Genomic DNA, 55,664 nt, shown 5'->3' on the forward strand with positions numbered 1-55,664 from the left:
TGGATCGTCGACGTGTATTCATTGGTGCTCGCCGGTCTGCTGGTGACCATGGGGAGCCTCGGCGATCGCTTCGGGCGTCGTCGTCTGCTCATGATCGGCAGCACCGGTTTTGTGCTGGCCTCAGTGGCCAGCGCCTTCGCCGTGAGCGCCGAGCAGCTGATTGCGCTGCGTGCGGTCACCGGCGTGTTCGGTGCGATGCTGATGCCGTCAACACTGGCTTTGATTCGCGGGATGTTCCCGGCCGATGCCCAGCGTCGGCTTGCGATCGCGATTTGGGCGGCGTGTTTCTCAGCGGGTGCCGCAGCTGGGCCACTGGTGGGCGGGGCTGTGCTCGAGCACTTCGCTTGGCCGGCAGTCTTTCTGATCGCAGTGCCACTGCTGTTGCCCACGCTGATTGCCGTGCCGCTGCTGGTCGAGGAGTCGAAAGACCCGGCGCCGGGGCCGCTTGACCTGCTCGGTGCGGTGGCGTCGATCATCGCATTGGGCGGTGCGGTTTGGGTGATCAAAGATCTCACGGCACACGGGCTGCGCACTGTGGCAGTGGGCATCGGGCTGACCTCGATCGTGCTCGGTGTCTGGTTCGTGCGGCGGCAGCTGCGCAGTACGGCTCCGCTGCTCGACATGCAGCTGTTCCGCAACCCCCGCTTCAGTGCTTCGATCACCGTGAACCTGATGAGCGTGGTGGCCCTGACCGGTTTTCTCTACTTCGTCTCGCAGCATCTGCAGTTGGTATTGCACCTGCAGCCGCTGGAAGCCGGCCTCACGCTGTTGCCCGGCTTGGTGCTCATGATCATCGCCGGTCTGTTCGTGGTGCCGGCAAGGCGGCGCTGGCATCCTGCGCTGATCATCACGGTGTCGCTGCTCATCTCAGCTTCGGCCTACGCACTGGTGGCGGTGACGGCCGCCGATGCCTCGCGCACGACGGTCATGGTGGCCTTCGCCCTGCTCGGAATTGGCATTGGTCAGGCAGAGACGCTCTCGAATGACTTAGTGCTTGCGGCTGCTCCGCCGGCCCGAGCGGGGGCCGCTTCTGCGGTCTCTGAGACGGCCTACGAGGTGGGCGCCGTGCTGGGCACTACGCTGCTGGGCGGGCTGCTCACGGCGCACTATCGTGCGTCGCTGCAGCTGCCCTCGGGCATTCCCGAAGCGCTCGAAGCGCAGGCCCGCGAGACGCTCGCCGGCGCCGAACGTGCCGCCGAAATGCTGCCGCAGAATGTGGCGGTGCAACTGTCACAAGCAGCCGAACAGGCGTTCAGCGGTGGTGTGGTGCTCACTGCGGGAGTTGGGGCTGTGCTGATGTGCGTGGCGGCTTGGGTGGCCTGGCGATTCCTGCGCCGATAAGCGTTGTGCCCGACACGCCGAAGCAGGCTGTCGGCACAGCTGCTGTTTGCCGAGAATTTACTTTCGAGGGGCAGAATAGAATCAGAGCAGGGGAACATCGAGCCCGAACCCAGAGTTGGCTGGAGTCCTCCCTCTGAGAGGAAAAGCGCAGTATGGAAGTGACCACGCTGGTCATCGTGTTGCTCGTGATTGCCACTGCTCTCACGTTCGACTTCACTAATGGCTTCCACGACACTGCGAACGCCATGGCCACGTCGATTGCCACAGGTGCGCTCAAACCGCGCACTGCGGTTATCTGGGCGGGCATCCTCAACCTCGTCGGCGCATTCCTCTCGACTGAGGTGGCCAAAACCATCTCGGGCGGCATCATCAACGAGAGTGACCCGTCGGTATCGATCGGCCCCGAAGTCATTCTCGCCGGCTTGGTCGGCGCAATCGTCTGGAACCTGCTGACCTGGCTCGTCGGGCTGCCCTCGAGTTCGTCGCACGCCCTGTTCGGCGGGCTCATCGGAGCGGTCATCGTCGCCGCTGGCGTGCATGGCGTCAACTTCGCCAATGTTGCCTCCAAAGTGCTGCTGCCTGCGGTCATCTCGCCAGTCGTTGCGGGGCTGGCTGCCTGGTGTGCAGTCAAAGTTGCGCTGTTCATCGTGCGCAAAGTGGACGAGCATCGAGTAGAGACCGAGTTTCGCCACGGACAGACCATCACCGCGCTGCTGGTGGCTCTGTCGCACGGCACCAATGATGCTCAGAAGACCATGGGCATCATCACCCTCACACTGATCACCGCCAACCTGCAAGACGCTGGCACTGGCCCGCATCTGTGGGTGGTCGCCGCCTGCGGCTTCGCGATCGCGGCTGGCACCTACTCGGGAGGGTGGCGCGTGATTCGCACCTTGGGCAAAGGCCTCACCGAGATCACCACGCCACAGGGGTTCGCCGCCGAGGCCAGCTCGGCAACCACGATTCTCGTTTCGTCGCATCTGGGGTTCGCCCTCTCGACGACCCAGGTGTGCTCTGGCTCGATCATCGGGGCCGGGCTGGGCCGCCGCGGTGCTGTGGTCAACTGGGCAGTGGCCGGCAAGATGGGCATCGCCTGGCTGGTCACCCTCCCGGCTGCCGCACTGGTCGGCGCAGCAGCTGCCGCACTGGCGCTCACTGGCTTCGGCGGTGTGATCGCCGTGGTCGTCATCGCTATCGGAGTGATCTGGGGCATCGTGCGCCTGTCGAAGCGCAACCCGGTGACCGCCAACAACGTCAATCATGTGCAGCAGCAGACTCCGGCGCCGGTGCCGGTGCCGGCTGAGGCCGCCTGAACAGGTGAAAGGAGCGTTCACTCATGCACCTGCAGCTCTCTGAACAACTGAGCGCCGCCTCGTCCACGATGACGTGGGGCGGTGTCGACTGGCTGTCTTTCCTCATCGTGCTGCTCGTCGCCACGGCGATCACCACAACCGTCACCTCGCTGTACGCTTTGGGCCTTCGGCTGTGGGCATCCAGCGTGGTCACCGCACGAGGCGAGGCAAACCTGCTGGCTCGCACCGGGTCAGTGCTCTGCTTCACCGTGTGCGTTGCCATCGTGCTTTTCGCGCTGTGGCTGATCGTGCCGCAGTTCCACTGACGCCTTCGCTGCGCATACTCAAGCGGGTCACCCTGGGAGGGATGAAATGACGAGCATTCTGGTCGGTCTCGACGGCAGTCTGCGCGGTGAATGCGCGCTGGCTTGGGCAGTGGCACGAGCAAAAGTCACGCAGGCTTCGCTGACGCTCATCACGGTGGTCGACCCGTCGATCGTGCGCGTCACCGGGCTGAGCGTCGACACCGCACGCCAAACTGCCGAGAACCTCCTGCGGGCGCATCGCGTGACACTTGCCAAAAGCGAGCCCGAGCTGGAGGTTCGCACACAAGTTGCCGAAGACGCCTTCATCGACGCGGTCGTGGACGCGGTGCCCGGCAACGATCTGGTGGTGGTCGGCTCCCACAAGGGGGCCACCCTTGCCGAGACCATCGGCGGTGCCAAAGGTCTGAAAGTCTCGCTAGCCGTCGACGTGCCCGTGGTCGTGGTGCCGGCGAACTGGAGCGATCAGGCGGCAAACGGTGCTGTCGTCGTGGGCGTCGGCCCCGATGACGTGTCTGACGCTGCGGTTCGCTTCGGCGCCGAAACCGCAGCAGCCACGGGAGTGCCGCTGCAATTGGTCTCGGTCTGGGGTGTGCCGGCGCTGCTGGCTCGCCCGGCTGAGGCAATGGGCGGTGGGCTGTCGCCGGTGCGCGATGAGTTCGAGCAGCGGCTTTCCGCGTGGGAGGCTCAGCTGATCGAGCTGCATCCCGGGCTGCACATCGAGACAAAGACTGTCGAGGGCTCGCCGGCCAAGGCGCTCTCTGACGTAGCCGCACAGGCGGGCTTGCTCGTGCTCGGCACGCATGCACGTGGCGCGGTTGGCCGTGCACTCTTCGGCTCGGTCACCCACGGAGTGCTCTCTCGCCTGACTGTGCCGACGGTTGTGGTGCCTAACCGCTGATCTGCCCCTGAGGTTCGCCGCCGCAGTGCTCAGCAGCATTCAGCTGCGGTCGTCGCCAGAGGCTGTCTCGGCAGCCCGCAGCTGGCTCTCGGCGTTGTCAATCAGCAGTCCGAGCTGGCGCAGCAGGGTGTGCTCGTCGATGCCGAGCAGAATGGTGCTCTGATGTGAGTTCAGGCCCTGCCACGCATCGGCCAGGCGTCGGGCGCCCCGTTCGGTAAGTGCGACTCGGTTGGCTCTGCGATCTGCAGGGGTCGAGAACACGGTGACTAGGCCAGCAGTGGTCAGGCTGCGCACGCGCTGTGTGACGGATGCCCGAGAGACTCCCAGCTCGGTGGCGATCTGGCGCTGAGTTGGCTGGTCGAGCAGCCCCACCGTCAGCAGCAGCCAGAAGTGGGCCGCGCTGATTTGCCACTCGCTGCGCAGATAGTGATCGGTGAGCCTGTCGTTGAGCATGGCGGCGCGATGCAGACGAAAGCCCGCATCTTCGATGAGCGGTGGTGCGACAGAATCAGACATTTGTTAAGCACTAAACAGTCTTTATCTGCGGAAGTCAAGCAACGTGCACGATATGACACGTACTGTTCACTTAGTGGGCTTCAGCTGCGGCGTGCGAGACTGCTGACATCGATGCCGCGCAGCTCGGAAAACTCTCGGCTGGCACCGGTCACGAGCACCTGTGTGTGCGCCAAGTCAGCGACAGAGGCGGCGCCCAGCAGCGTGAGAATGGTGCGCACCTGATGAGTCCATGCGACCAGTTCGGCAGTGAGTGCATCGACGCCGCTGTCGATGAGCACGTGCAGAAAGTGCCCTGAGACACCGACGGCGCTGGCACCCAAGGCGAGTGCGCGCACAACGTCGAGCGGGGTGCGCACGCCACCGGAGGCCAACAGCTGTGCATCGACCGGGTCACCGCCCAAACGAGCGTCTAACAGACAGTCCACGCTCGACTGCCCCCAGCCGGCCAGATACCGGTATTCGCTGCGCTCCCGGCGTTGGTTCTCGATGTCGATGAAGTTCGTGCCACCGGTGCCGCTGACATCGACCGTGCGCACGCCGCGGTCGATCAGCGCAAGGATGCTCGCTCGGCTGAGTCCGAAGCCCACCTCTTTGACCACCACGGGCACGTCGAGCGCGGCAGTGATCTGCTCAATACGGTCGAGCCAGCCCCGGAAATCGCGGTCGCCTTCAGGCATGACCAGCTCTTGTGCGGGGTTCACGTGAATTTGCAGGGCGTTGGCGTCAAGCAGGTCGACGGCAGTCTGCGCCTGCTCCACGGTCATCTCGGCACTGACATTGGCGAACACGAAGGCATCGGGGGCGTGGTCTCGAATGACAGTGAAGGTGTCTGCAAGCGTGGCATCGCGCAACGCTGGGCTCACGGAGCCGCTGGCGATGGCGACACCGGCAGCTGCCGCAGCAGTGGCCAGCCCGGCGTTCAGGCGCCCGGTCATGGCGCTGCCACCGGTCATGGCGTTGATGTAGAACGGATGCGCCCAGCGTGCGCCGACGACTTCAGTTGAGGTGTCGACATCGTCAAGTCGCAGCCCATTGAACGAGTGGTGCACGAATGACACATCATCGAATCCGTTGGGGCGGCGCTCGTCGCGCAGCTGTTCGGCCAGGCGTACGTGTTCGTCTTTGCGCTCGCTGCTCATACAGACTCGCTTTCGGGTGTGCTGGGCACAAGGTCGAGGGGGCGGATACCGGCGTCGCGCCATGCCTGCTCGAGCCCGTCGATGTCGCGGCCGCGATCGATCAGCACGATGCCGCAGTCGCCGCCACCGGCGCCGGAGCTCTTGCCCGCACCACCGAAGCGCTCGGCAATGTCGGCCAGCTGCTCCAGCAGCGGCGTTTCGATCACGACCCCGGTGTGCTCGCTGAGCGCGCTGAGTAGCTGGCGGTCGCGCCGCAGCTGCTGCTGCATGCCAACGAGGTCACCGCGGTCGAACGCAGCGATGAGCTCGTTGACGCATTCGGCGGACTGTTGCAGAAAACGGTGATAATGCACCGTGCGCTGATCTTTGCGCGCCTGAATGCCACTGACCAGTCGGGCGGTCGATGCCGGGGTGCCCGTCCAGCCGACCACCAGGAAAGCGTCGGTGGGCGGGGTGAGGCGACGCACGCTGAGCCCGGGCCAAGGCATGGCCAGCAGGTCGTCGATGGCAGTGTCGGCTCGCCGCGAGCGAGCCCACTGGCGGTCAAAGGCGGTGTAGGCGATCCAGCCGCCATACAGGCTGGCCGCCACGTCGCCGCCCGACCCGGAGCGCTGCACATCGATGGTGGCCAGCAGTGACAGACGCAGCAGCTGCTCGCGCTGCAGCGAAAGCGAGTAGAACTCGGCGAGCGCACGCACTGTGGCCACAGTCACCGCGGCGGAGGAGCCGAGCCCGAACTTGCGCCCCGAGGCGTCGTCGAGCTCGCTGGTGATACTCATGTCGAACAGGCGCAACGGCACATCTCGTGCGCGGGCGACTTCTTCGACCAGCCGGATGGCCGCGAGCACGAAGTCGTAGGGGGCGTCATCGGGGTCGATGACCAGATCGTCATCGTCGCGATGCCAAGTCAGCGGCAGTGCATCATATTGGTCAGAGCGGATGTGCCCTTCGGTTTCGGCGGGATCGACCCGCACAGTGACGTGGCGGTCAACGCCAACGAGCACTGCAGGCTGGCCCGGTTCGACGACGGCGTATTCGCCGGCCACGTAGAGCTTGCCGCAGGCCGCCACCTCTACCGTCATGTCATCCCTTGTCGATCGCGATCCCCGGACCGGGATAGTCTACCGAGATCGTCAGGCCGGCAAGTCGTGCCCGCAGCCATTCGGCGAGCCGCTCGGCATCGGCTGCACTGGTGAGCACTTTCACATTGGCGCCGGCATCGATGGTGGCCCAAGCCGGAAGACCGGCAGCGCGCGCCTCGCGAACGGCGGCCAGAGCCTCCTGCGTGCCCGAGGTGAAATAGGAGATCGGCGGCACGGCGGCTCGCATCGTGGCATGCATGCCCAACGCGTTGGCCTCAGCGGTTTCGCCGAGCGTGGCAAGGTCTCCTTCGGCAACGGCTCGCAGTGCAATCTCCAAATCGCGGGCGCTGTCTTCGACCCAGCGGAAGAACAACGGTGAGGTGGCCACTGTGGATCGCATGGCCACTCGGCTTGAGACTGACTTGGCACTGTCGTCGACGAGAATCACCAGGATGGCCAGGTCAAGTGGGCTGTGTATCGGCTCGGCAAAGGAGCTCTCGTCGTCGTGCCCGGCGTGCCACAGCGCCAGACCGCCGTAGATTGATCTCGAAGCCGAGCCAGAGCCGCGTCTGGCCAGTCGTGACAGCGCGCGCGCATCGAGGTCAAGGCCGGCAGCAGCAGCAGCGGCGCCGGCGAGTGCGGCGAATCCCGAGGCCGAGCTGGCCAGCCCGGCGGCTGTCGGCACCTCGTTGCGGGAGGTCACCGTAGCGTGCGAGTGAAGGCCGGCGCGCTCGCGCACGAGATCGAGAAAGGTCGAGATGCGTGTGAGTGCGGTGCCGTGCAGCGGCTCGCCGTCGAGCGTGGCGGTGTCAGCGGGCAGATCGCCGAATTCGACGGTGGTGACCGTGCGCAGCCCGTCGAGAGTGAGCGACAGGCTCGAAGTGTAGGGCAGCACCAGCTCTTCGTCGCGCTTGCCCCAGTATTTGATCAGCGCGATGTTTGCATGAGCGGTGGCGGTGGCCCGCCGCTGCGTCACGCGGCGACCTCATACGCGTGTGGGGCGTAGACCCAGGTGCCGGTGGCTCCGGCGGCACCGAGCGCCTCTGTGATGCGGGCGGCGCTCGCCGCGCTGTCGGCAAGAGCGATGACGCAGCCGCCGCGCCCGCCGCCGGTGAGTTTTGCGCCGACTGCGCCCGCGGCTCGTGCGGCCTCGGTGAGAGCATCGAGGTGATCGTCACTCACGCCGAGCTGTGCGAGCAGCGCGTGTGCCTCGTTCATTTTGCGGCCCAAGCCCTGCACGTCACCGAGCTGTACGTCAGCAATGGCCTGCTGAGTGATCTCGCCAAGTCGCTCGAGCAGAGGCCTGGTGGTCTCTGGGCTGCGCTCGTGCTGCTCGCGCACGTGCCCCACGGTCTCACGGGTGCTGCCGTGCACGCCAGAGTCTGCGACGACGATCCAAGTGGCCAGATTGACCTGTACGGGGGTGGCCTGCCCCGACTGAAAATGAATCGGGGTGGCCGAAGAGGTCGCCGTGGCGTCGAGCCCAGACGGATGCCCATGGGCAACGCGCTCGGCGGTTTGAGTGAGCTCGAACAGGTCTTCGGCGTCAGCCTCAACGTCGAAGGCATCAAGGATGGCGCGGATCACCGCACCGGCTGCGGCGGCCGACGAGCCAAGCCCGCGCTCGGCGGGAAAGTCGCTGAGCGTGGTGATACTGAGGTGGGCATCCGGCCGGCCGATGAAATCAAGCGTGGCCTCGACGGCGCGAACGATGCTCGAAAAGCGGTCGGGCGCCTGATCGAGCGGGCCAGACCAGCCCAGACTGGCCAGCATCGACGGCCCCGGTGTCGGAGTGACCCGAGCGGTCATGCGCAGGTTGCGCAGGGGCAATGCGATTGCGGGGTAGCCGTAGACCACAGAGTGCTCGCCGAAGAGGATGATCTTCGCGACGGTGCGCCCGACGCCGACATGCGTGGGTGCAAGAGGGGGAGACGCCTGCACAGTCTCTTGGCCTTTCTCGGCGCTGCACGCCGTACGCAGTCTGCTCAGAGCAGATTCTGCACGATCCATGGTGAGGCGTAGAGCGTCATGAACTGCACGCCATAGCTCACCCCGAGCTTATTCAGGGTACCGCAGGCCACGCCCACGAGCAGCACGCCGAAGATGTTCATCACCCCGGCATCGAGATAGGCGAGCAGCAGGATGAACCCGATGAACAGACCGAGCACCGCCTCATGTGAGATGCGCTGCATCACGATGCGGGTGATCTGGTACGAGTAGCGCACCGCGATGATGTAGGTCAGCACCAGCGCGAGCAGGGCGCCGAAGACGACGGCGATCACAAACTGCTGCGTGCTCAGCAGAGAGTGGATGTTCACGATCTCGGGAGTGGTGGTGAACACCGGAGGTGCGCTGAACAGGGCCTGCGCGGGGCCGATCGATACCGGTGACAGCGGCAGGCCGATGGCCAGCAGAGGAATGATCGTGCCAGAGAGGTATGTGGCATGGGCGATGCCGTTCATCGCCGAGACTCCGCGGTTGGCCTGCTTGACGCGATCTTTGCCGCCACCGCGAGCGAGATTGCCGAGCAGGAAGGTCAGCCCGACCGGGCTGAGGAAGAACAGCGGTGTCGACAGCAGCGACCAGAGCCCGGTGCGACCCAGCTCGTCTCGCGTGAGCACCTTGTTCGGGCTGAGCGACTGACCCGACAAGTCGCGTCGAGAGATCTGAATGTGGGTGGGGGAGTGCAGCGGCAGGCGCTCGCGGGCCTGTTTGTTGAGCAGACCGAGCAGCGAGACCAGCAGCGGGCCGATCGTGATGCCGAGGAAGAACGAGATCGAGATGCTGCCGCTCTCGGGGATCACGCCTTGATCGCGATAGAGAGCGAGCAGCCCTTGGAAGAGCAGCGCCATGGGAATAATGGCGATCAGTGCGAGCAGGCGGTGGGCGCCCAGCAGCGCCAGGATCACCGCGCCGAAGACGAACAGCAGCGAACCGTACTGCCGAAGTGTTTCGGCGTAGGGCGCGATCAGCGAGGCCAACAGCAGACTGACCGGGATCGCGATGACCGTGCCCACAGCGCTGCCGGCAGCCATCTTCTTGATGGTTTCAGCGGCGCGACCCTTCGACTTCAGGTAGAGCGAGTCGTCCATCATGGGCGTCGACATCACTCCGCCGGGCAGGCCGACCAATGCGGTCGGAATGGCATTGGTGAGATTCAGCGTGACGATGGCGGCGATGAAGAAGGTGAGCACCACGATGGGAGCGGTGCCGGCCAGTACCAGCGCCAAGGTGACCGGCACCAGCACGCTGGTCTCGTCGGTGCCCGGAATGAAGCCGATGAAGGTGTACAGCGCGATGGCGCCGAGCGCGGCGAGCAGCATTTGGGTCAGCAGTGCGATATCCATCAGCGTTCGCCCTCTGCATCATTGTCAGCGCCATCGTCGGTGATGACCGTCGACACTGCGGCGTCGGTGATGGTGACCACTCGCTTGGGGCGGATCAGCGCGGCGGCGGCGATGAATCCCACGACCGAGCCGCCGAGACCCCAGAAAAACAGGCTCGAGCCGAGCCAGGTCGCGATGAGCAGCGCTGCGATGGTGGCACCGCTGCACAGCAGCAGCGACCAAACGAGATCACGTGGTGAGACGAGGTCGTTCCAGACCTCGGGATACTTGGGAGAACTCTGAGCAGGCGCGGAGTGCGTCTTTGCATCTGCGGGTGTCATGAGACCTCATCGTACGGCATGGTCATGCCGTTCGGCAGGGCGGATGCGCGGGTTCAGTCGGTGCCGCGAATGACGATGGCCTCGGTGCCGGGCAGGTGCGAGGCCTCATCGGCCAAGATGGCGTCGAGTGCGGAGTCGTCGCTGGCGACCAAGAACTCGTGCGTACGTGCCACCTCGTCGTCTTCGCCGATGAGCTCGGCTGCCTTGCCGAGCTCGAACAGCGAGAGCAGGAACCCGCGGTTGGGCTCGTGCTGCCACGGGATGGGCCCCTGGCCCTTCCAACCCTTGCGGCGCAGGGCGTCGAGGCCGCGATGGTAGCCGGTGCGTGCGTAGGCGTAGGCCTCGATGTACTGGCCGTGCGTACGAGCGTGCTGGGCGAGCAGCGCCCAGGGCAGCGATGCCGCCGGGAACTGCGCGGCGACCCGAGTCAGCGGATCGTTGGCGAGAGCCTGCGCGAGGCCGTCGACCTGATCGAGAAGCGTCGGAGGAACGTCAAGCAGATTGTGATCACCCATGGCTTCGATTATGCCCAACCGCAGCAGGGATGTCGATCTGGTTCACCGGTGATATACAGTCGCGAAACGGCGCAGCAACGCGTTCGCCCGCGAGGTGTCAAGAGCTGCCGTGTCACGGTCGAGACTCGCGAGCGCGCCCTCGGGGTAGTAGCCATGCCCGTCGTAGAGGGCAAGCCGATCGATGAATGCCGGTTGGTCGAGCTCGGGGTGAAACTGCGTGGCATACACGTTGGCTCCGACGCGAAACATCTGCACGGGTGCGGTCGCAGAGGTCACGAGCAGTGTCGCCTCTGCAGGGGTGGCCAAAAGCGATTCGCGGTGAGCGACGAACGAGTCGAATGCTTTCGGCAGGTCTGCGGTCAGCTCGTCGTCGGCCGCCGCCGCAGTGGGCGTGAGGCGCACGGCACCAGCGGTCTCGGCGTGGTCGGGGCCAAGCGGTGCTCCGAGTGCCGCACCGAGCGTGCCGATGCCATAGCAGGCGCCAAAGAACGGCAGGTCGGCGTCGATCACTCGTGCGACCAGAGCGCGCAGGTCGGCCTCGACGCGCAGTTGCGTCGCGTCTTTGTCTGGTTTTGTCCAGTCGTACGGGCTGCCGCCCAGCAGCACTCCCGAGAACTCGGTCAGGTTGAGTTTGGGCAGTGGGGCGGCCTCGAGGCGCACGTGAGCGAGCTGATCCGGCTGCAGACCGGTATGGCGCAGCAGCGCGAGATGCTCGCCATGCGTGGCGCGGTCGTCGGAGCGCACACTGAGATGCAGAAACGGCTTCACACCGCCAGCCTATGTTGTACCCCATGACGGTAGGGAAGTGTTTCGCTGTGCGTCATGTGGTCGCCCTCCGTGCCGCGGTGTGCACGTGCGAGAATGGCGCGGTGACTTTTTCGTTTGACATCGGTACCCGACTCGAAGGGCGCGCGGCCCGCACCGGGGTCATCCACACCCCACACGGCGACATTCAGACGCCCGCGTTCATTCCGGTGGCCACGCAGGCCACGGTCAAAGCAGTGCTGCCCGAGGCGATGGATGCCGTGGGTGCCCAGGCGCTGCTGTCGAACGCCTATCACCTGTATCTGCAGCCCGGGGCCGAAGTGCTCGACGCCGCCGGTGGTCTCGGCTCGTTTATGAACTGGCCCGGGCCCACGTTTACCGATTCAGGGGGCTTTCAGGTGATGAGCCTCGGAGCCGGCTTCAAAAAGGTGCTCGCGATGAGCACTGAAGGTCGGCAGTCTGACGAGGTCATCGCAGCCGGCAAAGAGCGGCTCGCCCACGTCGACGACGATGGGGTGACGTTCAAATCGCATCTTGACGGGGGCATCCATCGATTCACCCCCGAGGTGTCGATGCAGATTCAGCACCAGATCGGTGCCGACATCATGTTCGCGTTTGACGAGCTGACCACGCTGATGAACACCCGCGGGTATCAGGAGCGCTCGCTGGAGCGCACCAGGCTTTGGGCCGAGCGCTGTCTTGCCGAGCACAGGCGTCAGACCGAGCAGCGTGCCGACCGACCGTACCAGGCGCTGTTCGGTGTGCTGCAGGGGGCCAACTATGAAGACCTGCGGCGCAAGGCGGCGCGTGATCTTGGCGGTATGGAAATTGACGGCCAGCGCTTCGACGGGTTTGGGCTTGGTGGCGCACTTGAGAAGCCTCGCATGGCCGAGATCATCGGCTGGATGACCGAGGAGCTGCCCGAAGACCGCCCGCGACACCTGCTCGGCATCAGCGAACCCGACGACCTGTTCGCGGCGATCGAAGCCGGCGCCGACACCTTCGACTGCGTATCGCCGACGCGGGTGGCGCGCAGCTCTGCGGTGTACTCGCGGTTCGGGCGTTACAACCTGAAGCAGGCGCGCTTTCGCACCCGCTTCGACGCCATTGACGAGGGCTGTGACTGCTACACCTGCACCCATTACACCCGGGCATACCTGCACCATCTCTTCAAGGCCAAAGAGATGAATGCGGCGACGCTGTGCAGCATCCATAATGAGCGCTTTGTGGTGCGGCTGGTCGATGACATCAGGGCGTCGATCGAGCGCGGTGACTTCGATGAGCTGCGCGCGCAGGTGCTCGGTGACTACTACGGAGAGACGCCCGCGGGGCGGTGAGCTAGTGGCGTAATCTCAGCAGCTCCTGCGCATCGTCTGCAGCTGCGCCGCGTGTTGCGCAGACTTTGTGCTGCTGCTGCGGAAATTGCGTGGGTGAGGGGAAGGCAGGCGCCGCGCGTCAGTGCTGGCTGACTGGCTGGTAGCCCGGCTCATGCTGCTTGACCCACGCGATCACCCGGTAGGTGAAGGGCAGCAGGGCGGCCTCAACCGCGGTCTTGTAGACGAAGCCCAGCACGATGTAGATCAAGATGTCGCTCGGCTCGGTGAGGCCGAGCACCGGGGCGGCCACCAGGCAGAAGATCGTGGTGTCGGCCAGCTCGCCGACGACAGTAGAGCCCAAAAGGCGTGCCCAGAGCTGGCGCTCGTCGGTGCGACGACGCTTCATCGCCGTGACCACCCACGCGTTGAGCGTCTGCCCGACCAAGAAGCCGAGCAGCGAGCCAAACAGAATCTGCGGAGCGCTCAGGCCGAGCAGGGTGACGAACGCGGAGTCATCCCAGCCCTCGGTCTTGGGCAGGCCGATCACGATCTGAAAGTAGAGCATTGCTCCCAATGCGATGCCGAACCCGATGAATGTGGCGCGTCGAGTGAGCCTGAAGCCATAGACCTCGCTGAGTACATCACCCAGCACATACGCCAGAGGGAACAGCAGAAAACCGCCGTCGGTGATGATGGGGAAGTCGCCGACCGGGCCGAAGAGCACGGGCTGGGTGGCTGCAATATTCGAGATGAGCAGCAGCGAGGCGAACACGGCGACGATGGTCGCGTAGTGCCGAGTGTTCGAGGTGGCGAACGCCGTGGTCTCTGGGGTGCGTGACTCTGTAAGGCTCATGATGCCTCGATTCTATGCGGGTGCGTGCCCAGGCGCAGCACTGCTGCGATAATGGGCACATGAGCATCGTGGGCACCCCGGATCCACAGGATCCTGACGACAGTGTGGTTCAGCCCGGCGCGGGCGACGCCGGGTGGCTGACCGAAAAGCAGCTCGATGAGGCCAGACGGCATCTGCCAATGGTCTACGTCGAGGCTCTTCCGGTGCGCATCGACGATGCAGGCAGAGTGGTGCAGGTGGGGTTGCTGCTGCGCGTCAGCGACACCGACTCGATGACTCGCACCATCGTCTCAGGGCGAGTGCGCTTTGGCGAAAGCGTGCGCGACGCGTTGGCGCGCCACCTTGAGAACGACATCGGCCCTATCGCGTTTCCGCAGCTGCCGCTGTCGATTGTGCCTCAAGCGGTGGGCGAGTACTTTCCAGTGCCCACCAATGCGTCTGACCTGTTCGACGGCCGCCAGCATGCGGTGTCATTGGCGTTCGTGGTGCCCGTCACCGGCACCTGTCAGCCGCGCACCGACGCGCTCGAGCTGACGTGGCTGAGCCCCGCCGAGCTGCGCAGCCCCCGGGTGCAGGCCGATCTCGAAGGCAACCGCGGGGTGCTCATCGAGCGGCTGTTGGCCGCCGTCGGGGCGTAGCACGCGCCAGCCACCGGGTGACCGTCACTCGTCACGCACCTCGACCTCGAGTGCGGGTGCGAATCGATACGGTGCGGCCACGATCACTGCGCCGAGCGCACGCCTGATGCGGCTGATCTCGGCGCGTACAGTCACGGCGTGGTCGGGCTGACCAAAGATGTGTTGTGACAGCTCCGCGGCACTCAGCCCTGCCGGGGCGTCATGAATCGCCTGCAGCACACTGAGCTGCCGAGGCGTGATCTCGACCCGCCAGTGCGCCTGAGTCGAGGTGAGCTCGGCCTGGGCGCCGGCAGCCGTCGGCGTCACGATCAGACGCCCCAGCGCGCTCGACGACCGTGGGGCGCTCGCGGCCTGCACCGGCTCCAACAGCCACCCATCGGGCACGGCGGTGGCCTGCACAGCACCCATCGACGGCACCCACAGGTGCTCGGCGGTGGGGTCGGCGGGCAGCAGGATGCGCGGCTCGGCCACCGGCGGACGGCTCGCGGCGACCCAACCCCAGCGGTCAGTCACCAGCCACGCACCCTTGTCGTGCTGCATGGGCTCAGTGAGCTCGCGCAGGCGACCGAGTGCACGACGGTGCGTGTCGCGCAGCTCGAGAGTGATGTTGCGTGCGATCAGCGCGACAAGCGTCAGCATGGTCGGGTGCGCATCGGCCACGCTGCACGAGATGTTGACCACTCCGGCACAGCTCTGCGACCTCGGATCGGTTACGGGTGCTGCGGCACAGCTCCAGTCGTGCTGGCTGACCAAGAAGTGCTCGGCGCCGTGCACTTGCACGGGGTGCCGCACCGCGAGAGCGGTGCCGATCGCATTGGTGCCGACCGCCTGCTCGCCCCACTGGGCTCCCACAGAGAAGTCGATGGCATCTGCTCGCCGTTCGGCGGCGGGGCTGCCATGCCGCCACAGAATGGTGCCGTGTGCATCGGTGAAAACGATCAGGTGGGTGCCGCTGTCGAGACTCTGACCGCCGACGCGCGGCAGCAGATCATTCAGCAGGGCGATGATGTGGCGCTGCACCGCGGCGATCGGGGCAGCAGGTGAGGTGCGCTGGGTGGTGACCACGGCATCCTGCCGAGCAGTTTGGCGTCGACACCCGTTGTCGGGTCGCAAGCCGGCGCGGCGCGACCGCAACCATGACTGTGTGATCAGTGATCGGCCGCGGGCCGGAGCACGCCCACCGAAGAGTGTGGCCTGATGCACTTGACGCAGCAGGCGATCGTACTCGACCGGGTTCTCGCCCAGCGGCAGCGATGGCTCGTGCAGGTCGCTCGACATGTGACTCCTGTTCTGCGCCGGTCGGGGGTGGCGCGTCGGCGATAAGCACTCGCGTTGCACGACGTTGCAGTCGCTCGCGATCCGCGTGATTCCGCCGTTGACGAGCCTACCCGCTGACAGGTCGGTCGGCAGGCTTTCGTCAGCTGCGGCGCCCTCCTAACGTGGGAGCCGTATTCGATCCGTCGAACACGGATCGATCTGTCGAACACAGGAGAGAATCATGAGTGATCAGAAGGTTGCGCTCGTCACGGGCGCTGGGCAGGGCATTGGTCGCGGCATCGCGCTGCAGCTGGCTCAGGACGGCTTCGACATCGCCGTCGCCGACCTCGACTTCCAGGCCGAAAAGGCCGAGGGCGTCGTCAAAGAGATCGAGGCGCTGGGGCGCCGCGCGTTCTTCGTCGCCGCCGACGTCTCGAAGCGCGATCAGGTGTTCGCGGCGGTTGATGCCGCAGCCGAGCAGCTGGGCAGCTTTGACGTGATCGCCAACAACGCCGGCATCGTGCAGGTCAAGCCGGTCAGCGAGATCACCACCGAAGACCTCGAGAAGATCTTCAACATCAACGTCTTCAGTGTCATCTACGGCATTCAGGCTGCAGAGAAGAAGTTCGCCGAGCTCGGCAAAGAGAAGGGCAAGATCATCTCGGCCTCCTCGATCGCCGGCATCAAGGGCTTCCCGATTCTGGGCGCCTACTCAGCCACCAAGTTTGCCGTGCGCGGCATCACTCAGGTTGCGGCCCAGGAGCTCGCTCCCCGCAACATCACGGTGAACGCCTGGGCTCCTGGCATCGTCGGCACTGGCATGTGGGACACCATCGACGAGGAGCTCGGCAAGCTCAACGGCAAAGCCAAGGGCGAGAACCTCAAAGAGAACGTGGGCTCGATCGCCCTCGGCCGCATTGAGACGCCGCAAGACGTCGCCGGTGTGGTGTCGTTCTTCGCCAGCGAGAAGGCCGACTACGTGACCGGTCAGACGCTGCTGGTCGACGGCGGGATGCTCTACAACTAAGTCGACGCATCGCACGTTGCGAGGGCGCTCCGAGGATTTCCTTGGGGCGCCCTTTCTGCGTGTGGATGGGCGTCGAAATGTCGGCAGCTGCAACACAATGTCTGCAGGTGTGCGGCGGGTTGCGCAGACGGTGTGTCAGAGGTGCGGACATTGTGCTGGGCAGCGGCTGCCGCACCAGCGGCGGCGCGAGCTACCTCTGTGCACGCACCAGCTGCCGGGCAGCCTCGATCGCCGCAGGCGTCGTGTCGAACACCTGGCCGTCATCCCAGAGGCGCTGCAGCTCGGGCACTTGGCGCAGCGGCTTCTCGTGGGCTGGCCGCACGGCTGAGAGCAACACGACGATCCCGCGCTGGCGTAGCTCGGCGACGGCCTCGCCGATCGCCTGGGCTCCGGTGGCGTCGACCGCGCTGAGGTGCCCCATGCGCAAGATCACCACTTTCGTCTGATCGATCGCCGTCAGGTCGAGCAGGAAGCGTCGGGCCACACCGAAGAACAGGGCACCCTCGAGGCGGTAGGGCACGATGTGCTCACGCTGCAGCTCGCGTTCGCGCTCAAAGTCTGCTGCCGTGGTCTCGGGCACCTCGCGTGCCACCCCGTCGTCATCGAGATGCTGACGGCGCACCTGCGTAGTGTCTGAGACGGCCTTCAACGTCAGGAGGGCGGCCAGCGCGAAGCCCACGATCACGGCGGTGATCACGTCGATGGCAACCGTGGTGACGAAGGTTGCGAAAAAGACCCAGGCATCCCCTCGGGTGGCGCGCACGGTGGCGCGCACCGTAGGCAGCGACACCATGCTCACGCAGGTGGCCAGCAGCACGCCGGCGAGCACCGCCAGCGGAATCTGCCCGACGACCGAACCCGCCACCAGCACCACGATCAGCAGCACCAGCGAGTGGGTGACCGCCGAGGTGCGCGAGCGCGCGCCAGCACGCACGTTGACCGCAGTGCGCGCAATCGCAGCGGTGGCCGGCACCCCGCCGAAGAACGGCACCGCGATGTTGGCCAGGCCTTGGCCGAACAGCTCGCGATCGGGATTGTGATGCTCGCCGACGGTCATTCCGTCGGCGACGCTCGCGCTCAGCAGGCTTTCGAGGGCACCGAGCGCGGCCACTGCCACTGCACTCGGCACGAGCGAGCCGAGTGCACTCCAGTCGAAGAATGCTGCCGACGGCGCGGGCAGACCAGCAGGCAGGGCACCGATGCGTGCGGTCTGCAGGTTGAGCGCCCAGCTCAGGGCGGTGAGCACCACCACCAGCACCAGTGGCCAGGGCAGGCCTCGGCGCAGGTGATTCAGCGTCAGGATGGCCGCGGCCGTTCCCAGCGCCATGGCCGGCTCGATCCATGTGGGGTTCGCAAACCAGTGCTGCAGCGCATCCCAAGCGGTCGCCCACACCTGCTCGTGGCTCGGCACGGTCACGCCCAGCAGATTGGGCACCTGTTGCAGGGCGATCACCACGGCAATGCCCGCGGTGAACCCCTCGAGCAGGGATGCGGGCAGCATCTGTACGTAGCGCCCGGCGCCGGTGAAAGCAACGATTACGAGCACCACACCGGCCATCGCGCCCACCATGAGCACGCCACCCGCTCCGTGCTGCGCCACGATGGGCAGCAACACCACGGTCATCGCCCCGGTGGGGCCGCTGACCTGCAGGTTGCTGCCACCGAACACGGCGGCGATGATGCCGGCGATGACTGCGGTGGTGAGGCCGGCGGCTGCACCGAGCCCGGAGGCCACGCCGAACGCGAGGGCGAGTGGCAGGGCGACGACAGCCACGGTGAGGCCAGCCAGCAGGTCGGTGAGCGGAGCGCGGCGGGCATCTCGGAGATCTTGTGGGCCGGGCAGCAGTGCGGCCAGCCGAGTTCGGAACGTGGGTGTGTCGGTCGTCATGGTGTTTCCCCCTGACCGTGGGTTGTCGCGCTGATCGACGCAGCGCCGCGCCGACGCCGGGCAGAGGCGTCACAAGAATGGTACGACACGTACATGTTTTCGGTGCAATCGAAGACGCAGATCGTATTTCGCACCGCAGGCGACGTTATGGCGGAAAAGTTGGACAATTCGTGCTATAGAGCCATATACTGGTTTTTTGGTCTGTGCGGTGTTCTTCTCTGCCCTCAAATGACGGTGGGCGAGCGGTGTTTCATATGACGGTGACATCGCTCCTTGACGTGTCGACGTGGTGCTCTCGAGCATCCTGTCGACCGCGTGCTCGGAGTGAGCGCCAGCTGCAGACGACTCGTCAGTACCGACAAGCCTGATGGCTGCAAATGGAGGAATTCTCTTGGCTGCTGCGCCCCGTTCAACCGATAAGAACAGTGCATCCAACAAAACCGTCAATACCGAGGGCCGTAATTTCAAGCGGCTTTCCTTCGCAAAGGTCACTGAGCCGCTCAATGTTCCCGACCTGCTCGCGCTGCAGACCGAGAGCTTTGACTGGCTGGTCGGCAACGACGCCTGGAAGCGTCGTCTGGCTGAAGACCAGGCTGCTGGCCGCACTGACGTTCCCACCAAGAGCGGCCTCGACGCCGTCTTCGAAGAGCTTTCGCCCATCGAAGACAACCTCGAGAAGATGCACCTGAGCTTCGCCAACCCCACGCTCGAGCCAGAGCGTTACACCATCGACGAGTGCAAAGAGCGCGGCAAGACCTACGAGGCACCGCTCTACGTCGAGGCCGAGTTCATGAACTACGAGACCGGCGAGATCAAAACGCAGACGGTCTTCATGGGCAACTTCCCCCTGATGACCAAAAAGGGCACGTTCATCGTCAACGGCTCTGAGCGCGTCGTTGTCTCGCAGCTGGTGCGCAGCCCCGGAGTCTACTTCGAGCGTCAGTTCGAGAAGAACTCCGACAAAGAGATCTTCTCGGCACGCGTGATTCCGAGCCGTGGTGCCTGGCTCGAGTTCGAGATCGACAAGCGCGATCAGGTCGGTGTGCGCATTGACCGCAAGCGCAAGCAGTCGGTCACCGTCTTCCTGAAGGCTCTCGGCCTGTCGACGGGTGACATCGAGAAAGAGTTCGCTGGCTACGCCTCGATCGAGGCCACGTTGGCCAAAGACACCATCGCTACCAAAGAAGAGGCGCTGCGCGATATCTACCGCAAGCTGCGCCCGGGCGAGCAGGTGGCCGCTGAGGCTGCTCGCGCTCTGCTCGACAACTTCTACTTCAACGACAAGCGCTACGATCTGGCCAAGGTCGGCCGTTACAAGATCAACCGCAAGCTGGGCCTCGACGCCCCCATCACCGACTCGGTGCTGAGCGTCGAAGACATTGTCAAGACCATCAAATACTTGGTCGCGCTGCATGCCGGCGAGAAAGACTTTGACGGTCTGCGCGACGGCAAAGCTGCCAAGCTGCCTCTCGACGTCGATGACATCGACCACTTCGGCAACCGCCGCATCCGTGCAGTCGGCGAGCTCATCCAGAACCAGGTGCGCACCGGCCTGAGCCGTATGGAGCGGGTGGTGCGCGAGCGCATGACCACGCAAGACGCCGAGGCGATCACCCCGCAGACCCTGATCAACGTGCGCCCCGTGGTCGCTGCGATCAAAGAGTTCTTCGGCACCAGCCAGTCGTCGCAGTTCATGGACCAGAACAACCCGCTGGCCGGCATCACGCACAAGCGTCGTCTGTCGGCACTGGGCCCCGGAGGTCTGTCGCGTGAGCGTGCCGGCGTCGAAGTGCGTGACGTGCATCCCTCGCACTACGGCCGTATGTGCCCCATTGAGACTCCTGAAGGCCCGAACATCGGCCTGATCGGCTCGCTGGCGACCTTCGCTCGCATCAACGCCTTCGGCTTCATCGAAACCCCGTACCGCAAGGTGGTCAAGGGCAAGGTGACCGAGCAGATCGACTACCTCACCGCATCCGACGAAGACGAGTTCGTGGTGGCACAGGCCAACGCGCATGTCGACGCCAAGGGCAACTTTGTCGACGACCGCGTGCTGGTTCGCCTCAAGGGCGGCGACGTCGAGCTGGTGGCTCCCGAGCGCGTTGACTACATCGACGTGTCGCCGCGTCAGATGGTGTCGGTGGGTACTTCGCTGATTCCGTTCCTCGAGCACGATGACGCGCACCGCGCGCTCATGGGTGCCAACATGCAGCGTCAGGCTGTGCCGCTGCTGCGCACCGACAGCCCGTTCGTCGGTACCGGCATGGAGGCCTACGCCGCCGTCGACTCAGGTGATGTCATCACCTCAGCAGTCGGTGGTGTGGTCACCGAGGTCTCGGCTGACCGCATCGAGATCAGCAGCGACGAGGGTGAAACCGTCAGCTACGTGACTCGCAAGTTCGATCGCGCCAACCAGGGCACCTGCTACAACAACCGCGTGCTGGTGCGCGAGGGTGATCGTGTTGAGCCCGGTATGGTCATCGCTGATGGCCCGGCCACCGATCACGGTGAGCTGGCGCTGGGCAAGAACTTGCTGGTTGCGTTCATGCCCTGGGAGGGTCTGAACTACGAGGATGCGATCATCCTGAACCAGAACCTGGTGAAAGAAGACGCACTCACCTCGATTCACATCGAGGAGTACGACGTCGACGCACGTGACACCAAGCTCGGCAAAGAAGAGATCACCCGTGATCTGCCGAACGTCTCGCAAGAGATGCTTGCCGATCTCGACGAGCGTGGCATCGTGCGCATCGGTGCCGAGGTGCGTCCCGGCGACATCCTCGTCGGCAAGGTCACCCCGAAGGGCGAGACCGAGCTCAGCGCCGAAGAACGTCTGCTGCGCGCCATCTTCAACGAGAAGAGCCGTGAGGTGCGCGACACCTCGCTGAAGGTTCCTCACGGTGAAGAAGGCACGGTCATCGCGGTCAAGGTGTTCGACGCCGAAGAAGGCGATGACGAGCTCGGCAACGGTGTAAACCAGCGCGTAGTCGTCTACATCGCTCAGAAGCGCAAGATCACCGAGGGCGACAAGCTCTCGGGTCGTCACGGCAACAAGGGTGTCATCTCGAAGATCGTGCCTGCTGAAGACATGCCCTTCCTGCCCGATGGCACCCCGGTCGACATCATCCTCAACCCGCTGGGTGTGCCCGGTCGAATGAACTTCGGCCAGGTGCTCGAGCTGCACTTGGGCTGGGCTGCGAAGCAGGGCTGGAAGGTCGACACCACTCAAGAGTGGGCCAAGGAGCTGCCGCAGGTCGCGCTCGAGGCCAAGCCCGGCACCAAGGTTGCCACCCCAGTGTTCGACGGTGCCTCCGAAGAGGAGATCGCCGGTCTGCTCGACTCCACGCTGCCCAACCGTGACGGCGATCGTCTGATCGACCACAACGGCAAGGTGCGACTGTTCGATGGCCGCTCGGGCGAGCCGTTCCCCGAGCCGGTGTCAGTTGGCTACATGTACATCCTGAAGCTGCACCACTTGGTCGACGACAAGATCCACGCGCGTTCGACCGGCCCGTACTCGATGATCACCCAGCAGCCGCTTGGTGGTAAGGCGCAGTTCGGTGGTCAGCGCTTCGGTGAGATGGAGGTGTGGGCGCTCTATGCGTATGGCGCGGCACACGCCCTCCAAGAGATGCTCACCATCAAGTCCGACGATGTCACTGGTCGCGTGAAGGCCTACGAGGCCATCGTCAAGGGCGAGAACATCCAGGAGCCGGGCATCCCCGAGTCGTTCAAGGTGCTGATCAAAGAGATGCAGTCTCTGTGCCTGAACGTCGAGGTGCTCAGCGCCGACGGCAAGATCGTCAGTCTGAGAGACAGCGATGACGATGCCTTCAACCCGGTTGAAGAACTCGGCATCAATATCTCCAAGCAGTTCGAGTCCGGTCCGGTCGACGAGATCTGACCCGAGACCACTCAGACAGCGACAGAATTTTCAGAAAGAGAGAAACAGTGCTCGAGTCAACGACTTTCGATGAGCTGAAGATCGGTCTTGCCACCGCCGACGACATCCGCAACTGGTCACACGGCGAGGTCAAGAAGCCAGAGACCATCAACTACCGCACGCTCAAGCCCGAGAAGGAGGGCCTGTTCTGCGAGAAGATCTTCGGCCCGACCAAAGACTACGAATGCGCCTGTGGCAAGTACAAGCGCATCCGCTACAAGGGTGTCGTCTGTGAGCGATGCGGCGTCGAGGTCACCAAGTCGGCTGTGCGTCGTGAGCGCATGGGCCACATCGACTTGGCCGCCCCCGTGACGCACATCTGGTATTTCAAAGGCGTGCCCTCACGCCTGGGCTACCTGCTCGACATGGCGCCCAAAGACCTTGAGAAGGTCATCTACTTCGCCGCATACATGATCATCTCGATCGACGAAGAGGGCCGCCACGAAGACTTGGCGACGCTTGAAGCTGAGCTGCGCCTCGAGGCCCAAGAGCTTGAGCAGGCCCGCGATGCAGAAATCGCCGAGCGCCTGCACCAGCTCGAGACTGATCTGGCGGCCCAGGAGGCCTCTGGAGCAAAGTCCGACGCCAAGAAGCGCACCAACGAGGCCGCTGAAAAAGACCAGGCTCGCATCCGCAAGTCGTACGAAGATCAGCTGGCCCGTCTTGAGCAGACCTGGGAGCTGTTCCGCACTCTCAAGGTCGGTCAGCTGCTTCCCGAAGACGCTGTGTACCACGAGCTCGAAGACCGTTTCGGCGAGTACTTCGAGGGCTTCATGGGCGCTGAGGCGATCAAGCGTCGCCTGCTCGACTTCGATCTCGAGGCTGAGGCCGAAAGCCTTCGCCTGCAGATCGAAGAGGGCAAGGGCCAAAAGAAGATCCGTGCGATCAAGCGTCTGAAGGTCGTCAGCTCGTTCCTGCAGACCGGCACCTCGCCGGCTGCCATGGTGCTCGACGTCGTGCCGGTGATTCCTCCGGAGCTTCGCCCGATGGTGCAGCTCGACGGTGGCCGCTTCGCCACCTCTGACCTCAACGACCTCTACCGTCGTGTGATCAACCGCAACAACCGTCTGCGTCGACTGCTTGACCTCGGAGCTCCTGAGATCATCGTCAACAACGAGAAGCGCATGCTGCAAGAGGCCGTCGACGCGCTGTTCGACAACGGTCGTCGCGGCCGTCCCGTCACGGGCACCGGCAATCGCGCGCTGAAGTCGCTGTCTGACATGCTCAAGGGCAAGCAGGGTCGATTCCGTCAGAACCTGCTCGGCAAGCGCGTCGACTACTCGGGTCGTTCGGTCATCGTCGTCGGCCCGCAGCTGAAGCTGCACCAGTGTGGTCTGCCCAAGCAGATGGCGCTGGAGCTGTTCAAGCCCTTCGTCATCAAGCGGCTGATCGAGCTGGGCTACGCCCAGAACATCAAAGCGGCCAAGCGCAAGGTTGAGCGTTCGAACCCCGACGTGTGGGATGTGCTCGAGGAGATCATCAAAGATCGCCCCGTGCTGCTCAACCGCGCACCTACGCTGCACCGTCTGGGCATCCAGGCGTTCGAGCCGCTGCTCGTCGAGGGCAAGGCGATCCAGCTGCACCCGCTCGTCTGCTCGGCCTTCAACGCCGACTTCGACGGTGACCAGATGGCTGTGCACCTGCCGCTGAGTGTCGAGGCGCAGGCCGAGGCCCGCATCCTGATGCTCTCGAGCAACAACATCCTGAAGCCGTCGGATGGCCGCCCGGTCGCCCTGCCTTCCCAGGACATGATCATCGGTCTGTTCACGCTGACCGATCTCATCGAAGGTGCGGCCGGCGAAGGCCGCGCGTTCTCGTCGCTGTCTGAGGCCATCCTGGCTCGTGACCTCGGCGACCTCGACCTGCATGCCAAGGTGCGGATTCGTCTCGAGGGCGTGCACTTCGCGCCCGGCACCGAGCCCGAGGGGTACGAAGAGGGCAAGCCGTTCCGTCTCGAGACCACCCTGGGTCGTGCGATCTTCAACGAGCTGCTGCCGGCTGACTACCCGTACTTCGAGGCTCAGGCCGACAAGGGCGCGCTGGGCAAGATCGTCACCAACCTCGCCGAACGCTACCCCAAGGTGGTTGTCGCCGAGACGCTCGACCGCATCAAAGACGCGGGCTTCTACTGGGCGGCTCGCTCGGGTGTCACCGTCGCTCTCAGCGACGTGATCACGCCGAAAGAGAAGCCGGCGATCATCGCGCAGTACGAGAAGAAGGCCGTCGAGGTGCAGGAGCAGTTCGATCTCGGTCTCACCACCGAGAACGAGCGTCGTGCCGATCTGATCAAAATCTGGACCGAAGCGACCGACAAAGTGGCCGAGGCCATGCGTGCCGACTTCCCGCGCGAGAACAACATCAACCGCATGGTGGTCTCTGGTGCTCGAGGCAACTGGCTGCAGATCCGAAACATCGCGGGTATCCGCGGTCTGGTGAACGACGCCAAGGGTGATATCTTCCCGCGCCCGATCCTCTCGAGCTACCGTGAGGGTCTGTCAGTGCTGGAGTACTTCATCGCTACGCACGGAGCTCGAAAGGGCTTGGCCGATACCGCTCTGCGTACCGCCGACTCGGGGTACCTGACCCGTCGTCTGGTCGACGTCGCTCAAGATGTCATCATTCGCGAGAGCGATTGTGGCACCACCAAGGGCATTGACGTCACCATCGCCAATGACTTCGACGGCGTGCTCGAGCGTGATGAGAACGTCGAGAACTCGGTGTACTCGCGCACGCTGGCTGCAGATGCGGTTGATGCCAAGGGCAACGTGATCGCCAAGCGCGGCGCCGACGTCGGCGACGTGCTGATCGACGAGCTCATCGCTGCCGGCATCACCCAGGTGAAGGTGCGCTCCGTGCTGACCTGTGAGTCGGCCGTCGGCGTCTGCCAGGAGTGCTACGGTCGCTCACTGGCGACCGGCAAGCTGGCCGATATCGGTGAGGCTGTGGGCATTATCGCCGCGCAGTCGATCGGTGAGCCTGGTACCCAGCTGACGATGCGTACCTTCCACACTGGTGGTTCGGCTTCGGCTGATGACATCACCCAGGGTCTGCCCCGTGTCACCGAGCTGTTCGAGGCGCGTACGCCGAAGAATGCCTCGCCGATTTCTGAGGCCGACGGTCGTGTGCACATCGAAGACACCGAGAAGGGTCGTCGCGTGATCGTGACGCCTGACAACGGCGACGAAGAATACGTGTACCCGGTGCTCAAGCGAGCCAACCTCTTGGTCGAAGAGGGCCAGCACATCGCTCTGGGTGAGCAGCTGCAGGCCGGTTCGCTCGACCCCAAGGAGGTGCTGCGCGTCAAGGGCATCCGTGCCACGCAGCAGCTGCTGGTCAGCGGCGTGCAGGGCGTGTACCGGTCACAGGGTGTGCCGATTCACGACAAGCACATCGAGGTCATCGTTCGACAGATGCTGCGCAAGGTGACCGTCGTGGAGCACGGCGACACCACGCTGCTGCCGGGCGAGGTCATCGACGTCGACCAGTACAACAAGGTCAACCGTCAGACGGTCATCGAGAAGAAGAAGCCGGCCACGGGTCGTCGTGAGGTCATGGGTATCACCAAGGCCTCGCTGGCCACCGAATCGTGGCTGTCGGCGGCGTCGTTCCAGGAGACCACTCGCGTGCTCACCCAGGCGGCGCTCGACGGCAAGTCCGATCCGCTGGTCGGTCTCAAAGAGAACGTGATCATCGGCAAGCTGATCCCGGCTGGCACGGGCCTGAACGTCTATCGCGACGTCAAGGTCGAGCCCACCGAAGAGGCCAAGGCCGAGCGTTACCCGAACCGTCTGTTCAACGAGTCAGTCGACTTCAGCCAAGACGACCTTGGGTTCGCCGATCTCGAAGACTTCGGCAACTTCGAGCCGGGCACCTACAACTAGGCCCGACTCGCTGAGTCTGATCGCCAAACGGGGCGAGGATGATCTTCGGATCTCCTCGCCCCGTTTCGTGTTTCAGCAGTGCAGCTGATCTTGTCGGCGCACCGCGTGGCATCGTGATGCCTTAGAGTGGTACCGACTCTCATGAACTCTGAAACTCATACCGCGCGACCGCGTCTTGATGCGCTGGATGGCCTGCGCACCATCGCAGTCTTTGCTGTGCTCGTCTACCATGTGAACGCATCATGGCTGCCCGGTGGCTACTTGGGCGTCGACATCTTCTTTGTGATCAGCGGGTATCTCATCACCTCAAGTCTGATTCGTGATCATTCCCGTGGCGGCATACATCTGCTGAAATTCTGGACGAGGCGCTTTCGGAGGCTCCTGCCGGCACTGTGGGCCATGGTCTTGGTCGTCACAGCAGTGCTGGTCTTCTTCCCGCCCGACATGCGCGCAGGCTTGGGCAGACAACTGCTGGGTGCATTCACGTACACCTCTAACTGGCTGTCTATCGCCGCAGGAGACTCGTACTTCACGCATGACAACCCGCTGATTTTCGTGCACCTGTGGTCGTTGGCCATCGAGGAGCAGTTCTACCTGGTCTGGCCATTCGTCGTGATGCTGCTGGTGCTGCTGCGACGGCGTTGGGGGGTCACCGTCTCGCTGGTGCTGGCAGTCACCTCGGCAGGGCTTATGTCGGTGCTCTACCGGCCTGAAGGCGATCCAAGCGCAGTGTATTTCGGCACGCACACGCACGTGTTCGGGCTCATGCTCGGCGCAGCGCTGGCCTTCGCCAGGCCGTTGTACTCGCAGCGATCCATATCGCGGTGGCGGCGTGACGGCTTTCCGGTGGCCGGGGTGTGGGTGAACGTCGTTGCTGTGCTGCTGACCTCGGCGTTGTTCGCGTGTCTTTGGTATATCGGCGACCAGACCGCGTTCGCCTATCGTGGTGGCATCCTGCTCGCTTCAGCGATAACCCTCGGCGTCATCTCTTCCCTGGGCGACACTCGCTCGGTGGTGACGAAACTGCTTTCACTCGGCTGGATGCGCTGGCTCGGCCAGCGTTCCTACGGTATCTATCTGTGGCACTGGCCGCTCATCATCATTGTTCGGCAGCTGACTCCCGTAGAGTCGCCAGTGCGCTCCGTGCTCACCGCGGCTGTCGCCACTGTACTGACTGTGATGGTGTCGGCGATCAGCTTCAGGATGCTGGAGCAGCCAATCATCCATCTCGGGTTCGGCGGCTGGTTGCGTGGTCTGCGCTCAACAGGTGAACAGCAGCGCAGCGGCGCAACTCGAATGGCGGTTGCGACTGCCGCCGCAGCCGTCAGCGTGCTCTCGGTGGTCTCCATTTTGCATGCCCCCGAGAAGTCATCTGCGCAGACGTTTGTTGAGGCAGGGGCGCAGTACGCGCAGACGGCCTCGGCGCAGCACCAGCTTGAGGTGCAGGGGGCGCCCGTCCCAGAACCGCTCTTCCCCTCGAAAGACCCCATTGCCTCGGTCACGGGAGATGAGATGCTGGCTGTGGGCGACTCTGTGATGTTGGCGTCTGCCGGTGCGCTCCAGCAGAGCTTCCCCGGAATCAAGATCGACGCAGAAGTGGCCAGACAAAGTGGCGACACCCTCGCAGCAGCGAGGCGTGAGCTTGCTGCCGATCGGTCGAGGCGGCTCGTGATCATCCACACCGGTACCAATGGCAGCATCGACGCAAACGCGTTGGAGAGTTTCGTCTCATGGGCCGGTCCGAACCGTCGGGTGATTTTGGTCGACGTTTTCGCCGACCGTAGCTGGCAAGATTCCGACAATGCTGCGATTCGCAATGTGGCTCAGACTCATCCGCAGACGGTGGCGGTCGCAGAATGGCATGCGGCCATTCAAGATCACACCGATGAGCTCGCCTTGGATCGCATTCACCCTGGAGCCACTGCTGCAGCGCGCTATTCTCAGACGATCATCGCCGCTATGCAGCAGCTGGGCGTGAGCGCCTCTGCGTAGCTGGGGAGTGCGCAACGGTGGGATACTTGAGGTGTCCCTCATACATATAGACAGGAGTGGTTTTGGCCGGAAAGAAGCTGCCGAAGAAGGCCTATGAGGCTGAGCTGCGTCGACTGCAGGCTGAACTGGTCAACCTGCAGCAGTGGGTCAAGACCACCGGAGCCCGTGTGCTGATCCTGTTCGAAGGGCGTGATGCAGCGGGCAAAGGCTCGGCGATCAAGCGCATCACCGAGTATCTGAATCCTCGCACGGCAAGAGTTGTGGCGCTGCCTGCGCCGACGGAGCGTGAGAAGGGCCAGTGGTATTTCCAGCGCTACATCGAGCATCTGCCGTCGGCGGGCGAGATCGTGCTGTTCGACCGTTCGTGGTACAACCGCGCCGGAGTGGAACGAGTGATGGGGTTCTGCACCTCCGAAGAATACCGCCGCTTTCTGCACCAGGCACCGATCTTCGAGAGGCTTCTGGTAGAAGACGGTATTCTGCTGTTCAAATACTGGTTCTCAGTGAGCGACGTCGAGCAGGAGAAGCGATTTGCGTCGCGTCTGAACGACCCGATGCGTCGCTGGAAGCTCAGTGACATGGACCTCCAGTCGATTACCCGGTGGGAAGACTACTCTCGTGCGAAAGACGAGATGTTCGTGCACACCGACATTCCAGAAGCGCATTGGTACACCGTCGAGAGTGAAGACAAAAAGCGTTCTCGCCTCAATGTGATCCACCACCTGCTCGAGAGTATTCCATACGAAGTGCAGCCGCAGCCTGAGATTGCCATCCCGGAGCGCCCAAAACGCAGCACGTACGAGCGGCCGCCCCGTGAAGAAAACATTTACGTGCCAGACTATGCCGCGAAGCTTGTCGAATAGCACTAGAAGACGAGAGACGCTACGCACAGTTGTGGCGTGTCGGACAACCCGCTATTTGACGCGGGTCGAGGGCATTGGCTAAGCTTGCCCATTGGCGCACTATGTGTGCCCAAGAGTTCTGATGTTCGCGCGGCAATCGTGACAAGATGAGCTCGCGACATCCAGCCGAGCGGCGGGCTCTCCATCGGGCTCCTCGTCACACGGTCGAGAAACGTAGTAAGTACGAAACAAGGAGAAGTTGTGCCAACAATCCAGCAGTTGGTTCGCAAGGGCCGCAAGCCGAAGGTCACCAAGACCAAGGCTCCGGCGCTGAAGGCCAACCCCCAGCAGCGCGGTGTGTGCACCCGTGTGTACACCACGACCCCGAAGAAGCCGAACTCGGCTCTGCGTAAGGTCGCTCGTGTCAAGCTCAGCAATGGCATCGAGGTCACCGCGTACATTCCTGGTGAAGGGCACAACCTGCAGGAGCACTCGATGGTGCTCGTCCGTGGCGGTCGTGTGAAAGACCTCCCCGGTGTTCGCTACAAGATCGTGCGCGGCGCGCTCGACACCCAGGCAGTCAAAGACCGTCAGCAGGCTCGCAGCCGCTACGGCGCGAAGAAAGAGAAGAAGTAATGCCACGTAAGGGCCCCGCACCGAAACGTCCCGTCGTCGCAGATCCGGTCTACGGCGCACCTGTGGTCTCGCAGCTGGTCAACAAGATCCTGCTTGACGGCAAGAAGGGTCTTGCTGAGAGCATCGTCTACAGCGCTCTCGAGGGCACCCGCGAGAAGACCGGCGAAGATCCGGTTGCGACGCTGAAGAAGGCGCTCGACAACATCCGGCCCACGCTCGAAGTGCGTTCGCGCCGCGTCGGTGGTTCCACCTACCAGGTGCCGGTCGAGGTCAAGCCTCACCGCGCCAATACTCTCGCACTGCGCTGGCTGGTGACCTACGCCCGTCTCCGCCGCGAGAAGACCATCACCGAGCGCCTCACCAACGAGATTCTCGATGCATCCAACGGTCTCGGCGCAGCTGTGAAGCGTCGCGAAGACACCCACAAGATGGCCGAGTCGAACAAGGCCTTCGCTCACTACCGCTGGTAGCACTTCCGATCGCCGCCGTCGAACGGTCGACGGCGGCGATCGCTGCCTCAACAACTTCTCTCACCTCATACTCTCGGAAGGAACATCGTGGCGCTCGACGTGCTGACGGACCTCAAGAAGGTTCGCAATATTGGCATCATGGCTCACATTGATGCGGGCAAGACCACCACTACTGAACGCATCCTGTACTACACGGGCATCACGCACAAGATCGGCGAGACCCACGACGGCGCCTCGCAGATGGACTGGATGGAGCAGGAGCAGGAGCGCGGCATCACCATCACGTCGGCCGCGACGACCTGTTTCTGGAAGAACGACCAGATCAACATCATCGACACCCCCGGCCACGTCGACTTCACTGTTGAGGTTGAGCGTTCGCTGCGCGTGCTCGACGGTGCCGTGGCAGTGTTCGATGGTAAAGAGGGTGTTGAGCCTCAGTCTGAGACGGTGTGGCGCCAGGCTGACAAGTACGACGTGCCTCGCATCTGCTTTGTCAACAAAATGGACAAGCTGGGTGCTGACTTCTACTTCACCGTGCAGACCATCAAAGATCGCTTGGGTGCGACCCCGCTCGTCATCCAGCTGCCGATCGGTGCGGAGTCCACGTTCGAGGGCGTCATCGATCTCGTCGAGAACCGTGCGCTGACTTGGCGCGGTGACGTTGAGCTGGGCACGCACTACGAGGTCGAAGAGATTCCCGAAGATCTCAAAGAGAAGGCTGCGGAGTACCGCGAGAAGCTGATCGAGACTGTCGCCGAGACCGACGACGCTCTGCTCGAGAAGTACCTCGGTGGCGAAGAGCTCACGATCGCCGAGATCAAGGCCGGCATCCGCAAGCTCACGATCACCAGCCAGGCATACCCTGTGCTGGCCGGCTCGGCGTTCAAGAACAAGGGCGTGCAGCCCATGCTCGACGCTGTGATCGACTACCTGCCGTCGCCGCTCGATGTGCCGCCCATGGTCGGCTACGTGCCGGGCCACGAAGACCAAGAGATCACTCGCAACCCCGATGCCAACGAGCCTTTCGCAGCTCTGGCGTTCAAGGTTGTGGCGCACCCCTTCTACGGCCGTCTCACCTACATTCGTGTGTACTCGGGCCATGCCAAGTCGGGCGAGCAGGTGCTCAACTCGACCAAGGGCAAGAAAGAGCGCATCGGCAAGCTCTTCCAGATGCACGCCAACAAAGAGAACCCGGTCGATGAGATCACCGCTGGTCACATCTACGCGGCGATCGGTCTGAAAGACACCACCACCGGTGACACCCTGAGCGATATCCACGACCCGGTCGTGCTCGAGTCGATGACCTTCCCGGCCCCCGTGATCTTCGTCGCGATCGAGCCGAAGACGAAGGCCGACCAAGAGAAGCTGTCGCTGGCCATCCAGAAACTCGCCGAAGAAGACCCGACCTTCCAGGTGTCGCTCAACCCCGAGACCGGTCAGACCGAGATCGGCGGCATGGGCGAGCTGCACCTCGACATCCTGGTCGACCGCATGAAGCGCGAGTTCAAGGTCGAGGCCAACGTTGGCAAGCCGCAGGTGGCCTACCGCGAGACCATTCGCAAGCCCGTCGAGAAATACGACTACACCCACAAGAAGCAGACCGGTGGTTCAGGTCAGTTTGCAAAGGTGCAGATCGCGCTCGAGCCCATGGAGGTTGAGGGAGACAACACCTACGAATTCGTGAACGCTGTTACCGGTGGTCGCGTGCCTCGTGAGTACATCCCCTCGGTCGATGCGGGCATCCAAGATGCCATGGCATCAGGCATCATCGCCGGCTATCCCGTGGTCGGCGTGAAGGCAACTCTGCTCGACGGTGCCTACCACGATGTTGACTCGTCAGAAATGGCGTTCAAGATTGCTGGTTCGATGGCCTTCCGCGAGGCGGCAAAGCTCGCCAAGCCAGTGCTCCTGGAGCCGGTCATGGCTGTTGAGGTTCGTTCACCCGAGGAGTACATGGGTGACGTCATCGGCGACCTGAACTCTCGCCGTGGCCAGATTCAGTCGATGGACGACGCCAGCGGGGTGAAGGTGATCAAGGCCAACGTGCCGCTCTCAGAGATGTTCGGTTACGTCGGCGATCTTCGCTCACGCACCCAGGGCCGCGCTGTTTACTCGATGCAGTTCGAGACCTACGCCGAGGTTCCGCGCGCAGTGGCTGACGAGATCGTTCAGAAGGCCAAGGGCGAGTAGCACTCAGGGTCTGAAAAGCTTGGGGTTCTGATGCCCGTTTGGTCACACAGACGGGCATCAGGGCTGTAAGATAGGTAAGTACGCAAGAAAAAGAAAACAGTAGGTAACTCACCGACACACACAGTGCGCGTTCGCTGTGGGTTTGAGCCAACTACTCGAGAGTCCTGAGGAGGACCCACAGTGGCGAAGGCAAAGTTCGAACGGACAAAGCCCCACGTCAACATTGGCACGCTTGGTCACGTCGACCATGGTAAGACCACGTTGACGGCGGCGATCACCAAGGTGCTGCACGATAAGTACCCCGATCTCAACCCGTTCACCCCGTTTGATCAGATCGACAACGCTCCCGAGGAGCGCCAGCGCGGCATCACGATCAACATCTCGCACGTCGAGTACCAGACCGAGAAGCGCCACTACGCGCACGTCGACGCACCTGGTCACGCCGACTACATCAAGAACATGATCACCGGTGCTGCTCAGATGGACGGCGCGATCCTCGTGGTTGCCGCTACCGACGGCCCCATGCCCCAGACCCGCGAGCACGTGCTGCTCGCTCGCCAGGTGGGCGTGCCCTACATCCTGGTGGCGCTGAACAAGTCCGACATGGTCGATGACGAAGAAATCCTCGAGCTCGTTGAAGAAGAGGTCCGCGACCTCCTCGAGAGCCAGGATTACGACCGCGACGCTCCTGTCGTGCGCGTTTCGGCCCTGAAGGCTCTTGAGGGCGATGAGAAGTGGGCTGCCACTGTTGCAGACCTCATGGACAAAGTCGACGAGTTCGTGCCGGATCCGGTTCGCGACACCGACAAGCCCTTCCTGCTGCCGATCGAGGACGTCTTCACGATTACCGGTCGTGGCACCGTTGTCACCGGTCGCGTCGAGCGCGGCATCATCACCGTCAACGACGAGGTCGAGATTGTCGGCATCAAGCCCGACATCCAGAAGACCACCGTCACGGGCATCGAGATGTTCCGTAAGCTGCTCGACGAGGGTCGTGCCGGCGAGAACGTCGGTCTGCTTCTCCGCGGCACCAAGCGCGAAGAGGTCGAGCGCGGCCAGGTTGTCGTCAAGCCCGGTTCGGTTACCCCGCACACCGAGTTCGAGGGCAACGCCTACATCCTGACCAAGGATGAGGGTGGTCGTCACAACCCCTTCTACACGAACTACCGTCCGCAGTTCTACTTCCGCACGACTGACGTGACCGGCGTCATCACTCTGCCTGAGGGCACTGAGATGGTTCTGCCCGGTGACACCACCGAGCTGAAGGTCGACCTGATCCAGCCAGTTGCCATGGAAGAGGGCCTGCGCTTCGCTATTCGCGAGGGTGGCCGTACCGTTGGTGCTGGCACGGTGACCAAGATCATCAAGTGAGTCATCGGGGCTCGCTCAGCAACTGAGCGGCCATGATGCAACAGAAGACCCGAGGCGCAAGTCTCGGGTCTTCTGTCATTTCCCGCACGTTTTCGATGGATATACTCACAGTGTCGTGGTCACTGGGGCCACACAGCTCCGAGGAGGACACATGGGACTGGAAGATCTGGTCAACAAGGCCAAAGAAGCAGTCGCCGGTATTGGCGAACAGGGGTCGAACGTCGCGGAACAGGCCAAGAGCCTTCTGAATAGCGATCAGGCTGAAGGCGTGACTGATCAAGCGCTCGACGGTGTTGCAAACTTGGTGAACAAGGTCACTGGCGACAAGTTCGCTGACCAAGTCGCACAGGCGAAAGACACGCTTGACGGCAAACTCGGCAACGAGTGAGTTCGTCATTCACAAAAATCTTGGGCCGAGCGCATGCTCGGCCCAAAATCATTTCAGGGGTGTTTGTCAGGCTGCATCTCGCACGTCTTTCACGTTGAGCACGACTCGCCCATTGATGGCACCGTGGCGCATGTCGTCGAACACCTGATTCACGTCATGCAGGCTGCGTTCGGTGACCGTGGTGTGAACCTTGCCAGCAACAGCAAAGGCCAGAGCTTCTGCGAGGTCGAGGCGCGTGCCGATGATCGAGCCTCGGAGAGTGACGCCGCGCAACACCGTATCGAAGATGTTTACTGGGAAATCTCCGTCGCATTCGCCACAGGCGCTCCACAGCCAGGCATTGCCAACGCGATCACCGACAGCGACATTCTCGATACCCAACGAGGCTGGGGCAGCAATAGGGGCGAATATGAATCCGCCGGCGATTCGCTCGGGCAAACGTCTGATGATAGGCTGGCGAGCGTGTCTGATCCACAAAATCTCTCGGCCCATTCCTCCCTAGACCCCTATGACGCGGTGCTTCTGCTGTCATACGGTGGGCCGAACAAACCAGAAGACGTGCTCCCGTTTTTGAGAGACGTCGTCAGCGGCAAGAACATTCCAGACGAGCGCCTGGTCGAGGTCGGAGCGCACTACTCGCTCTTCGACGGTCGCAGCCCGATCAACGGTGAGAATCTGCGACTGATCCGAGATCTCGGCGCGGCGCTTCACGCACGAGGTGTGCAGGTGCCCATCCTCTTCGGCAACCGTCACTGGAACCCATACACCGTTGACACACTGCGGTCGGCCATCGCGTACGGTGCCAAACGCATCTTGGTGATCATCACTGCTGCGTATGTTTCGTACTCAGGTTCACGTCAGTATCGCGAACACCTAGCGGAGACCGTCACCGCGCTGGAAGCTGAAACTGGCGTTCGTCTCGAGGTGGACATCCTGCGAGCTTTCTACAACGACCCCTCTTTCGTCGAAGCAAATGTCAATGCCGTGCGTGAAGCTGCCAAACAACTGGCAGATGGGCCGGTACACATCGCTTACGTCACCCATTCAATTCCAAAAACCATGAACGTTGCCAGCGGCGCGACTGGACCCACATACCTCGAGCAGCATCAGCTGGTCGCTGAGCTCGTCGACGAAGCACTACACGCTGAACTCGGCAATCGCATCTCAGGCAGCAGTCTGTCGTTCTGTTCCCGTTCGGGCAGCCCACATCAGCCGTGGCTCGAACCCGACATCAACGATCGACTTGATCAGGTGCACGCCGAGGGCGTCTCCAATGTCGTGATCGCGCCAATCGGATTCATCTCAGATCACATGGAGGTCGCTTTTGACCTCGATACTGAGGCTCTGGCGCACGCCCGAGAGCTCGGGCTGAACGCGCGGCGATCGGCGACCGCCGGCTCCAGGGCAGAGTTCGTCGACGGTCTCGCGAGTCTGGTCATCGACAGAGCCGCTCGCGAGCGGGGCGAGGCGAGTGACCGGCCAGTGGTCGGTGAGCAGCCTGTTGCGCCGGATGTCGCGCCTCCGAACAGCGCACGCCAACGTGACGGCGTGGTCACCGGCGTTCCCGTGGTGGCCGGCGACGAAGACTGAACGAGTCAGCGAAGGAGTCAATAATGAGTGATCAGACACATGCATCGGAGGCGGCAGCGCCGGTGATCGCAAAGCCAGAGAGCTTTGATGAGAAGGCGGCGCGCATTAATGCCACGGTGACCTACACGCAATGGGCAGTGTTCACGGTGGGCGAGGCGTTCGGCGACGATGCCGAGGTGCGCGATGCTGAGGTGCGCGAGACGTTGGCGGCACTCGAACAGATCAGCGGGCTGACCGTACGCGGGTACTACGATGTGTCGGGGTTCCGCGCCGAGGCTGATCTCATGGTGTGGTGGTACTCAGAAGACCCGAAGACCGTGCAGCGCGCGTATCACAAGTTCTTGGCCACACCGGTGGGGGAGCACTTGGTGCCATTCTGGTCGGCAATCGCGGTGCATCGCCAGGCAGAGTTCAATGCTCGGCATATCCCGGCGTTCCTTGCCGGAGAATCGCCGAAAGACTACCTCTGTGTATACCCGTTTGTGCGGTCGTACGACTGGTATCTGCTGCCAGATGCTGAGCGGTCGGCCATTCTTCGTGAACACGGGCAATACGCTGTTGACTATCCGGATGTGCGTGCCAATACGATCAGCTCGTTCGCGCTGGGTGACTACGAGTGGATTCTTGCGTTCGAGGGCAATGAGCTGCATCGCATCGTCGACCTCATGCGCCATATGCGAGGAACGAAGGCCAGGCTGCATGTGCGAGAAGAGACCCCCTTCTTCACCGGGCCGCGCATCGACCTCGCAGACTGGGCACGCTTGGTCGCCGCAGGCGAATAACTCCGTTTATGGCGCGACACGCCCGGGTTGCACGTAAGGCCTCGGGTGTGCCAGAATTATTCGGTTCCAGAAATCCGCGTTCGCGGGTCACTGCGAGGCAGTGTCGAGTCTGAGGCTCGGCCGCTTGCAGCAGAACTGCGCCGCGAGGTGCACAATCCAGAAGAAGAGTTCTCGGCGTCTTTGTGCCTACCGCTCTTCTCTTGGAGAGTCCGCGTCGGCGTAACGATGCTTTGACAGATGAACAGTGGTGCGTGAAATGAGCGCCAGCTCATAGAGCGTCCTGAGGGTGGTGACACCCGAAGAAAGCTCGGCAGCAATGCCGAAACGAAGAAGAAAGCGAGTCAGCAATGGCGGGACAGAAGATCCGCATTCGACTGAAGTCGTATGACCACGAGGTGATTGACTCCTCGGCACGCAAGATCGTCGACACGGTGACCCGTGCCGGTGCAACGGTGGTCGGCCCAGTGCCGCTGCCGACCGAGAAGAACGTCATCGCGGTCATTCGTTCACCTCACAAGTACAAAGACAGTCGCGAACACTTCGAGAAGCGCACCCACAAGCGTCTGATCGACATCGTCGATCCCACGCCGAAGGCTGTTGATTCGCTCATGCGTCTCGACCTCCCCGCCGACGTGAACATCGAGATCAAGCTCTGAGGAACACGAGAGAATGACTACTGAAACCAAGACACGCAAGGGTCTGCTGGGCATCAAGCTCGGCCAGACCCAGGTCTGGGACGCAGATAACAACCTCGTCCCCGTGACCGTCGTCGAGGCCACGACCAACGTCGTGACCCTCGTACGCAACCTTGAGCGTGACGGCTACCAGGCCGTGCAGATCGCCTACGGGCAGATCGACCCGCGCAAGGTCACCAAGCCCGCTGCAGGCCACTTCGCCAAGGCAGGCGTCACCCCACGTCGTCACCTGGCCGAGGTACGTACCCCCGACGCTGATCAGTATTCGGTTGGCCAGGAGCTCACGGTGGAGCAGTTCGAAGCCGGCGTGCTCGTCGACGTGACTGCCACCAGCAAGGGCAAAGGCTTCGCCGGTGTGATGAAGCGCCACAACTTCAAGGGCGTCAGTGCTTCGCATGGTGCGCACCGCAACCACCGCAAGCCCGGCTCGATCGGCGAGGCCTCGACCCCGTCTCGCGTCTACAAAGGCCTGCGCATGGCTGGTCGCATGGGTGCTGAGCGAGTGACCGTGCAGAACCTGAAGATCCAGGCTGTCGACGCTGAGAAGAACCTTCTGCTCATCAAGGGCGCGATTCCCGGCCCCAAGGGCCAGGTCGTGTTCGTCCGCAACGCTGTGAAGGGGGCCTGAACATGGCTGCCACCAAGATTGACGTCGTGAACGCCGAGGGCAAGAAGGCCGGCAGCGTCGAGCTGCCCGCCGAGGTCTTCGACGTCGAGACCAACATCCCGCTCATCCACCAGGTTGTCGTGGCCCAGCTTGCAGCTGCTCGTCAGGGCACGCACAAGGCCAAGACCCGTGGTGAGGTTTCGGGTGCCGGCCGCAAGCCCTTCAAGCAGAAGGGCACGGGCAACGCCCGTCAGGGGTCGATCCGTGCGCCTCACCTCACCGGTGGTGGCGTCGTGCACGGCCCCGTACCGCGCGACTACGCTCAGCGCACCCCGAAGAAAATGATCGCTGCCGCACTTCGTGGCTCGCTGTCAGACCGCGCCCGCAACGGACGCATCCACGTGATCAGCGAGATCGCTGGTGAGAAGCCATCGACGAAGGCCGCGAAGGCCGTGCTCGACACCGTGGTCAAGGGTCGTACCACTCTGGTGGTCGTCTCCCGTGGCGATGCGCGCTCGACAAAGAGCGTGCGCAACCTGGCCACTGCCAAGGTAATCGAGGCTGGGCAGCTGAACGCCTATGACGTGCTGGTCGCTGATGACGTGGTCTTCACTCAGGCTGCCTTCGAGCAGTTCGTGACCAAGAAAGGTGACGCATAATGACTGAGCTCAATAAGCATCCCCACGACGTCGTGATCGCGCCGGTCGTCTCTGAGAAGAGCTACGCGCTGATCGACGAGGGCAAGTACACCTTCGAGGTTGCCCCCGACGCCAACAAGACCGAGATCAAGACGGCCATCGAGGCCATCTTCGACGTCAAGGTCGCAGACGTGCGCACGCTCAACCGCCAGGGCAAGTCGCGCCGCACCCGTTTCGGAACCGGTCGTCGTAAAGACACCAAGCGCGCCATCGTGTCGCTGAAGTCCGGCTCCATCGACATCTTCTCGGCTGCGAACTAGGTCGGGTGAAAGGTCAAGATCATGGCTATTCGCAAGTACAAGCCCACGACCCCGGGTCGCCGCGGCTCATCGGTCGCTGATTTCGCTGAGATCACGCGCTCGACTCCTGAGAAGTCGCTGCTTCGTCCGCTGTCGAAGTCGGGCGGTCGCAACTCGTCCGGTCGCATCACCGTTCGCCACCATGGCGGCGGGCACAAGCGCCAGTACCGCGTGATCGACTTCCGTCGTCACGACAAAGACGGCGTGCCCGCGAAGGTCGCTCACATCGAGTACGACCCGAACCGCACCGCACGCATCGCGCTGCTGCATTTTGCCGACGGAACCAAGCGCTACATCCTGGCTCCGAACAAGATCAAGCAGGGCGACGTCATTGAGTCAGGCGCCAACGCTGACATCAAGCCCGGCAACAACCTGCCGCTGAAGAACATCCCTACGGGTACGGTCGTTCACGCGATCGAACTGAAGCCGGGCGGCGGCGCGAAGCTCGCTCGCTCAGCCGGCGCCAGCGTGCGTCTGGTCGCCAAAGACGGACCATACGCCCAGCTGCGTCTGCCGAGCGGCGAAATCCGCAACGTCGACGCGCGCTGCCGTGCCACGGTGGGCGAGGTCGGCAACGCTGAGCAGTCGAACATCAACTGGGGCAAGGCCGGCCGCAACCGCTGGAAGGGCATTCGCCCGACCGTGCGTGGTGTGGTCATGAACCCCGTCGATCACCCGCACGGTGGTGGCGAGGGTCGCACTTCGGGTGGTCGTCACCCGGTGAGCCCGTGGGGTCAGCCTGAGGGCCGCACCCGCCGTCCCAACAAAGAGAGCGACAAGCTGATCGTTCGTCGCCGTCCCTCGAGCAAGAAGCGCAAGTAGGAGATAAAGAAGAATGCCACGCAGTCTGAAAAAGGGCCCCTACATCGACGAGCACCTGCTTCGCAAAGTTCTCGCGCAGAATGAGGCCGGCACCAAGAACGTGATCAAGACTTGGTCACGTCGCTCGCTCATCGTGCCCGCGTTCCTCGGGCACACCATCGCCGTGCACGACGGCCGCAAGCACGTCCCGGTGTTCATCACCGAGTCCCTGGTCGGCCACAAGCTCGGCGAGTTCGCACCCACTCGTACCTTCCGCGGGCACGACAAAGACGACAAGAAGGGCCGCCGCCGCTAAGGCGTCGGCGCTCACGAAAGAGAGGTCATGATGGTAGAAGCAACTGCGCGTCTGCGTCATATCCGTATCACGCCCCAGAAGGCCCGTCGCGTCGTCAACTTGATCCGCGGCAAGCAGGCCAATGAAGCCCTCGGCATCCTGAAGTTCGCACCGCAGGGCGCTGCGGAGCCGGTCTACAAACTCGTTGCGTCGGCAGTGGCCAACGCTCGAGTCAAGGCTGACTCTGACAACGTCTCGCTGAACGAGGACGACCTGTTCATCGCTGAGGCGTATGTCGACGAGGGGCCGACCCTCAAACGCATTCGTCCGCGTGCCCAGGGCCGCGCCTATCGAGTGCTGAAGCGCACCAGCCACATCACCGTGGTGGTGGCCACCCCTGAAGACGAGGCCACGGCCGCGAAATCCGCAGAGAAAGTGAGCAACTGATGGGTCAGAAAGTCAACCCATACGGCTTCCGTCTGGGCATCACCACTGACCACGTGTCACGGTGGTTCTCCGACTCGAACAAGCCGGGTCAGCGTTACAAAGACTATGTCGCAGAAGATGTGAAGATCCGTCGCTTCCTCACCGACAGCTTGGATCGTGCAGGTATCGCACGCATCAACATCGAGCGCACCAAAGATCGCGTTCGCGTCGACATCCACACCGCGCGTCCGGGTATCGTGATCGGCCGCCGCGGAGCCGAGGCCGAGCGCATTCGTGCTGATCTCGAGAAGCTCACCGGCAAGCAGATCCAGCTGAACATCCTCGAGGTGAAGAACCCCGATGCATCGGCACAGCTGGTGGCACAGGGTGTCGCTGAGCAGCTTGCTGCTCGCGTGGCATTCCGTCGTGCGATGCGCAAGGGTCTGCAGGGTGCACTGCGTTCGGGCGCTAAGGGTGTTCGAATTCAGGTTTCAGGCCGTCTCGGCGGTGCTGAGATGAGCCGCTCGGAGTTCTACCGCGAAGGCCGTGTGCCCCTGCACACCCTGCGTGCGAACATCGATTATGGCTTCTACGAGGCAAAGACGACTTTCGGCCGCATCGGTGTGAAAGTCTGGATCTACAAGGGTGAGATCACCAACCGCGAGCTGGCAACCCTCGAGGCTGCCAAGCCTGCACGCGGAGATCGCCCGCGTCGTGCACCGCGCGGCGGCCAGCAGGCCAGCCACGAGGCGCCGGCGAAGGCAGGAGCGGAGGCCTGACATGCTGATTCCACGTAAAGTTCGTTACCGTAAGCAGCACCATCCGGGTCGCTCGGGTCAGTCGAAGGGTGGCAACACCTTGGCATTCGGCGAGTACGGCATTCAGGCGCTGAGCCCGGCGTACATCACCAACCGTCAGATCGAGGCCGCTCGTATCGCCGTCACCCGCTACATCAAGCGCGGCGGCAAGGTGTGGATCAACATCTTCCCTGACCGTCCGCTCTCGCAGAAGCCGATCGGCACTCGTATGGGTTCTGGTAAGGGTTCACCTGAGTGGTGGGTTGCCAACGTGAAGCCGGGTCGCGTGCTCTTCGAGCTCAGCGGCGTGTCTGAGGACGTCGCCCGTGAGGCACTCAGCCGTGCGATTTACAAACTGCCCCTGAAAGCGCGGATCATCAAGCGTGAGGAAGGTGACGCATAATGCCCATCGGTTCGAAAGATCTCGCCATCGAGAAGCTCGAGCACCTCGATACCGAGGCCCTGGCCGTAGAGCTGAAGAAAGCCAAGGAAGAGCTGTTCAACCTGCGCTTCCAGTCGGCAACCGGCCAGCTCGCATCGGGTGCGCGTGTGCGTGCCGTCAAGCGTGACATCGCCCGCATCTACACGGTCATTCGTGAGCGTGAGCTGGGCATCCGCCCGGAGCCTGAAGTGGCACCGGTCGCGGCGAAGAAGTCCGCCAGCAAGAAGAAGGCGGCTGACAAGGCCGACGAGGAGGCTCAGGCATGAGTGAGAAGAAGCAAGAGTCGACCACAGTCGAGCGCGGCTACCGCAAGACTCGCCGCGGCTACGTGGTCAGCGACAAGTCCGACAAGACGATCACCGTGCTGGTCGAAGACCGCGTGAAGCACGCGCTCTACGGCAAGGTGCTGCGTCGTTCGGCCAAGGTACACGTTCACGACGAGAACAACGCCGCCGGCGTCGGCGACCTCGTGCTGATCAGCGAGACCAAGCCCCTGTCCGCCACCAAGCGCTGGCGCCTGGTAGAGATTCTGGAGAAGGCCAAGTAGGCCTGATCCCAGCCAAGGAGAATTGACATGATTCAGAACGAATCGCGACTGAAGGTGGCCGATAACACCGGCGCCAAGGAGTTGCTGACGATTCGTGTGCTCGGGGGCTCCAACCGCCGGTACGCGGGTCTTGGCGACGTCATCGTGGCGACCGTCAAAGATGCGATCCCCGGTGGCGGTGTGAAGAAGGGTGAGGTCGTGAAGGCCGTCATCGTTCGCACTGCTAAAGAGACTCGCCGTCCCGACGGCTCGTATATCAAGTTCGACGAGAACGCCGCTGTGCTGCTCAAGGGCGATGGCGAACCTCGTGGCACCCGCATCTTCGGCCCGGTTGGCCGAGAGCTTCGTGACAAGAAGTTCATGAAGATCGTTTCGCTGGCACCGGAGGTGATTTAACATGGCGAAGATCCGTAAAGGCGACCTCGTAGAGGTCATCTCAGGGCCGAGCCAGGAGCGCGGCGGTTTCCGCGGCAAGCAGGGAACGGTTCTGCGTGTGCTGCCTGAGAGCGACCGAGTGGTCGTCGAGGGCATCAACATCGTGACTCGTCATCAGCGCGCCGGCGTGAACGGCCAGCCGGGTGGCATCCAGGAGTTCGAGGCACCTATTCACGTCTCGAACGTCGCGTTGGTCGACCCCGAGACCAAGAAGCCCACTCGCGTGGGCATCCGTGTCGAAGAAGTTGAGACGAACGGCATCACGCGCACCGTGCGCACTCGGTATGCCAAGAAGTCGGGTAAGGACATCTGATGACTGAGACTGCACAGGCTGAGAAGATTCAGCCCCGCCTCAAGGTCAAGTACCGCGAGACCATCATTCCCGCACTCGAGCAAGAGTTCGGTTTCACCAACGCCCATCAGGTGCCCAACGTCGTCAAGGTCGTTGTGAACACCGGTGTCGGCGATGCAGCTCGTGACGGCAAGATCATCGAGGGCGCGATTCGTGACCTGACCCTGATCACCGGTCAAAAGCCGCAGGTCAACCACGCTCGGAAGTCGATCGCACAGTTCAAGCTGCGTGAAGGCCAGGCTATCGGCGCACATGTGACCCTTCGTGGAGACCGTGCGTGGGAGTTCCTGGATCGCCTGATCAGCCTCGCACTGCCGCGCATCCGCGACTTCCGCGGCCTCAGCGATCAGCAGTTCGACGGTAATGGCAACTACACCTTCGGTCTCACCGAGCAGTCGGTATTCCACGAGATCAAGCAGGATGAGATCGACCAGGTTCGTGGGTTTGACATCACCATCGTCACCACGGCCAAGAACGATGACGAGGGTCGGGCACTGCTTCGCCAGCTCGGCTTCCCGTTCAAGACCAACAACAAGTAACACACCGATTGCCGCAGGTCCCGTCTCTGTGTACAGAGGCGGGAAACCGGGCGAGAACAGGAAAACCCACAGAATGACACTCACAGATCCGGTCGCAGACCTGCTGACCAGACTGCGCAATGCGAACAGCGCTCATCTCGAGCGCGTCGCGCTGCCTTACAGCAAGCTCAAGCGCAATATCGCCGATATCCTTCAGCGCGAAGGCTATGTCGCCGAGGTTGGCGAAGAGCCTGCCCGCGTTGGCAAGACCCTGCTGATCACCCTGAAGTACGGCCCGCAGCGTGAGCGCACGATCACGGGCATCAAGCGCGTGTCAAAGCCCGGTCTGCGGGTGTACGCAAAGTCGACCGAGCTGCCTCAGGTGCTCGGCGGCCTGGGCGTTGCAATCCTGTCCACCTCCTCGGGTCTGCTCACAGACCGCGAGGCCAAGAGCAAGGGCGTGGGTGGGGAAGTCCTCGCCTACGTGTGGTGATCGAATATGTCACGTATCGGCAAACTTCCCATCCAGATTCCTGCTGGCGTCGACGTCACCGTTGAGGGTCAGCACGTTGCAGTCAAGGGGCCCAAGGGCCAGCTTGACGTCGTCATTCCCGCGCCCATCGCCGTCGCCATCGACGGCGGGCAGGTCGTGGTCACTCGACCCGATGATGAGCGTCAGTCGCGTTCGCTGCACGGCCTGAGCCGTACCCTGATCGCCAACAACATCATCGGCGTGACTGAGGGCTACCGTAAGAGCCTGCAGATCGTCGGCACCGGTTACCGTGTGGTGGCCAAGGGCAGCGCGATCGAATTCGCTCTCGGCTACTCACACCCGATCGTGGTTGACCCGCCGGCTGGCATCTCGTTCGAGATCGAAGGCCAGAACAAGGTCACCGTCGTGGGTATCGACAAGCAGGCGGTCGGCGAGGTCGCCGCGAAACTGCGCAAGCTTCGTCTGCCAGAGCCCTATAAAGGCAAGGGCGTGCGCTACGAAGGCGAGCAGGTGCGTCGCAAGGCTGGAAAGGCTGGTAAGTAATCATGGCTTCACGCAACAACAGCAGGCAGGCAGCTCGTCAGCGCCGCCATGCACGTGTGCGCAAGCACATCCAGGGCACTGCGGTTCGTCCCCGTCTTGTCGTCAACCGTTCGGCGCGCCACGTGTTCGTGCAGGTAGTCGACGATACCAAGGGCATTACCGTCGCCAGCGCATCGACCCTCGAGGCCGATCTGCGCTCGTTCGACGGTGACAAGACAGCCAAAGCCAAGCGCGTTGGCGAATTGGTCGCGGAACGTGCCAAGCAGGCAGGTGTCGAGGAAGTCGTGTTTGACCGCGGCGGCAACCGCTACGCCGGTCGTGTCGCAGCGATCGCCGACGGCGCACGTGAAGGTGGGCTGAAACTGTGAGCGAACAGACCAAAGATCAAGCATCGAAGGAGCACGAGGTGACCGCAACGGCAACCGAGGGCCAGCAGGTGAAGGGCCAGCAGGCCACCGATCCCAACGAGCGTGAGCGTCGTCACGGCTCGCGTGAGCGTCAGCCCGGTCGCGAGCGCGGCGGACGCGGCGGTGATAAGGAGAGCCCCTTCCTGGAGCGCGTCGTCACCATCAACCGTGTCGCCAAGGTGGTCAAGGGCGGCCGTCGCTTCAGCTTCACCGCTCTGGTAATCGTCGGTGACGGCGATGGCCTGGTGGGCGTCGGCTATGGCAAGGCGAAAGAGGTTCCGGCCGCTATCGCCAAGGGCGTTGAAGATGCCAAGCGCAACTTCTTCCGGGTGCCGCGCATCAAGAAGACGATTCCGCACCCCGTGCAGGGTGAGGATGCTGCAGGCGTCGTGCTGTTGCGCCCCGCCGCAGCCGGTACCGGTGTTATCGCCGGTGGCCCGGTGCGTGCCGTGCTCGAGTGCGCAGGCGTGCATGATGTGCTGAGCAAGTCGCTCGGTTCGTCGAACACACTGAACATCGTGCGCGCCACTGTCGCAGCACTGAAGCAGCTCGAAGAGCCTCAGGCCGTGGCCGCTCGCCGCGGACTGCCGCTCGATGAGGTCGCTCCGGCGATCCTGCTGTACACCGAAGAGAAGGCGAGTGAGTGATGGCTGCCCAACTGAAGGTAACCCAGATCAAGAGCAAGATCGGTGGTAACAGCCAGCAGCGCAACACCCTGCGTTCGCTCGGCCTGCACCGCATCGGTCAGACCGTCGTCAGAGACGACAACCAGGTCAACCGCGGCTACGTCAAGGCAGTCGCTCACCTGGTGAAGGTGGAGGAGGTTCAGTGATGGCTGAAGACAAAAAGGCTCAGGCCGAAGACAAGGTGAGCCTGCTGAAGGTTCATCACCTTCGTCCGGCTGCTGGTGCCAAGAAGGATCGCACCCGCGTGGGTCGTGGTGAGGCCTCTAAGGGCAAGACCGCGGGTCGCGGCACCAAGGGAACCAAGGCACGCTACCAGGTGCGTCAGGGCTTTGAAGGCGGCCAGATTCCGCTGCACATGCGCCTGCCGAAGCTTCGTGGCTTCAAGAATCCCGCCCGTGTCGAGTACCAGGTGGTCAACCTGTCGAAGCTCGCCACGCTCTTCCCCGAGGGCGGTCAGATCGGCATCGAAGACCTCGTCGCCAAGGGCGCTGTACGCGCCGGCGCTCCGGTCAAGGTGCTCGGCGACGGTGAGATCAGCGTCAAGCTCGATGTCCGCGTCGACAAGGTCTCGGCCTCGGCACGCGACAAAATCGTCGCAGCCGGCGGATCGGTAGAGTAGTGTCGGATCTCGGCTGTGGGAAACCACAGCCGAGATTCTTCAATTGACAGGAGCCAGAAGGTTGTCGAACGCGGTAGCCCGAATCTTGAAGACCCCAGACCTACGACGGAAGATTGGCTTCACACTGCTGATCGTTCTGCTGTTCCGGCTTGGGTCCTTCGTTCCGACCCCATACGTCGACTATGCGAACGTGCGCGTTTGCGTCGAGGCGCAGTCGTCCACCTCCGGGCTCTACGAGCTCGTCAACCTCTTCAGCGGCGGTGCGCTCCTTCAGCTATCGATCTTCGCGATGGGCATCATGCCCTACATCACTGCGTCGATCATCGTGCAGCTGTTGCGTGTCGTGATACCGCGTTTTGAAGAACTCCATAAAGAGGGTGAGAGCGGCCAGGCCAAGCTGACCCAGTACACTCGCTACCTTTCCTTGGCATTGGGCCTGCTCCAGGCCACCACCCTGATCACCGTCGCTCGCACCGGAGCGCTGTTTGGCACATCCTGCAGCGCCGACCTCATCGCCAACGACTCGTGGTACGTGATCGTTCTCATGGTCATCACCATGACTGCTGGCACCGGCCTCATCATGTGGTTCGGCGAGCTCATCACCGAGCGCGGAATTGGCAATGGCATGTCGCTGTTGATCTTCACCTCGATTGCCGCCCAGTTCCCGAGCTCGATGGGCGCCATCTGGAATGGCTCAGCTGGCCCCCGCGTCTTCTTCCTCGTCATCGCGGTTGCGCTCCTGCTGGTGCTGGCAGTCGTGTTCGTTGAACAGTCGCAGCGCCGCATTCCCGTGCAGTACGCCAAGCGCGTCGTCGGGCGTCGCACCTACGGCGGCAACAGCACCTACATTCCGATCAAGGTCAACATGGCCGGCGTCGTGCCCGTCATCTTCGCCTCGTCGTTGCTGTACCTCCCCGCACTGATCGCCCAGTTCAACCAGGGCGACGGCACCAACCCGCCTGAGTGGGTGCAGTTCATCTCGAACTACCTCACCCGCGGCGATCACCCGCTCTACATGGCGCTCTACTTCCTGCTCATCGTGGGCTTCACGTACTTCTACGTGGCCATCACGTTCAACCCTGACGAGCAGGCTGAGAACCTCAAGAAGTATGGTGGCTTCATCCCGGGCATCCGCGCCGGTCGCCCCACCGCAGACTTCCTCAACTACGTACTCACCCGCATCACGTTCCCCGGTTCGCTGTACCTCGGCATCGTGGCCCTGCTGCCGCTGATAGCACTGAGCTACCTCGGGGTGAGTCAGAACTTCGCCTTCGGCGGCACATCGATTCTGATCATCGTGGGTGTCGGCCTCGAGACGGTCAAGCAGATAAACTCACAATTGCAGCAACGTCATTACGAAGGACTACTGAAATGAGGCGATTCAATTGACTCAGCGACTGCTTCTCATCGGCCCGCCTGGGGCTGGCAAGGGCACCCAGGCCGCTCGTCTGACCACCGAACTCGGAGTGCCAGCCATTTCGACTGGTGATATTTTCCGCGCGAACGTCAAGAATGAGACCGAGCTCGGCCTGCAGGCCAAGCGGTACATGGATGCGGGGGAGTACGTCCCCGATTCACTCACCAACGACTTGGTGCGGTCGCGCCTGGGCGAGCCCGATGCCGCTGAAGGCTTCTTGCTCGACGGCTACCCCCGCACCGAAGACCAGGTGAAGGAGCTTGACGACATCCTCAAAGCACAGGGCACTTCGCTCGATGCTGTGGTGCTCATCGAAGCTGACCAAGAAGAGCTGGTACAGCGCCTTCACAAGCGTGCGCAGGAACAGGGCCGTTCCGACGATACCGAAGAGGTCATCCGTCATCGTCTCGAGGTCTACACCGAGCAGACGCAGCCGCTGATCGACATCTACCGCGAACGTGGACTGCTCGTCACTGTCGACGGGCTGGGTGCGGTCGACGAAGTGACCAAGCGCATCCTCGACGGGCTCGCAGCCCGCTGATGTTTCGCAGCAAGTTCGACTACAAGACCCCAGAGCAGATTCTGAAGATGCGAGCCGCGGGGCTCGCCACGCGGCACGTGCTGGATGCGATCGCTCCGGCCATCGTGCCCGGGGCAACCACTCGATCGCTCGATGACATCGCCTTGGCCTCGCTGAAGGCCGACGGCGCGATCGCCAACTTCGCGCTCGAAGAAGATTATTACGACGCGATCTGCGTGTCGCTCAACGAGCAGGTGGTGCATGGCATCCCCGGTGACCGCGTGATTCAAGCTGGCGATATCGTTTCGGTGGATGCCGGGGCTGAGCTGGGTGGCTGGAATGGCGATTCTGCGATCACAGTCGTCGTGCCTGGGGGCGATCCTGAGGTGCAGGCTCGCCGCGAGGAGCTCAACCGAGTGACCGAGCAGTCGATGTGGGCGGGCATTGCTGCGCTGGCATCGGCCAAGCACGTCAACGAGGTTGGTGCTGCCATCGAGGATTACATCTTGGGGCAGGGACAGTTCGGCATTCTGCGTGAGTACATCGGGCACGGTATTGGGCGACAGATGCACGAAGAACCTCCGGTGTTCAACTACGCCATCGCGGGGCGCGGGGCCAAAGTGGCGCCGGGCCTGGTGATCTGCATTGAGCCAATGGTGACCAACGGCACTGAAGAGACTGCGATCGAAGCTGATGGCTGGGCCATCTCGACCGTCGACGGCTCCGACGGCTCGCACTGGGAGAACGCAGTTGCGGTGACTGAAGGTGGTGTCTGGGTGCTGACCGAACATGATGGTGGCGCCGCGGGGCTGGCGCCATTTGGCGTGACGCCTGCGCCGCTCAGCTGATTTCGGTCGAACTGCGACACGCCCGACTAGATTAACGGCCTCTAATACCATACAATTCTTGTTTGGTGTCTCATGGCATCATTGTGATCGACGACAGAGAAATGAGTAGGTAAGCATTCATGGCGAGTAAAGAAGGAGTCATCGAGATTGAGGGTTCAGTCTTGGAGGCTCTCCCCAACGCCATGTTTCGCGTCGAGCTGACCAATGGTCACGTTGTCTTGGCGCACATTTCCGGCAAGATGCGGCAGCACTACATCCGCATCCTCCCTGAAGATCGCGTTGTCGTCGCAATGACTCCCTATGACCTGAGCAAGGGGCGCATCGTCTATCGCTACAAGTGATAGTGCTGCGTCGACCGGCGTTCGCGCCATCCAACTGAATATTCCAAGCAGTGTCGTCGGGCAACCGACACACCCCCAGACTGAAGGCTGGGGCCGCTATTGCGGGTGACACTGCCACACACCTTCAATCGCACCACTAGGAGCAGCCACTATGGCACGTCTGGCCGGCGTCGATCTGCCTCGCGAGAAGCGCGTCGAGATCGCACTCACATACATCTTCGGAATCGGGCGCACCAGTGCGCACAAGATTCTCGAAGCGACTGGCATCAGCGGAGACATCCGCGTCAAAGATTTGAACGACGATCAGCTCGTCGCTCTGCGCGACCACATCGAGCACAACTACAAGGTTGAGGGCGATCTCCGCCGCGAGGTTGCCGCCGACATTCGCCGCAAGGTCGAGATCGGCAGCTACCAGGGCCTGCGTCACCGCCGCGGCCTGCCGGTGCACGGTCAGCGCACCAAGACCAACGCGCGTACGCGCAAGGGTCCGAAGCGCACCGTCGCAGGCAAGAAGAAGTAGTAGAGAGCTCAGGAGACAGCAACCATGGCAGCAGCAAAGTCAGCAGCCGCAGCGCGCAAGCCGCGTCGCAAAGACCGCAAGAACATCGCGGTGGGTCAGGCTCACATCAAGTCGACCTTCAACAACACCATCATCTCGATCACCGATCCTTCGGGCGCGGTCATCTCATGGGCCTCTTCTGGCGAGGTCGGGTACAAGGGCAGCCGCAAGTCGACACCTTTCGCCGCCCAGCAGGCCGCCGAGCAGGCCGCCAAGCGCGCCCAAGAGCACGGCGTCAAGAAGGTCGACGTGTTCGTCAAGGGCCCGGGCTCGGGTCGTGAGACCGCCATCCGCTCACTCCAGGCCGCAGGCCTCGAGGTCGGCTCGATCAACGATGTGACTCCTCAGGCGCACAACGGCTGCCGCCCGCCGAAGCGCCGTCGCGTCTGACCCTTTCGTCTTTCGTGCGGGGTGTGCCCCGTTCGCCCTAGCTGGGCGCACTCCGCAACAACCATCCAAACCCAACTCCTGGGAGGCCTCCCAGAGCAAGCCGAGTGTCATATGGCGGACACTCAGCCGAAAGGAAACACACGTGCTGATTGCACAGCGACCCACACTCACTGAAGAAGTCGTCTCTGAGAACCGTGCACGGTTCACCATCGAGCCGCTGGAGCCGGGCTTCGGCTACACGCTCGGCAACTCGCTGCGTCGCACCCTGCTGTCATCCATCCCGGGCGCTGCTGTCACCAGCATCCGTATCGACGGCGTGCTGCACGAGTTCAGCACCATTCCCGGCGTTGTCGAAGACGTGTCTGACATCATCCTGAACATCAAAGAGCTGGTCGTCTCAAGCGAGCACGACGAGCCGATCACCGCTTTCCTGCGCAAGCAGGGTGCCGGTGAGGTGACCGCTGCCGACATCACCGTGCCGGCCGGCGTCGAGGTGTTCAACCCCGAACTGGTCATCGCGACCCTCAACTCCAAGGCCAAGCTCGACATCGAGCTGGTCATCGAGCGCGGTCGTGGCTATGTGACTGCAGCGCAGAACCGCAGCGAATACGCTGAGGTCGGCCAGATTCCGATCGACTCGATCTACTCGCCCGTGCTCAAGGTCACGTACAAGGTCGAGGCAACTCGAGCTGGTGAGCGTACCGACTTCGACAAGCTGATCGTCGATGTTGAGACCAAGCCGGCAATCTCACCTCGTGATGCGGTGGCCTCGGCCGGCAGCACACTGGTTGAGCTGTTCGGCCTGGCCAAAGAGCTCAACACCGAGTCAGAGGGCATCGAGATCGGGCCCGCTCCGGTCGACGTGGCCACCAGCACCGAACTGTCGACGCCGATCGAAGACCTCGATCTCTCGGTTCGCTCGTACAACTGCCTCAAGCGCGAGAACATCAACTACGTGCATGAACTGGTCGCGCTGAGCGAACAGCAGCTGATGAACATCCGCAACATCGGGCAGAAATCGGTCGACGAGGTACAGGACAAGCTCGAAGAGCTGGGTCTTTCGCTGAAAGACGCAGTTCCAGGCTTCGACGGGGCCCACTTTTACACGGGCTTCGACGACGAGCCCCAGGCCTGACACAGACATTTTTTCACTGACAAGGAGAATCCAACATGCCGAAGCCAGCTAAGGGTGCACGCCTCGGAGGCAGCCCCGCACACGAGCGGCTGATCCTGGCCAACCTCGCGACGCAGCTGTTCGCTCACGAGAGCATCACCACCACTGAGAGCCGTGCCAAGCGTCTGCGTCCGTACGCCGAGCGTCTGGTGACGTTCGCCAAGCGCGGCGATCTCGCTGCTCGCCGCAAGGTGGCCACGGTCATCCGTGACAAGGCCGTCGTGCACAAGCTGTTCACCGAGATCGCACCGCAGGTCGACGAGCGCGAGGGTGGCTACACCCGCATCATCAAGCTCGGCTACCGCAAGGGCGACAACGCGCCTCTGGCGAAGATCGAGCTCGTGCTCGAGCCCGTCGTCAAGAAGCCGAGTGCCAAGAAGGCGGCTGAGGTCGTCGAGGCAGAGGTCGCCGACGGCGCCAGCGAGCAGGCCGAGGAGATCCGCGACGAAACCATCGCGGCTGAACCCGACACTCAGGCCAAGGGCACCGAAGAGCAGATCGAGGCTGAGGCGCAGGCTGAGGCTGAGGTCGCCGAGGCCGCTGAGCAGGTCGACGAGGCCATCGAGGCCGACGAGGCGAAGTAGTCTCGCGAGAGCACCGCGTATGAAGAACCCATCGGCCCTCGGGTCGATGGGTTCTTCGCATCTGCAGACTTCATGAGAAGGGACGAGACGATGGGCGACTGGCTGTATGGTCCGGCAGAAGGCCGAGTACGCATCCGTATCGACCTCGCCTACGACGGTTCGGGCTTCGCTGGATGGGCACGGCAGCCCGGTCTGCGCAGCGTGCAGCAGGTGGTCGAAGACGCGTTGGCTCTGGTGTTGCGTGAACAGGTGACTGTGGTAGTGGCCGGTCGCACCGACGCCGGTGTGCACGCCTCAGGACAGGTGTTGCACGTCGATGTCGATGCCGGCACTCTCGAGCGGCTGGCCGACGGTCATCGCTCTGGAGCGTGTTCGGCTGCGGAGAGCGCTGCAGTCACGGTGAGTGAACGAGGTGCGAGGCTGCTGCTTTCGCGGCTGCGCAGTGCGCTGGGCAGAGTCGCCGACATCGCCATCCATAATGTGCGCGTTGCCCCGTGGGGGTTCGACGCCCGCTTCTCACCAGTGTGGCGGCGATATGAATACCGCGTGAGCGACCAACAGGAGTCGCGAAACCCGTTGCAGCGAGGCTTTGTTCTGAACTGGCCGAGGCCGGTTGACGTGTCGCTCATGCATGATGCAGCGCAGACACTGCTGGGCCTGCATGATTGGCGCGCCTATTGCCGTCCGCGCGACGGAGCCACGACCGTACGCGAACTGCAGCGGCTGGATTGGCGGCGCGATAACCAGGGCGTGCTGGTCGCAACCGTGCAAGCGGACGCATTCTGTCACCACATGGTGCGCTGCTTGGTTGGCGCATCGCTTGCTGTGGGCGAGGGGCGACTGAAGCCCGACGACCTCGTGGTGATCAGAGACCGGCGCGACCGCGGCAGCGCGTTCACTATGGTGGCTGGCACCGGGCTGGTGCTGGCCGCTGTCGGCTACCCGCCTGACGACGAGCTTGCTGCACGTGCTGCGCAAACGCGCGCCAAGCGAGAGCCTCTCCCTGAGCGCTAAGCGACGGAGCTGCGCAGTCAGCGTGCTTCGGCTCAGCAGCAGCGCGCTGACGGGTTGCGGTCTTCTTCGGCTGCCTTGTGCCGCCAGAACTCACGCTCAGACATCACTGGTTCACCTGGGTGTACCTGGCGGTGGTGGTCTACGTAGTTCTGATATGCATTGGCACCGAGCATGCCGTTGAGTATCCAGACCACCTTGGCCCACCAACCGGTGGGGGCGGCAGAACGGCCGCGCCCCACCAGTACTGCGGGCATATCGTGCTCAGTCATCGACCGGCCTTCAGGATGCCCGACCCGGTTGGCAATTCAGCGGTGAATCGAGTCATCAGTGCACCTGAACCTTGACCTTGTCGGCGGGCAGTTCAGCCCACTGCTGCTCCAAGGCGCGCTCCTCAGCGGTGGGGATGAATCCGCTGGGTGCATACGTCTGGCTGGCCACAGGTTCTGGCTCGGTGGTGGGCAGGCCGTTGTTGCGCCAGGCCTTCACCACGGCGACGAGAGCAGAGATGATCACGATGACAGTCAGCACTGCGAAGAGCACCGAAAGTGAGCCCTGAACTGCGGTGTTGCGAATTGTAGCCTCGAAGGTTTTGATCTGTGCTGCGACCTTCTCATCGGCGATCTGTGTGCCGGCAACGGTGCCGAACTCACGCAGCTCGTCGAGCTTGGCTCGTGTGGAGGCGTTGTTGGCCCAGTACCCGATCTTCGCGTCGGCAGAGAAGATCTTGTACCACGATCCGGTCAGCGTGACGGCGAGGTCAAACAACAGTGGAAGCACGGTGACCCACAGGTACTTGAAGTACTTGCGGCCTTTCTTGGCCAGGATGGCCGTCACAACAGACAGCGCGATGGCGGCCAGCAGCTGGTTGGCGATGCCGAAGAGCGGGAAGAACGTATTGATGCCTCCGAGCGGATCGGTCACGCCGAGAATCAGGATGTAGCCCCAACCAGCCACCATGAACGCGGTGGCCAGCCAGACGGCGACTTTCCAGTTATTGTCTTTGAATCGTGGCCAGAAGTTGCCCACGGCCTCTTGCAGCTGGAAGCGTGCGACGCGAGTGCCGGCGTCGACCGCAGTCAAGATGAACAGTGCCTCGAACATGATGGCGAAGTGGTACCAGAACGCTTTGAGCCCGGGGGTCAACCCGTGCATGATCTCGGCGATGCCCACGGCGAGCGTGGGGGCGCCGCCGGTGCGCGATACAACGGTGGTCTCGCCGACCTCGTTGGCCACCTGCTGAAGAGCTGAGCCTTCGACGTGCACGCCGGTGAGCCCAAGACCGTTGACGAATGCAGCAGCGCCCTCCGCTGTGCCCCCGGTTGCGGCAGATGATGAGTTCATTGCGAAGTAGATGCCGCGGTCGATCGACAGCGCGGCGACGAACGCCATGAGTGCCACGAGCGATTCCATGAGCATGCCGCCGTAGCCGATGAAACGAATCTGGCGCTCTTTGTGCACCATCTTCGGGGTGGTGCCCGAAGAGATCAGCGCGTGGAATCCGGAGAGTGCGCCGCAGGCGATCGTCACGAACAGGAACGGGAAGATGGGGCCGGTGAACACTGGACCGTCTGATCGGCTGGCAAATTCGCTGATGGCGGGCACGTTCAGATCTGGACGCACGACGATGATGGCGACGGCCAAGAGCAGGATGACGCCAATCTTCATGAAGGTCGAGAGATAGTCACGTGGCGTGAGCAGCAGCCACACCGGCAGAATGGCGGCGATGAAACCGTAGATGATGATCGCCCACGCGATGGTCAGGCGGTCGAGATGGAAGAATGCAGCGCCCCATTCGGTGGCGGCGATCTGGCCACCGAAGATGATGGCGGCCATCAGCAGCGCGAAGCCGATGATCGACACCTCGAGGATCTTGCCGGGGCGAAGGTAACGCAGATAAACACCCATGAACAGAGCGATGGGGATGGTCATACCGACGCTGAAGACACCCCATGCGCTCTCGCCGAGTGCGTTGACGACCACCAGCGCGAGAATGGCCACGATGATGATCATGATGCTGAGCGTGGCGACAATGGCGGCAGTTCCGCCAACGACGCCGAGGTCTTCCCGAGCCATTTGACCGAGCGAGCGGCCTTTGCGGCGAGTCGAGACGAACAGCACGATGTAGTCCTGCACGGCCCCGGCGAAGATCACGCCCAAGATGATCCAGATAGTGCCCGGCAGATATCCCATCTGCGCAGCGAGCACCGGGCCGACCAGAGGGCCGGCGCCGGCGATGGCTGCGAAGTGGTGCCCGAAGAGTACGCGTCGGTCGGTTGCGACGAAGTCGCTGCCGTTGGCTGCGTATTCAGCCGGCGTCGCGCGACGGTCGTTCGGTCGCAACAGGTGGCGCTCGATGTACTTGGAATAGAAACGGTAAGCGATCAAGTACGAAGAGATGCCGGCGAACACGAACCAGATGCCGTTGATTGATTCGGAGCGGCTGATGGCGAGAACGCTCCAGCCGATCGCACCAACGATTGCGATGAGGATCCACACCACAACCTTGAGCGGTGTCCACTTGGGGCGGTCGAGCGCATTGTCTTCGACTGCGG

At 62.9% G+C, this 55,664-nt stretch carries 62 protein-coding genes (2 of these 62 only partly in view); 47 read left to right on the plus strand and 15 right to left on the minus strand.

Features of this window, described 5'->3' with window-relative positions:
* The 4 genes from G557_RS13025 to G557_RS0109985 all read left to right on the plus strand — a co-directional run.
* On the plus strand, positions 1-1,341 hold the 3' portion of the coding sequence (locus G557_RS13025) for an MFS transporter (RefSeq protein ID WP_084627134.1). The gene continues 228 nt to the left of window position 1, outside the view; 1,341 of the gene's 1,569 nt are visible here — the last part of the coding sequence; its start codon lies off the left edge, out of view; the stop codon is at positions 1,339-1,341.
* A gap of 152 nt (positions 1,342-1,493) precedes the next feature.
* On the plus strand, positions 1,494-2,654 hold the full coding sequence (locus G557_RS0109975) for an inorganic phosphate transporter (protein WP_028245905.1): 1,161 nt from the start codon (positions 1,494-1,496) through the stop codon (positions 2,652-2,654).
* Positions 2,655-2,677: 23 nt separating this feature from the next.
* Entirely contained in the window at positions 2,678-2,959 is a 282-nt protein-coding gene (locus G557_RS0109980; protein ID WP_036962082.1) for a hypothetical protein, read from the plus strand.
* Positions 2,960-3,005: 46 nt separating this feature from the next.
* A complete protein-coding gene (locus G557_RS0109985) occupies positions 3,006-3,857 on the plus strand; it encodes a universal stress protein (RefSeq protein ID WP_028245907.1) in 852 nt (283 codons plus the stop codon).
* A 39-nt stretch (positions 3,858-3,896) separates the two neighbouring features.
* Here the strand turns inward: G557_RS0109985 and G557_RS13555 are convergent, their stop codons facing one another.
* From G557_RS13555 to G557_RS0110030, 9 genes are all read right to left on the minus strand, one after another.
* Positions 3,897-4,373 (minus strand): MarR family winged helix-turn-helix transcriptional regulator, encoded by a 477-nt coding sequence (locus G557_RS13555; RefSeq protein WP_051224992.1) that lies wholly within the window; start codon positions 4,371-4,373, stop codon positions 3,897-3,899.
* Between the two features lie 80 nt (positions 4,374-4,453).
* Positions 4,454-5,512: a type 2 isopentenyl-diphosphate Delta-isomerase gene (gene fni / locus G557_RS0109995; protein ID WP_028245908.1), complete on the minus strand. Its 1,059-nt coding sequence runs from the start codon at positions 5,510-5,512 to the stop codon at positions 4,454-4,456.
* Positions 5,509-6,594 (minus strand): phosphomevalonate kinase, encoded by a 1,086-nt coding sequence (locus tag G557_RS0110000; RefSeq protein WP_036962085.1) that lies wholly within the window; start codon positions 6,592-6,594, stop codon positions 5,509-5,511. Before G557_RS0110000 ends, fni begins: the two co-directional genes overlap by 4 nt.
* 1 nt (position 6,595) lies before the next feature.
* Positions 6,596-7,570 (minus strand): diphosphomevalonate decarboxylase, encoded by a 975-nt coding sequence (gene mvaD, locus G557_RS13035; protein ID WP_036962091.1) that lies wholly within the window; start codon positions 7,568-7,570, stop codon positions 6,596-6,598.
* Positions 7,567-8,535, minus strand: a complete 969-nt coding sequence (gene mvk, locus G557_RS13040) for a mevalonate kinase (RefSeq protein WP_036962469.1) — start codon at positions 8,533-8,535, stop codon at positions 7,567-7,569. The genes mvaD and mvk overlap by 4 nt, the downstream gene beginning before the upstream one ends.
* 44 nt (positions 8,536-8,579) lie before the next feature.
* The gene (locus G557_RS0110015) at positions 8,580-9,941 is read right to left on the minus strand and encodes a tripartite tricarboxylate transporter permease (protein WP_028245910.1); all 1,362 of its coding nucleotides are present in this window, start codon (positions 9,939-9,941) and stop codon (positions 8,580-8,582) included.
* Positions 9,941-10,261 (minus strand): hypothetical protein, encoded by a 321-nt coding sequence (locus tag G557_RS13045; RefSeq protein ID WP_211220547.1) that lies wholly within the window; start codon positions 10,259-10,261, stop codon positions 9,941-9,943. The genes G557_RS0110015 and G557_RS13045 overlap by 1 nt, the downstream gene beginning before the upstream one ends.
* 53 nt (positions 10,262-10,314) lie before the next feature.
* Positions 10,315-10,776: a DUF3151 domain-containing protein gene (locus G557_RS0110025; RefSeq protein ID WP_028245911.1), complete on the minus strand. Its 462-nt coding sequence runs from the start codon at positions 10,774-10,776 to the stop codon at positions 10,315-10,317.
* Positions 10,777-10,818: 42 nt separating this feature from the next.
* Entirely contained in the window at positions 10,819-11,544 is a 726-nt protein-coding gene (locus tag G557_RS0110030; RefSeq protein WP_028245912.1) for a glutamine amidotransferase, read from the minus strand.
* 101 nt (positions 11,545-11,645) lie between these two features.
* Here G557_RS0110030 and tgt point away from each other — a divergent pair, with 101 nt between their 5' ends.
* Positions 11,646-12,878, plus strand: coding sequence for a tRNA guanosine(34) transglycosylase Tgt (tgt, locus tag G557_RS0110035; protein WP_028245913.1), 1,233 nt, complete (start codon positions 11,646-11,648; stop codon positions 12,876-12,878).
* Positions 12,879-12,996: 118 nt separating this feature from the next.
* On the opposite strand, the gene G557_RS13050 is transcribed toward tgt, so the two are convergent.
* Positions 12,997-13,710 carry a queuosine precursor transporter gene (locus G557_RS13050; protein ID WP_036962093.1) on the minus strand — a complete coding sequence of 238 codons (714 nt, stop codon included), beginning with the start codon at positions 13,708-13,710 and terminating at the stop codon, positions 12,997-12,999.
* Positions 13,711-13,769: 59 nt separating this feature from the next.
* On the opposite strand from G557_RS13050, the gene G557_RS0110045 reads away from it, so the two are divergent.
* Positions 13,770-14,348, plus strand: a complete 579-nt coding sequence (locus tag G557_RS0110045) for a DUF4916 domain-containing protein (RefSeq protein WP_028245914.1) — start codon at positions 13,770-13,772, stop codon at positions 14,346-14,348.
* A gap of 24 nt (positions 14,349-14,372) precedes the next feature.
* On the opposite strand, the gene G557_RS13055 is transcribed toward G557_RS0110045, so the two are convergent.
* Entirely contained in the window at positions 14,373-15,626 is a 1,254-nt protein-coding gene (locus G557_RS13055; protein WP_051224993.1) for a sigma-54-dependent transcriptional regulator family protein, read from the minus strand.
* A gap of 220 nt (positions 15,627-15,846) precedes the next feature.
* On the opposite strand from G557_RS13055, the gene G557_RS0110055 reads away from it, so the two are divergent.
* Entirely contained in the window at positions 15,847-16,632 is a 786-nt protein-coding gene (locus G557_RS0110055) for an acetoin reductase (RefSeq protein ID WP_028245915.1), read from the plus strand.
* A gap of 190 nt (positions 16,633-16,822) precedes the next feature.
* Here G557_RS0110055 and G557_RS0110060 read toward each other — a convergent pair whose 3' ends face one another.
* Positions 16,823-18,520 carry a SulP family inorganic anion transporter gene (locus G557_RS0110060; RefSeq protein ID WP_028245916.1) on the minus strand — a complete coding sequence of 566 codons (1,698 nt, stop codon included), beginning with the start codon at positions 18,518-18,520 and terminating at the stop codon, positions 16,823-16,825.
* A gap of 391 nt (positions 18,521-18,911) precedes the next feature.
* On the opposite strand from G557_RS0110060, the gene rpoB reads away from it, so the two are divergent.
* The 9 genes from rpoB (at position 18,912) to G557_RS0110105 (ending at position 34,233) form a co-directional block, all read left to right on the plus strand.
* Positions 18,912-22,424 carry a DNA-directed RNA polymerase subunit beta gene (rpoB, locus tag G557_RS0110065; RefSeq protein WP_028245917.1) on the plus strand — a complete coding sequence of 1,171 codons (3,513 nt, stop codon included), beginning with the start codon at positions 18,912-18,914 and terminating at the stop codon, positions 22,422-22,424.
* Between the two features lie 47 nt (positions 22,425-22,471).
* Positions 22,472-26,344: a DNA-directed RNA polymerase subunit beta' gene (locus tag G557_RS0110070; RefSeq protein ID WP_028245918.1), complete on the plus strand. Its 3,873-nt coding sequence runs from the start codon at positions 22,472-22,474 to the stop codon at positions 26,342-26,344.
* A 141-nt stretch (positions 26,345-26,485) separates the two neighbouring features.
* Positions 26,486-28,336, plus strand: a complete 1,851-nt coding sequence (locus G557_RS13060) for an acyltransferase family protein (RefSeq protein ID WP_036962095.1) — start codon at positions 26,486-26,488, stop codon at positions 28,334-28,336.
* A 62-nt stretch (positions 28,337-28,398) separates the two neighbouring features.
* Positions 28,399-29,199, plus strand: a complete 801-nt coding sequence (ppk2, locus tag G557_RS0110080; protein ID WP_245542800.1) for a polyphosphate kinase 2 — start codon at positions 28,399-28,401, stop codon at positions 29,197-29,199.
* Between the two features lie 240 nt (positions 29,200-29,439).
* Entirely contained in the window at positions 29,440-29,814 is a 375-nt protein-coding gene (gene rpsL, locus G557_RS0110085; RefSeq protein WP_028245920.1) for a 30S ribosomal protein S12, read from the plus strand.
* The gene (gene rpsG / locus G557_RS0110090; protein ID WP_028245921.1) at positions 29,814-30,284 is read left to right on the plus strand and encodes a 30S ribosomal protein S7; all 471 of its coding nucleotides are present in this window, start codon (positions 29,814-29,816) and stop codon (positions 30,282-30,284) included. The genes rpsL and rpsG overlap by 1 nt, the downstream gene beginning before the upstream one ends.
* Positions 30,285-30,371: 87 nt before the next feature.
* Positions 30,372-32,474: an elongation factor G gene (gene fusA / locus G557_RS0110095; RefSeq protein WP_028245922.1), complete on the plus strand. Its 2,103-nt coding sequence runs from the start codon at positions 30,372-30,374 to the stop codon at positions 32,472-32,474.
* Positions 32,475-32,654: 180 nt separating this feature from the next.
* The gene (gene tuf, locus G557_RS0110100; protein WP_028245923.1) at positions 32,655-33,845 is read left to right on the plus strand and encodes an elongation factor Tu; all 1,191 of its coding nucleotides are present in this window, start codon (positions 32,655-32,657) and stop codon (positions 33,843-33,845) included.
* 151 nt (positions 33,846-33,996) lie between these two features.
* A complete protein-coding gene (locus G557_RS0110105) occupies positions 33,997-34,233 on the plus strand; it encodes an Rv0909 family putative TA system antitoxin (RefSeq protein ID WP_084627137.1) in 237 nt (78 codons plus the stop codon).
* Between the two features lie 66 nt (positions 34,234-34,299).
* Here the strand turns inward: G557_RS0110105 and G557_RS14400 are convergent, their stop codons facing one another.
* Positions 34,300-34,671 carry an MDR/zinc-dependent alcohol dehydrogenase-like family protein gene (locus G557_RS14400; protein WP_028245925.1) on the minus strand — a complete coding sequence of 124 codons (372 nt, stop codon included), beginning with the start codon at positions 34,669-34,671 and terminating at the stop codon, positions 34,300-34,302.
* A 24-nt stretch (positions 34,672-34,695) separates the two neighbouring features.
* Here G557_RS14400 and G557_RS13065 point away from each other — a divergent pair, with 24 nt between their 5' ends.
* The 31 genes from G557_RS13065 to G557_RS0110265 all read left to right on the plus strand — a co-directional run bounded on the left by G557_RS13065 (position 34,696) and on the right by G557_RS0110265 (position 53,112).
* Complete coding sequence (locus G557_RS13065; RefSeq protein WP_036962098.1) at positions 34,696-35,823, plus strand: ferrochelatase; 1,128 nt, start codon at positions 34,696-34,698, stop codon at positions 35,821-35,823.
* Between the two features lie 23 nt (positions 35,824-35,846).
* A complete protein-coding gene (gene hemQ, locus G557_RS0110120; protein ID WP_028245926.1) occupies positions 35,847-36,605 on the plus strand; it encodes a hydrogen peroxide-dependent heme synthase in 759 nt (252 codons plus the stop codon).
* Between the two features lie 347 nt (positions 36,606-36,952).
* Positions 36,953-37,261 (plus strand): 30S ribosomal protein S10, encoded by a 309-nt coding sequence (gene rpsJ, locus G557_RS0110125; RefSeq protein ID WP_028245927.1) that lies wholly within the window; start codon positions 36,953-36,955, stop codon positions 37,259-37,261.
* 13 nt (positions 37,262-37,274) lie between these two features.
* Positions 37,275-37,928, plus strand: a complete 654-nt coding sequence (gene rplC, locus G557_RS0110130; RefSeq protein ID WP_028245928.1) for a 50S ribosomal protein L3 — start codon at positions 37,275-37,277, stop codon at positions 37,926-37,928.
* A gap of 2 nt (positions 37,929-37,930) precedes the next feature.
* Complete coding sequence (gene rplD, locus G557_RS0110135) at positions 37,931-38,566, plus strand: 50S ribosomal protein L4 (RefSeq protein WP_036962101.1); 636 nt, start codon at positions 37,931-37,933, stop codon at positions 38,564-38,566.
* The gene (gene rplW, locus G557_RS0110140; protein ID WP_028245930.1) at positions 38,566-38,865 is read left to right on the plus strand and encodes a 50S ribosomal protein L23; all 300 of its coding nucleotides are present in this window, start codon (positions 38,566-38,568) and stop codon (positions 38,863-38,865) included. The genes rplD and rplW overlap by 1 nt, the downstream gene beginning before the upstream one ends.
* A 21-nt stretch (positions 38,866-38,886) precedes the next feature.
* Entirely contained in the window at positions 38,887-39,726 is an 840-nt protein-coding gene (rplB, locus tag G557_RS0110145; protein WP_028245931.1) for a 50S ribosomal protein L2, read from the plus strand.
* 13 nt (positions 39,727-39,739) lie between these two features.
* Positions 39,740-40,021: a 30S ribosomal protein S19 gene (gene rpsS, locus G557_RS0110150; protein ID WP_028245932.1), complete on the plus strand. Its 282-nt coding sequence runs from the start codon at positions 39,740-39,742 to the stop codon at positions 40,019-40,021.
* A 30-nt stretch (positions 40,022-40,051) separates the two neighbouring features.
* A complete protein-coding gene (gene rplV / locus G557_RS0110155) occupies positions 40,052-40,447 on the plus strand; it encodes a 50S ribosomal protein L22 (protein ID WP_028245933.1) in 396 nt (131 codons plus the stop codon).
* Positions 40,447-41,205, plus strand: coding sequence for a 30S ribosomal protein S3 (gene rpsC, locus G557_RS0110160; protein WP_028245934.1), 759 nt, complete (start codon positions 40,447-40,449; stop codon positions 41,203-41,205). The genes rplV and rpsC overlap by 1 nt, the downstream gene beginning before the upstream one ends.
* Position 41,206: 1 nt before the next feature.
* Complete coding sequence (gene rplP / locus G557_RS0110165; protein ID WP_028245935.1) at positions 41,207-41,626, plus strand: 50S ribosomal protein L16; 420 nt, start codon at positions 41,207-41,209, stop codon at positions 41,624-41,626.
* A complete protein-coding gene (rpmC, locus tag G557_RS0110170) occupies positions 41,626-41,931 on the plus strand; it encodes a 50S ribosomal protein L29 (RefSeq protein WP_028245936.1) in 306 nt (101 codons plus the stop codon). Before rplP ends, rpmC begins: the two co-directional genes overlap by 1 nt.
* Complete coding sequence (rpsQ, locus tag G557_RS0110175; RefSeq protein ID WP_028245937.1) at positions 41,928-42,212, plus strand: 30S ribosomal protein S17; 285 nt, start codon at positions 41,928-41,930, stop codon at positions 42,210-42,212. Before rpmC ends, rpsQ begins: the two co-directional genes overlap by 4 nt.
* 27 nt (positions 42,213-42,239) lie before the next feature.
* Positions 42,240-42,608, plus strand: a complete 369-nt coding sequence (rplN, locus tag G557_RS0110180; protein WP_028245938.1) for a 50S ribosomal protein L14 — start codon at positions 42,240-42,242, stop codon at positions 42,606-42,608.
* Position 42,609: 1 nt separating this feature from the next.
* Positions 42,610-42,960, plus strand: a complete 351-nt coding sequence (gene rplX / locus G557_RS0110185; RefSeq protein WP_028245939.1) for a 50S ribosomal protein L24 — start codon at positions 42,610-42,612, stop codon at positions 42,958-42,960.
* Positions 42,960-43,538, plus strand: a complete 579-nt coding sequence (gene rplE, locus G557_RS0110190) for a 50S ribosomal protein L5 (RefSeq protein ID WP_028245940.1) — start codon at positions 42,960-42,962, stop codon at positions 43,536-43,538. Before rplX ends, rplE begins: the two co-directional genes overlap by 1 nt.
* A gap of 73 nt (positions 43,539-43,611) precedes the next feature.
* Positions 43,612-44,010: a 30S ribosomal protein S8 gene (gene rpsH / locus G557_RS0110195; protein ID WP_028245941.1), complete on the plus strand. Its 399-nt coding sequence runs from the start codon at positions 43,612-43,614 to the stop codon at positions 44,008-44,010.
* Between the two features lie 6 nt (positions 44,011-44,016).
* Complete coding sequence (gene rplF, locus G557_RS0110200) at positions 44,017-44,553, plus strand: 50S ribosomal protein L6 (protein WP_028245942.1); 537 nt, start codon at positions 44,017-44,019, stop codon at positions 44,551-44,553.
* A gap of 2 nt (positions 44,554-44,555) precedes the next feature.
* Entirely contained in the window at positions 44,556-44,921 is a 366-nt protein-coding gene (rplR, locus tag G557_RS0110205; RefSeq protein ID WP_028245943.1) for a 50S ribosomal protein L18, read from the plus strand.
* 68 nt (positions 44,922-44,989) lie between these two features.
* Positions 44,990-45,607, plus strand: coding sequence for a 30S ribosomal protein S5 (gene rpsE / locus G557_RS0110210; RefSeq protein WP_028245944.1), 618 nt, complete (start codon positions 44,990-44,992; stop codon positions 45,605-45,607).
* Positions 45,607-45,792 carry a 50S ribosomal protein L30 gene (rpmD, locus tag G557_RS0110215; protein ID WP_028245945.1) on the plus strand — a complete coding sequence of 62 codons (186 nt, stop codon included), beginning with the start codon at positions 45,607-45,609 and terminating at the stop codon, positions 45,790-45,792. Before rpsE ends, rpmD begins: the two co-directional genes overlap by 1 nt.
* Complete coding sequence (gene rplO, locus G557_RS0110220; RefSeq protein ID WP_036962105.1) at positions 45,792-46,265, plus strand: 50S ribosomal protein L15; 474 nt, start codon at positions 45,792-45,794, stop codon at positions 46,263-46,265. Before rpmD ends, rplO begins: the two co-directional genes overlap by 1 nt.
* A 61-nt stretch (positions 46,266-46,326) precedes the next feature.
* Positions 46,327-47,640 (plus strand): preprotein translocase subunit SecY, encoded by a 1,314-nt coding sequence (gene secY / locus G557_RS0110225; RefSeq protein ID WP_028245947.1) that lies wholly within the window; start codon positions 46,327-46,329, stop codon positions 47,638-47,640.
* Positions 47,641-47,650: 10 nt separating this feature from the next.
* A complete protein-coding gene (locus tag G557_RS0110230; protein ID WP_028245948.1) occupies positions 47,651-48,223 on the plus strand; it encodes an adenylate kinase in 573 nt (190 codons plus the stop codon).
* Positions 48,223-49,050: a type I methionyl aminopeptidase gene (gene map / locus G557_RS0110235; protein WP_028245949.1), complete on the plus strand. Its 828-nt coding sequence runs from the start codon at positions 48,223-48,225 to the stop codon at positions 49,048-49,050. Before G557_RS0110230 ends, map begins: the two co-directional genes overlap by 1 nt.
* Before the next feature lie 119 nt (positions 49,051-49,169).
* A complete protein-coding gene (gene infA / locus G557_RS0110240) occupies positions 49,170-49,391 on the plus strand; it encodes a translation initiation factor IF-1 (RefSeq protein ID WP_028245950.1) in 222 nt (73 codons plus the stop codon).
* Between the two features lie 151 nt (positions 49,392-49,542).
* A complete protein-coding gene (gene rpsM, locus G557_RS0110245) occupies positions 49,543-49,911 on the plus strand; it encodes a 30S ribosomal protein S13 (protein ID WP_028245951.1) in 369 nt (122 codons plus the stop codon).
* A 24-nt stretch (positions 49,912-49,935) separates the two neighbouring features.
* Positions 49,936-50,340, plus strand: a complete 405-nt coding sequence (gene rpsK / locus G557_RS0110250) for a 30S ribosomal protein S11 (protein ID WP_028245952.1) — start codon at positions 49,936-49,938, stop codon at positions 50,338-50,340.
* A gap of 142 nt (positions 50,341-50,482) precedes the next feature.
* Entirely contained in the window at positions 50,483-51,475 is a 993-nt protein-coding gene (locus tag G557_RS0110255) for a DNA-directed RNA polymerase subunit alpha (protein ID WP_028245953.1), read from the plus strand.
* A gap of 35 nt (positions 51,476-51,510) precedes the next feature.
* Positions 51,511-52,098 (plus strand): 50S ribosomal protein L17, encoded by a 588-nt coding sequence (rplQ, locus tag G557_RS0110260; RefSeq protein ID WP_028245954.1) that lies wholly within the window; start codon positions 51,511-51,513, stop codon positions 52,096-52,098.
* A 72-nt stretch (positions 52,099-52,170) separates the two neighbouring features.
* The gene (locus G557_RS0110265) at positions 52,171-53,112 is read left to right on the plus strand and encodes a tRNA pseudouridine synthase A (RefSeq protein WP_245542801.1); all 942 of its coding nucleotides are present in this window, start codon (positions 52,171-52,173) and stop codon (positions 53,110-53,112) included.
* 32 nt (positions 53,113-53,144) lie between these two features.
* Here G557_RS0110265 and G557_RS0110270 read toward each other — a convergent pair whose 3' ends face one another.
* Both G557_RS0110270 and G557_RS13070 read right to left on the minus strand, forming a co-directional pair.
* Positions 53,145-53,381, minus strand: a complete 237-nt coding sequence (locus G557_RS0110270) for a YbdD/YjiX family protein (protein WP_245542802.1) — start codon at positions 53,379-53,381, stop codon at positions 53,145-53,147.
* 55 nt (positions 53,382-53,436) lie between these two features.
* Positions 53,437-55,664: the 3' portion of a carbon starvation CstA family protein gene (locus tag G557_RS13070; RefSeq protein ID WP_036962106.1), read on the minus strand. The gene runs 85 nt beyond the window's last position; 2,228 of the gene's 2,313 nt are visible here — the last part of the coding sequence; the start codon falls outside the window, past its right edge — the gene reads right to left on this strand; its stop codon occupies positions 53,437-53,439.

Origin of the sequence: Pseudoclavibacter soli DSM 23366 (genome assembly GCF_000423505.1) — a bacterium.
Taxonomy (GTDB): domain Bacteria; phylum Actinomycetota; class Actinomycetes; order Actinomycetales; family Microbacteriaceae; genus Pseudoclavibacter_A; species Pseudoclavibacter_A soli.

What these genes read in the sequence shown, in the direction of transcription:
- infA (WP_028245950.1), top strand. Translation starts at nt 49,170, where the DNA reads ATGGCGAGTAAAGAAGGAGTCATCGAGATTGAGGGTTCAGTCTTGGAG.
- rplQ (WP_028245954.1), top strand. Translation starts at nt 51,511, where the DNA reads ATGCCGAAGCCAGCTAAGGGTGCACGCCTCGGAGGCAGCCCCGCACAC.
- rplP (WP_028245935.1), top strand. Translation starts at nt 41,207, where the DNA reads ATGCTGATTCCACGTAAAGTTCGTTACCGTAAGCAGCACCATCCGGGT.
- rpsS (WP_028245932.1), top strand. Translation starts at nt 39,740, where the DNA reads ATGCCACGCAGTCTGAAAAAGGGCCCCTACATCGACGAGCACCTGCTT.
- G557_RS0110265 (WP_245542801.1), top strand. Translation starts at nt 52,171, where the DNA reads ATGAGAAGGGACGAGACGATGGGCGACTGGCTGTATGGTCCGGCAGAA.
- rplD (WP_036962101.1), top strand. Translation starts at nt 37,931, where the DNA reads ATGGCTGCCACCAAGATTGACGTCGTGAACGCCGAGGGCAAGAAGGCC.
- G557_RS13555 (WP_051224992.1), bottom strand. Translation starts at nt 4,373, where the DNA reads ATGTCTGATTCTGTCGCACCACCGCTCATCGAAGATGCGGGCTTTCGT.
- rplW (WP_028245930.1), top strand. Translation starts at nt 38,566, where the DNA reads ATGACTGAGCTCAATAAGCATCCCCACGACGTCGTGATCGCGCCGGTC.
- hemQ (WP_028245926.1), top strand. Translation starts at nt 35,847, where the DNA reads ATGAGTGATCAGACACATGCATCGGAGGCGGCAGCGCCGGTGATCGCA.
- rpsK (WP_028245952.1), top strand. Translation starts at nt 49,936, where the DNA reads ATGGCAGCAGCAAAGTCAGCAGCCGCAGCGCGCAAGCCGCGTCGCAAA.
- G557_RS0110270 (WP_245542802.1), bottom strand. Translation starts at nt 53,381, where the DNA reads ATGACTGAGCACGATATGCCCGCAGTACTGGTGGGGCGCGGCCGTTCT.
- G557_RS0110000 (WP_036962085.1), bottom strand. Translation starts at nt 6,594, where the DNA reads ATGACGGTAGAGGTGGCGGCCTGCGGCAAGCTCTACGTGGCCGGCGAA.
- rpsJ (WP_028245927.1), top strand. Translation starts at nt 36,953, where the DNA reads ATGGCGGGACAGAAGATCCGCATTCGACTGAAGTCGTATGACCACGAG.
- G557_RS13050 (WP_036962093.1), bottom strand. Translation starts at nt 13,710, where the DNA reads ATGAGCCTTACAGAGTCACGCACCCCAGAGACCACGGCGTTCGCCACC.
- G557_RS0109980 (WP_036962082.1), top strand. Translation starts at nt 2,678, where the DNA reads ATGCACCTGCAGCTCTCTGAACAACTGAGCGCCGCCTCGTCCACGATG.
- rplE (WP_028245940.1), top strand. Translation starts at nt 42,960, where the DNA reads ATGACTGAGACTGCACAGGCTGAGAAGATTCAGCCCCGCCTCAAGGTC.
- rpsH (WP_028245941.1), top strand. Translation starts at nt 43,612, where the DNA reads ATGACACTCACAGATCCGGTCGCAGACCTGCTGACCAGACTGCGCAAT.
- G557_RS13055 (WP_051224993.1), bottom strand. Translation starts at nt 15,626, where the DNA reads ATGTCGAGCGACCTGCACGAGCCATCGCTGCCGCTGGGCGAGAACCCG.
- rplC (WP_028245928.1), top strand. Translation starts at nt 37,275, where the DNA reads ATGACTACTGAAACCAAGACACGCAAGGGTCTGCTGGGCATCAAGCTC.
- G557_RS0109985 (WP_028245907.1), top strand. Translation starts at nt 3,006, where the DNA reads ATGACGAGCATTCTGGTCGGTCTCGACGGCAGTCTGCGCGGTGAATGC.
- G557_RS0110060 (WP_028245916.1), bottom strand. Translation starts at nt 18,520, where the DNA reads ATGACGACCGACACACCCACGTTCCGAACTCGGCTGGCCGCACTGCTG.
- G557_RS13060 (WP_036962095.1), top strand. Translation starts at nt 26,486, where the DNA reads ATGAACTCTGAAACTCATACCGCGCGACCGCGTCTTGATGCGCTGGAT.
- rplB (WP_028245931.1), top strand. Translation starts at nt 38,887, where the DNA reads ATGGCTATTCGCAAGTACAAGCCCACGACCCCGGGTCGCCGCGGCTCA.
- rpmD (WP_028245945.1), top strand. Translation starts at nt 45,607, where the DNA reads ATGGCTGCCCAACTGAAGGTAACCCAGATCAAGAGCAAGATCGGTGGT.
- rpsG (WP_028245921.1), top strand. Translation starts at nt 29,814, where the DNA reads ATGCCACGTAAGGGCCCCGCACCGAAACGTCCCGTCGTCGCAGATCCG.
- rplX (WP_028245939.1), top strand. Translation starts at nt 42,610, where the DNA reads ATGGCGAAGATCCGTAAAGGCGACCTCGTAGAGGTCATCTCAGGGCCG.
- rpsM (WP_028245951.1), top strand. Translation starts at nt 49,543, where the DNA reads ATGGCACGTCTGGCCGGCGTCGATCTGCCTCGCGAGAAGCGCGTCGAG.
- rplV (WP_028245933.1), top strand. Translation starts at nt 40,052, where the DNA reads ATGGTAGAAGCAACTGCGCGTCTGCGTCATATCCGTATCACGCCCCAG.
- rpmC (WP_028245936.1), top strand. Translation starts at nt 41,626, where the DNA reads ATGCCCATCGGTTCGAAAGATCTCGCCATCGAGAAGCTCGAGCACCTC.
- G557_RS0110045 (WP_028245914.1), top strand. Translation starts at nt 13,770, where the DNA reads ATGAGCATCGTGGGCACCCCGGATCCACAGGATCCTGACGACAGTGTG.
- G557_RS0110055 (WP_028245915.1), top strand. Translation starts at nt 15,847, where the DNA reads ATGAGTGATCAGAAGGTTGCGCTCGTCACGGGCGCTGGGCAGGGCATT.
- fni (WP_028245908.1), bottom strand. Translation starts at nt 5,512, where the DNA reads ATGAGCAGCGAGCGCAAAGACGAACACGTACGCCTGGCCGAACAGCTG.
- map (WP_028245949.1), top strand. Translation starts at nt 48,223, where the DNA reads ATGTTTCGCAGCAAGTTCGACTACAAGACCCCAGAGCAGATTCTGAAG.
- G557_RS0110025 (WP_028245911.1), bottom strand. Translation starts at nt 10,776, where the DNA reads ATGGGTGATCACAATCTGCTTGACGTTCCTCCGACGCTTCTCGATCAG.
- rpsC (WP_028245934.1), top strand. Translation starts at nt 40,447, where the DNA reads ATGGGTCAGAAAGTCAACCCATACGGCTTCCGTCTGGGCATCACCACT.
- rplR (WP_028245943.1), top strand. Translation starts at nt 44,556, where the DNA reads ATGGCTTCACGCAACAACAGCAGGCAGGCAGCTCGTCAGCGCCGCCAT.
- rplF (WP_028245942.1), top strand. Translation starts at nt 44,017, where the DNA reads ATGTCACGTATCGGCAAACTTCCCATCCAGATTCCTGCTGGCGTCGAC.
- rplN (WP_028245938.1), top strand. Translation starts at nt 42,240, where the DNA reads ATGATTCAGAACGAATCGCGACTGAAGGTGGCCGATAACACCGGCGCC.
- rpsQ (WP_028245937.1), top strand. Translation starts at nt 41,928, where the DNA reads ATGAGTGAGAAGAAGCAAGAGTCGACCACAGTCGAGCGCGGCTACCGC.
- G557_RS0110105 (WP_084627137.1), top strand. Translation starts at nt 33,997, where the DNA reads ATGGGACTGGAAGATCTGGTCAACAAGGCCAAAGAAGCAGTCGCCGGT.
- G557_RS0109975 (WP_028245905.1), top strand. Translation starts at nt 1,494, where the DNA reads ATGGAAGTGACCACGCTGGTCATCGTGTTGCTCGTGATTGCCACTGCT.
- rplO (WP_036962105.1), top strand. Translation starts at nt 45,792, where the DNA reads ATGGCTGAAGACAAAAAGGCTCAGGCCGAAGACAAGGTGAGCCTGCTG.
- G557_RS0110015 (WP_028245910.1), bottom strand. Translation starts at nt 9,941, where the DNA reads ATGGATATCGCACTGCTGACCCAAATGCTGCTCGCCGCGCTCGGCGCC.
- G557_RS13045 (WP_211220547.1), bottom strand. Translation starts at nt 10,261, where the DNA reads ATGACACCCGCAGATGCAAAGACGCACTCCGCGCCTGCTCAGAGTTCT.